Here is a 55031-nt window from a genome sequence, read left to right on the forward strand (position 1 = left end):
CCGACCACGCAAGACACTCGACTGGGCCACCCCCGCCGAGGCCATGGCCGAGCTACTCTCACTCACACCACCCGGTGGTGCAACCACGCTCTGAGACCGCCGTGCCTGAGCCGTTCTCGACGGGCGTGTCGTCGGGACGAGCGCCTCACGGGCACAGGGACGCCCGGCATACACAGGAACGGGCCGACCCGCACTGCGGATCGACCCGTTCGTTTCCCCTGAGGGGGTGGGCGGTGGCGGTGGGATTTGAACCCACGGAGGACTTGCGCCCTCACACGCTTTCGAGGCGTGCTCCTTAGGCCGCTCGGACACGCCACCGCCGCCGAGGTTACCTGACGGGTCGGGGGCCACCCAAAACTGCCGAGGTCAGCGACGAGGCCCGAAGAAGCCGGTCAGCAGGGCGGCGCAGTCCTGCTCCAGCACCCCCCCGACCACCTCCGGCCGGTGCAGCGCCCGGCGGTCCCTCGGCAGGTCCCAGACCGATCCGCAGGCCCCGGCCTTGTCGTCCCAGGCGCCGAAGACGATCCGGTCGACGCGCGCCAGCAGGGCCGCGCCCGCACACATCGCGCACGGCTCCAGGGTGACGACCAGGGTGCAGCCCTCGAGCCGCCACGCGGAGCGGGCACGCCCAGCCTGGCGCAGGGCGACGATCTCCGCGTGCCCGGTGGGGTCGTGCTCCGCCTCCCGCACGTTGTGCCCGCGCCCGACCACCTCGCCCCCGCCGTCCACGACGAGCGCACCGATCGGCACGTCCCCGGCGGCGCCCACCCGCCGCGCCTCGAGGACCGCCTCACGCACCCAGGAGGCATACCGGTCCGTCCCCCAGGAGGCACCCACGGGTCCGTCGGGCGAGGTGTCGGCGGTGCGGCTCACGCCCTAGAGTCTGGCGTATGCGCGTCCACGTTGCCGACCACCCGCTCATCGCCCACAAGCTGACCTACCTGCGCGACAAGCGGACCGACACCCCGACCTTCCGGCGGCTGGCGGACGAGCTGGTGACGCTGCTGGCCTACGAGGCGACCCGCGAGGTCCGGGTCTCCCCCTTCGAGATCGAGACCCCGGTGGCGGCCACGACCGGCATCCACCTCGCGACGCCCAAGCCGCTGGTCGTGCCGATCCTGCGCGCCGGGCTGGGCATGCTGGACGGCATGATGCGGATGCTGCCGACCGCCGAGGTCGGCTTCCTCGGCATGGTGCGCAACGAGGAGACGCTCGAGGCCCACACCTACGCCAACCGGCTCCCGGACGACCTGGACAAGCGGCAGTGCTACGTGCTGGACCCGATGCTGGCGACCGGCGGCACGCTCATCGCCGCGATCCGCTACCTCGTCGAGCGGGGGGCCGACGACATCACCGCCATCACCCTCCTCTCCGCGCCCGAGGGCATCGAGAAGGTCCAGGCGGGCCTCGCCGACGTCGAGCCGCCGATCACCCTGGTCACCGGCGCCATCGACGAGCGGCTCAACGAGCAGGGCTACATCGTGCCCGGGCTGGGCGACGCCGGCGACCGGCTCTACGGCATCGTCTGAGCAGGGGTATGCCTCCCGACCAGCCCGCGCGCACCCGCTCCGCGCGGGTCTCGGCCCGGTCGGCCGTGGAGCCGTTCCACGTCATGGAGGTGCTCAAGGCCGCCGCGGCACGGCAGCGCAGCCACGGTGACGTGATCATGCTGTGCGCCGGCCAGCCGTCGACGCCGGCACCCGCTGTCGCCCGGGCGGCCGCCATCGAGGCGCTGGACACCGACGTGCTGGGCTACACCGAGTCCACCGGGATCCTGCCGTTGCGGCGCGCGGTCGCGGCCTATCACCAGCAGATGTCCGGCGTGGAGGTGTCACCCGAGGACGTGGTGGTCTTCCCCGGCAGCTCCGGTGCGTTCACCGCGCTCTTCCTCGCCGCCTTCGACCCCGGCGACCGGGTGGCGATGACGCGGCCCGGCTACCCGGCATACCGCAACAGCCTTGCGGCCCTCGGGTGCGAGGTGGTCGAGCTGGACTGCGGTCCGGGCACGAGGTTCCAGCCCACCGTCGCAATGCTGGAGTCGCTGCCCGAGCCGCCCGCCGGGTTGATCGTCGCCTCCCCCGCCAACCCGACCGGCACCGTCATCGACCCCACCGAGCTCGCCAGCCTGGCCCTCTGGTGCGAAGAGCACGGGACGCTGCTCATCAGCGACGAGATCTACCACGGCCTCAGCTACGGGCGGCAGACTGCGAGCGCCTGGGAGACGAGCCGGGAGAGCGTCGTCGTCGGCTCGGTGAGCAAGTACTTCTCGATGACCGGCTGGCGGGTCGGCTGGCTACTGGCGCCCGCGTCCCTGCGCCGACCGCTGGAGATCATCACCGGCAACCTCAACATCTGCCCGCCCGCCGTCGGGCAGCACGCGGCCATCGCCGCGCTCGGCGAGTCCGCGCGTTGCGAGCTGGACACCCACCGCGAGCGGTATGCCACGACCCGCCAGGTGCTGCTGCGGCGGCTGCCGGAGATCGGGTTGCGGGACTACGCCCCGCCGGACGGCGCCTTCTACGCCTGGTGCGACATCGGGCACCTCACCGAGGACTCGGTGCGGTGGTGCCGGGACCTGCTCGACGACTGCGGCGTGGCCCTCACGCCCGGGGTCGACTTCGACACGGTCGAGGGCCACCGCAAGGTGCGGCTCAGCTTCGCCGGGTCGACCGCCGAGGTGGAGGAGGCGCTGGACCGGATGGCGGCCTCCCCGCTGCTGCGGCCCACCACCTGACCGGTGAGGGTGCTCGCAGGGCTCACCCCGCTCAGACCGAGGTGTGCCGCCGCTCCAGCTCACGCTCCCCAGCACCCGGCGCCCGCTCCGACAGGTCCGCGAGCGCTCGCCGCAGCATGGACCGGATCACGAGCGGGTGCGCGACCCGGACCACGGTCAGGTAGAGGCGGCCCACCGTGGTGTGCGGTCGGGCGAGGGTGCTCAGGGTGACCGACCGCTCCTCCACCAGGACGGAGGCGTGGAAGTCCAGGTGCGAGGCGCCCGTGCTCACCAGAGCCTCCGTCCCGCTCGCCGCCGCGAGGTCGAAGGACGAGCGGTCGCCCTGCTCGATGCCGACCAGGGGCACGAGCAGCTGACGCGCCACCAGGGCCGCCGCGACCCAGGGCGGGACCGTGCCGAAGATCGCGCGGTGCCACTCGCGCGGGTCGCGGCTCACGTGCCGGGGTAGAGGCACCTGCCAGGCGTCCCGCAGCGACCAGTCCTGCCCCTCCTCGGCCCGGCGGAGCAGGACGGCCGCCTCGGGGATCCGCACCTCCCGGACCGACCGCTCGAAGGCCGTGCGCAGCACCCGCACGTAGGGCGTCCAGCGGGCGGGCCGGCGCACAGTGCCGGTCGCGATCAGCTCGGCGTTGTCGAGCAGGTCCTCCAGCACCGCGTCGTGCATCCAGCGCACCGCCAGCGGCCACAGCGCACGCATGGCACCTCGCGGCCGCGCCCGGATCTCATGGGTCAGCCGGGAGGCTGCCGGGCCGGCCGGGTCGATCCGGAGCTCGTGCCACCCGTCGAGGCCGACCTCCGGCGCGAAGCGGAACCGCACCCGGGCACCCGGCTCGAGCTCCTCGACCCGGTAGCGGACCTCGCCGTGTCCCCCGTGCGCGCCGACGACCAGTCCGGGGTCCAGCCGCATCGGCACCCATGCCGGAGCCGGCCACAGCGGGTCGTCGGCCCCGCCGAGCCGGGCGAGCAGGGGCGCCACGGTGGCGGCCGGGGCGGTGACGACTCGTCGGTGGAGGTTGCGCATGATGCTCCCTTCCCTCTGCGGCTGACGGTAGCGTCACGCGCATGGACGGACACGTGCTCGATCGCTCCGACGGCCGCGACGACGGCGAGGACTGGACCGAGAACTTCACCGAGCTCCCCGGCGGGGCGGGCATCTCGATCATCCTGGAGTCGACCGGCGAGGCCGGCGTGGGTCCGCGGTTGCACCGGCACCCGTATGCCGAGACCTTCATCATCCGACGCGGCAGCGCCCTCTTCACCATCGGCGCGGACCAGGTCGAGGGCAGGGCCGGTCAGGTGCTCGTCGTCCCGGCGGGCACTCCGCACACGTTCCGCACCGGCCCTGGGGGCTACGAGGCGGTGCACATCCACGCCAGTGCGACCTTCGAGACCGAGTGGCTGGAGTGAGCTCGGGGGCGACACGCGCGCGGGGATGAGAGTCGGCATACCTCGTCACATCTGCCACACTGACAACAGACCCGTGTCCACTCGTCCAGCGAAAGGCACCTGACATGCCGTCCACGGTCAAGAAGGTCCTGCACTGGCTGCTGTGGGGCTTCCTCATCTACGCGGTGATCACCAACCCGGACCGGGCCGCCGACATCGTCCGCGCCGTCTGGGACATCATCAGTCAGGGCTTCCTCAACATCGGCCGGTTCTTCAACCAGCTGATGGGGACCTGACCGCGGCCGGACCGATGCCCGGTCTCGGCCCGCCGCAGATCAGCCGCCGCGTCGCCCAGCGCTACCTGCTGGCCGACGAGCAGGTCGTCGTGTCCACCCGGTGGCACTGGGCCAAGCTCGTGCGACCCGCGGCCGTCGTGCTGCTGGGCATGTTCCTCACCCTGTGGGTCGCCGCGTCGGTCACCGACCCCGCCGCCACCGGGCTCGCCCTGTGCGTGCTCGCGGTGGTCTGCGCCTGGGCGGGGTGGCAGGTGCTGGAGTGGCGCTGCGAGTGGTTCATCGCCACCGACCGGCGGCTGCTCAAGACCTACGGCCTGATCACCCAGCGGGTCGCGATGATGCCGTTGGTGAAGGTCACAGACATGAGCTACGACCGGACCATCCTGGGGCGGATGCTCGGCTACGGACGCTTCGTGATGGAGTCGGCCGGCCAGGACCAGGCGCTGAGCCACATCGACTACATCCCCGAGCCCGACGAGAAGTACCAGGCGATGTGCGAGACCATCTTCGGCCGCGACGTCCGCGACCCGGGCGAGGACGAGGAGGCCTGGGACGACGAGCCGGACGGTCCCGGACCGGACCGCACCGGGGTGCGTTCTCGCCTCGCCGCCTCGACCGGGGAGGCGCGACGGTGGGAGCCGGTGGACCGTCGTGAGCTGCCCCGAGACTGGGACTGGGTGGACGAGGAGGCCCGTGGGGGTCGGGCCGCCACGCGGCGCCGGGTGGCCGTCGACCCGGACCCGACGCCGCTGCGCTGAGCCCCGGGAGACCGGTCGCTCAGGCCGCCTGCTGGACGTCCAGGGCCCACCGGTCGCCGGTGGGTCGGAAGCCGATCCGCTCGTAGTAGGGCTGGCGCATCCCGGCCGGCGACAGCACCCGGCTGAACCCGCGCCGGGCGAACAGCCCGGACTCGCGGTAGACGAACTCGCCCGGGGAGAAGTCGCGGTGGCTGGGGGTGACCCAGTCCAGCACGATCTCAGCCGTGCCCTCCCCCGCGTCCCGCGCGAGCACGACCCCGACCGTCTCGTCGCCCTGCAGCACGAGGAAGGCGGAGTGCTCCGCGGCCGGCTCGTGCGCGAAGTCCGGGTTGTAGCGGGCGATGTCGTCCTGGTGGACCGACAGGACGTGGCCGAGGTAGCGGTCGTCCGGCTCCACCTCCAGCACGGTGTAGGCCGCGGCGTCGTGCCGGGTGCGCAGCATCCGCCACAGGTAGACGACGTTGATGATCGCCAGCACGACGTTCAGCCCGACCATCGGCCACACCCCGACGATCGCGTTGTAGCCGATGAGCACGATGCATCCCACGAGGTTGATCCACCGCAGCCGCAGCACCCGGGTCTGCAGCAGCGACACCACGAGGATGGCGGAGCCGACCCAGCCGAGGATCTCGATCCAGTTCATGACAGGCAGGGTAGGGGGCGGGCCCGCCGCATACCTAGAATCTGCTCCCATGGCAGTCCGACCCATCACCGTCATCGGCCACAAGGCCCTCCATGCGCGCACCAAGAAGGTGCGCGAGGTCACCGACGAGGTGCGCAGCCTGGTCGACGACATGTTCGACACGATGGCGGCGGCCGAGGGAGTGGGGCTCGCGGCGAACCAGGTGGGATCACGGCTGCGGCTGTTCGTCTACGACTGCCCGGTCCCGGGTGAGGACAACGCCCGCGGCGTGATCGTGAACCCGGTCCTGGAGCGGCTCGGCACCCCGGCACCGCTGGACCAGGAGGAGGACGGCGAGGGCTGCCTGTCCGTCCCCGGTGAGTGGTTCCCCCTGGCACGTCACCCTCGGGCGCGGGTCACCGGCACCGACCTGGACGGCACCGAGCTCGTCGTGGAGGGCGAGGGTCTGCTGGCCCGCTGCCTGCAGCACGAGACCGACCACCTCGACGGCTACCTCTACGTCGACAAACTGACCGGGCCGATCAGGGCCGAGGCCCGCGAGGCGGTCAAGGACCGCGGCTGGGCAGCCGACGGCATCGTGAGGTGGGACCCGTCGACGACCACGGCCGACGAGGTCTGACCCGCGCGCGAGGAGGCGCTGCAGGTATGTCCCGGCCCGGCTCCGTGAGCAGGCGCACCGTGCTCGCCGCCCTCACCGGCACCGGTGCGCTGGCGGCCTGCTCGGGCCAGGTCGACGAGCCGGACCGCTCGTCGACGACCCCGGGAGACGGGACGGACAGGACCGGAGAGGAGAGCGGGATGACCGCTGACGGAGACCAGGCCCTGGGCGAGGGGCGGATCTCCTACGGCGACGACGAGTCGCAGTGGGTCGAGCGGCTGGTGCCGGAGGGCAGCAGCCGGGGCACCGTGGTGGTCATCCACGGCGGCTTCTGGAGGGAGCGGTATGCCGCCGACCTGGGGACGCCGTTGGCGCGCGACCTGACGTCGCGAGGTTGGACCACGCTCAACGTGGAGTACCGGCGGGTCGGCAACGGTGGCGGGTTCCCCCAGACGTTCGACGACGTCCACGCCGCCATCGAGCTCGCGGACGGTGACGGACCGGTGGTCACCCTCGGCCACTCCGCCGGCGGCCAGCTCGCGACCTGGGCCGCGGGTCGGCTGCGGACCGGACGGTGGGACGGTCAGGTCGAGGTGACCCATGTCCTGTCCCAGGCGGGGGTGCTGGACCTCGGCACGGCATACCAGGAGCGCCTGGGCGGCGGCGCGGTCGAGGACTTCCTCGCCGCGACCCCGGACGATCCGCTCTACGACCTGGTGGACCCGATCCGGCAGGTGCCCGTGCCCGCCCCGGTCTGGGCGCTGCACGCCCCCGACGACGGGCAGGTCCCGATCACCCAGTCGGAGGACTACGTGGCAGCCGCTCGTACCGCCGGAGGCGACGCCGAGCTGGTCGAGGTCACGGGCGGCCACTTCGACCTGATCGACGTCGGCTCGCCGGCCTGGGCCGCCGTCGTCGGCATCCTCGACGGCATCACCGAGGCCCGCTGACGAACCCTCTCCCCACCTCGACCGCCCACGGGTTCTCCTACGCAGAAGGTGTTCCTCTGCGGTGATACATCACGGCCGAGGAGCAACTGCTGCATAGGAGTGCAGCAGCAGCCCGTCCCACGTGGCACCGGTCCGACGCCGGTGCGCCGCCACCGCCTCAGTGCTCCTCACCAGGGAGCGAGTGCCGAGGCCGCGGGCACGCTCCACGATGGACCGCATGCGCTCCAGGTCGTCGAGGTCCGACCAGACGAGTCGCGCCACGCCATAGCCCAGGCGACGTATGGCGTCCTCCCGGCACTTCTCCCGGACCAGCGCCGCGCGTCCCTCGGCGCCGGCATACTTCACCGCACCATCGACCTCGACGACGACGCCCAGGTCGGGGAGCAGGAAGTCCACCCTGGCCACGAAGGCCCCGCTCTCCTCGTCGACCACGAACTGGGGGATGACGCGGTAGCCGAGCGCGAGCAGCCGGAGCCTCGCCTTCGACTCGGCCGCCGACTCTGCGGTGGGGCTCACCTGGGCGACGACGTGCCGAGCCGTCGACAGGTGCGGGCGGTGACGCATCGACTCCACCCAGCTCAGCATGGCCTCCCTGGTGGCGAGGCCGGCGCGCAGGGCCGCGTCACCAGCGCAGATGCCGGCATCCGCACCCGCCTCGACCGCGGTGCCGACGACGGCCAGCGCCGGCGTCACCACCGGGTGCCGACCCACGAGGCCGAAGGCGTCCCGCCGAGCGGGGCACGCGTGCACCGTGAGGCCGCCGTGGCTGCGGGTGGCCGCGGTCCCAGCCGTGCGGCTGAGATGCACCCTCGTGAGAGCACCGGACAGGACGGGCAGCCGCCAGAGCAGGGCGCCGCTCTGGTGGCTGGCGGCCACCTCCGTGCGCCCCCGGAGCATCGCGACCACGGTGCGGGTGGCATCCGTCGTCAGGTCTGTGGACGGCTGCACGTAGGCACCGCGGCCCACCCTGCGCAGCCTCCCCCGCGAGCTGAGCCGGCGCAGGTCGTTCGGACCGAGCCCGAGCCTCCTGGCCTCGGCCGAGGTGATCGCGCCGTCGTGAGCGGCGAGGAAGGCCGCGAGCTGGTCCATGCCTGCGATCGTGGGCGCCCCGCTCTCCACCTGCCAGGCGGATGCCCGGATCTGTGGACGACCCCCCGCCCGCCAGCCGGGATGTGGACGCACGGCCGGGGCGCACTCATACGCAGAAGCTGTTCCTCTGCGGTGATGCATCACGACAGAGGAACAACTTCTGCGTATGAGTGTGGCTGAGCTGCCCGGCTCGCTACATGTCCTCGAGCTCGCGGCCCTTGGTCTCCGGCACGAACTTCAGCACGAAGAAGAGGCTCAGCAGGGCGAAGAGGGTGTAGAAGCCGTAGGCGAAGCCCAGGCCCACGTCAGCCATGGCCGGGAAGCTCGTGGAGATGAGGAAGTTGGCGAGCCACTGTGCCGCAGCCGCCACACCCAGCGCGGTGGCGCGGATCGCGTTGTTGAACATCTCGCCGAGCAGCACCCACACCGCCGGGCCCCAGGACATACCGAAGAAGACCACGAAGGCGTTCGCGGCGAGCAGGGCCACCAAGCCGGTGGAGTCGCTCAGCTGCGGCGCCTCGTCCACGATCGGCGCGTTGGCGAAGATCCAGGCCATCGTCCCCAGCGAGAGGAACATGCCGGAGGAGCCGATGATCAGCAGCAGCCGACGACCGATCTTGTCGATGAGCGCGATGGCGACGACGGTCACCACGATGTTGGTCACCGAGGTGATGACGGTCTGGGTGAGCGCGTCCTCCTCGGTGAAGCCGACCGCCTGCCACAGCGTCGAGGAGTAGTAGAAGATCACGTTGATCCCGACGAACTGCTGGAAGACGGACAGCGCGATGCCGACCCAGACGATCGGCAGCAGCCCGCCGCCCGGCTTCATCAGGTCGCGCAGCGATGCCTTGGCCTCCCGGCGCACGGTGCGCTGGATCTCCTTGATCCGCTCCGGTATGCCCGTCATCATCACCCGGCCGAGCACCTCGCGCGCCTCGTCCAGCCGCCCGAGGGTCACCAGGTAGCGCGGGGACTCGGGGATCGTGGTCGCGAGCACGCCGTAGGCGACGGCGGGGATGATCTCCGCCCAGAACATCCACCGCCAGGCGGTGCTGCCCCAGAGCGCCTCGCCGGAGCCGCCGGCGACGTTGGCGAGGAAGGCGTCGGACAGCAGCGCGATGAAGATGCCGACGACGATCGCCATCTGCTGCAGCGACCCGAGCCGTCCGCGGATCGACGCGGGGGCGATCTCGGCGATGTAGGCGGGTGCGATCACCGAGGCCGCACCGACACCGAGGCCGCCGACGACCCGCCAGAAGAGCATGTCCACCGGGCCGAAGGCGAAGCCCGAGCCGATGGCGGAGATGGTGAACAGCGCGGAGGCGATCATCATCACCCGGATGCGACCGAGCCGCTCCGCAAGGCGTCCGGCCAGGTAGGCGCCCGCGACGCAGCCGAGCAGCGCCGAGCTCACGACGAAGCCGGTGAGGACCGAGCCCATCTCGAAGTCCGCGCGCATGGCGTTGACCGCACCGTTGATGACGGCCGTGTCGAAGCCGAAGAGGAACCCTCCGAGCGCCGCCACCGACGCCAGCAGGATCGCCTTGCCCAAGTAGTAGTCGCGCTCCCCGACCTGCACCCGCGGACTCTGGGTCATGTCTGCCACCTTCCTCCCCTGTCCACCTTGACGGGGGGTCAGGTCACAGTGTGACCTGAGACACGTCCAGGAGCCAAGGCGAGCGGCCTCCCAGTCTCAGGACGTTGTGACCCACAATTCGGCATCTGATCCGGAGTTACCGCTGCGCTACGGTGTCCTCGCCACCTCACCACACCCAAGGACGTGACTCATGCGGCTCGCCAGCAGACTCGACAACCTCGGCACGGAGACCGCTTTCGCGGTGGCCGCCGCTGCCGCGGACTGGAAGGCGAGGGGCAACGAGGTCTACCCGTTCCACCTGGGTGACCTCGACTTCCCGCTGGCCGACCACATCGTCGAGGCGATGAACGCGGCGATCGCGGACGGCAGGACGGGCTACTGCCCGGGACCGGGCATACCGGAGCTGCGGGCCGCTCTGGCCGACGACATCGGCACCCGCCGCGGCATGTCCTTCGACCCCGACGAGGTGACGGTGATGACCGGCGGCAAGCCGGTGATCACCAAGTTCCTGCAGGCGGTGATGAACCCGGGCGACGAGGTGCTCTACCCCAACCCCGGGTTCCCGATCTACGAGTCGCAGATCGAGTACCTCGGTGGCGTGGGGAAGGCATACCGCTACCTGCCGACCGACGACGGCTTCGCGATCGACCTGGACCAGGTGCGCGACGCCATCACCGACAAGACCGTGGCGATCATCTACAACGACCTGCAGAACCCGATCTCGGCGGAGTCGACCGACGCCGAGCGGGAGGCGATCGCCGCGCTCGCGCAGGAGCACGACCTGTGGGTGCTCTCCGACGAGGCCTACTTCGAGATGCGCTACGAGGGCGGGTCGACCTCGATCGCCAGTCTGCCCGGGATGCGCGACCGGACGTGCATCCTCTACACCTTCTCCAAGAAGTTCGCGATGACCGGCTCCCGCCTCGGCTGTGCGGTGGCGCCGCCCGAGCTGGGCAAGGTCTTCTCCACGATGAACACCAACGACGAGTCGTGCACCACGCACTACGTCCAATGGGCCGGGATCGCGGCCCTGCAGGGCACCCAGCAACCGGTGGCCGACATGCTGGACACCTTGCGCGCCCGCCGCGACGCGGCGTGCGAGATCGTCGGCTCGACCCCGGGGATGTCGGTGGAGACCCCGCGCTCGACGTTCTACCTCTTCCCGGACGTCACCGAGGCGATCGCGCTGGTCGGGGCGGACGGGCTGGCCGACTTCGCCCAGCAGGCGCTGCACCAGACCGGGGTCAGCTTCTGCACCCGCAACCACTTCGGCAGGCCGCAGGGCGGCGAGGACCGCAGCTACATCCGGTTCGCCTACTCCGGGCTCTCCGAGGAGAGGATCCGCAGAGGCCTCGGCGGGCTGCGCGACTGGATCGGGAGCCACGCATGAGCAGGGTCGTCGTCACCGGCAGGATCCCGAAGCCCGGGCTGGACATCCTGCGGCGGGCCGGGCACGAGGTCGACGTGTGGGACACCGAGGACCAGCAGCCGCGCGAGCAGCTGCTGCAGCAGGTGCGGGGCGCCGACGCCCTGCTCACCCTGCTGACGGAGAAGGTCGACGCGGAGCTGCTGGACGCCGCCGGGGACCAGCTGCAGGTCGTCGCCAACGTGGCGGTGGGCTACAACAACGTCGATGTGGAGGTATGCCGGGAGCGCGGCGTCGTGGCGACCAACACCCCCGGGGTGCTCACCGAGGCGACGGCGGACATCGCGATGGGGCTGATGCTCATGGCGACCCGCCGGCTCGGCGAGGGGGAACGCATCATCCGCGGCGGCACGCCCTGGCAGTGGGGCATGTTCTACCTGCTCGGGTCGGGGCTGCAGCGCAAGACCCTGGGCGTCGTCGGGCTCGGCGAGATCGGCGCCGCGACCGCGCGACGGGCCAGGGCCTTCGGGATGAACGTCATCTACTCCTCCCGCTCGCAGGCCGCACGCGACCTGGAGCTGGAGCTGGGCGCGCACAGGGTGGACATGGACACGCTGCTCGCGGAGTCCGACGTGCTGTCCCTGCACTGCCCCTACTCCCCCGCGACGCACCACCTGCTCAGCGCCGACCAGTTCGCGGCCATGAAGCAGAGCGCCTACGTCATCAACACCGCCCGCGGCCCGGTCATCGACGAGGCCGCCCTGGTGGAGGCCCTGCGCACCGGCCAGATCGCGGGTGCCGGCCTGGACGTCTTCGAGGACGAACCGCAGGTGCACCCCGGGCTGGTCGAGTGCGAGAACGCGGTGCTGGTGCCCCACCTGGGCTCGGCCACGATCGAGACGCGGACGGCCATGGCCACGCTCGCGGCGGACAACGCCGTGGCGGTCCTCGCCGGCGAGGAGCCTCCCTCACCCATCCGGTGACCGACCGCGGACGTGCCGACGACGCGCACGTCCGGAACGGCTCAGGGGCGCACGTGCATACCTGAGCCGGTCATCGCGGGCGTGTCGCCGGGACCACCTCGGCCAGGGCCGCCACCCGCGGGGACAGTCGCTCGAGCGCCGCGTCGAAGGCCGCGTCGGTGGCGGCCCGCACCGGGTCGGGCACCGACCAGTGCAACGCATCAGCACCGCCGAGCTCCTCGTGCGCCCGGTCGCAGACCGTGACGACCAGGTCGCTCGGGGTCAGCAGCCCGTCGACCTGGCGTGGGTCGATCTCGGGCAGGTCGAGTCCGTGCCGCCGGGCGGTCGCCAGCGCACCGGGCGCGATCCGTTCTCCCGGGTGGGTCCCCGCGGAGAGGGTGGCGACCGAGCTGGCCGACCGCCACAGGGCCGCCGCGAGATGGGACCGGGCGGTGTTGGCCGTGCAGACGAAGACGACGCGGCCGGCTGGCCCGAGGTCCGGCGCGGGGTGCTCCTCGCGCGGCGGGCCGTCGAGGGAGACGTAGGTGCGCCGCCCGTCTCCCTCCGAACGCTGCCGGCGCACCAGACCGGCGTCCTCGAGCACCTTGAGGTGGTGGGCGAGCAGGTTCGACGAGAGCCCGAGATGCTCGCCGAGGGCCGAGACGGCACGGTCGGAGAGCGCGAGCGCGTCGACGATCCGCAGCCGCGTGGCGTCGGCCAGGGCCGCGTGGCGCTGCACCCGACGCTGCAGCGTGTCCGTTCGCTCGATGTTCATTGACTCAATCTTGACTGAGCAACCTTTGCTGCGTCAAGATGCCGACGTGACGACACCACCGCTCCCCCGACGGCTGCTGGCCGAGGGCGTCGGGACCGCGCTCCTCGTGACGACCGTCGTGGGCTCCGGGATCATGGCCCAGCAGCTCTCCCCGCACGACGTGGGCCTGCAGCTGCTGCAGAACTCGACGGCCACCGTGCTGGGCCTCTCCGTCCTCATCCTCGCGCTCGGCCCGGTGTCCGGCGCCCACCTCAACCCCGTGGTCACGCTCGCGGCGTGGTTCCTCGGACGTCGGGACGGGTCCGGACCCACGGCCGCCGAGGGGATGGCGTATGCCCTCACCCAGGTCCTCGGCGGCGTCGCCGGGTGCGTGCTCGCCAACCTGATGTTCGCCGTCCCGACGAGCCTGGCGACCACGGACCGGGCCACCGGCCCGCACCTGCTGGCCGAGGTCGTCGCCACAGCGGGCCTGGTCGGGCTGATCTTCGCGCTCCTGCGGGCCGGCCGGGAGGCCGTCGTGGCGCCCGCGGTGGGCGCCTACATCGGCGCCGCCTACTGGTTCACCAGCTCGACCTCCTTCGCCAACCCGGCCGTGACCGTCGGCCGCGTCTTCTCCGACACCTTCGCCGGGATCGCTCCCGCGTCGGCTCCTGCCTTCGTCCTGGCCCAGGTGGTCGGTGCCGCGGTCGGGGTGACGGCCGTCCTCGCGCTCTACCCGTCCCCGCGGGAGTCCACACCCGTCGCCGTCCCGGACGAGCCGGCACCGACCACGGAGGCAGCATCATGACCAGTCCGCTCCCCACCCGGGACGATCCCTACGCCGGGATCGTGGACGACCTGTCCTACAGCTACGAGGGAGTCTTCTCGCGGGAGAGCGTGGTGGCTGCTGTCCGCGAGGCCCGCGACCTGCTCGAGCCCCGCTCCACCATCCGCACCTTCCTGCCCGTGCTGGTCGCCCGGCAGGCGCGGGAGCAGCTGATGGCGGCGGCGCAGGCCGAGGGCACGATGGCCAAGAGGGTGCCCGAGATCCTCTTCGTCTGCGTGCACAACGCGGGCCGCTCCCAGATGGCTGCGGCCCTGGCCGAGCACCTGTCCGCCCGCCGGGTGCACGTGCGGTCCGCCGGGTCGGCCCCCACCGGGGAGATCAACCCCCTCGTGGTGGACGCACTGGCCGAGCGCGGGATCAGCCTCGGCGAGGCATACCCCAAGCCGCTCACCGACTCGGTCATGCACGCGGCCGACGTCATCATCACCATGGGGTGCGGCGACGCCTGCCCGGTCTTTCCCGGCAAGCGCTACGAGGACTGGGACGTCGCCGACCCCGCCGGTCGCCCGATCGAGACGATCCGCCAGATCCGTGACGACATCCAAGGCAGGGTCACCGTCCTGCTGGGGCAGATCCTCGACTGAGCACCCACCACCCGTCACCTCAGGAGGAGCCGATGCGCACCACTCCCACCCCGGCAGCCCGCCCGTCCGTCCTCTACGTCTGCGTGCACAACGCGGGGCGCTCCCAGATGGCGGCGGCCTACACCCATCATCTCTCCGGCGGCGCGGTCGAGGTCCGCTCTGCGGGATCGGCACCCGCCGACTCGATCAACCCCGCCGTCCGGGACGCTCTGCTGGAGGAGGGCATCGACATCTCCGCCGAGACACCCACGGTCCTGACCACCGAGGCCGTGCAGGCCTCCGACGTCGTCATCACCATGGGGTGCGGCGACGCCTGCCCGATCTTCCCCGGCCGGCGCTACGAGGACTGGGACCTGGCCGACCCGGCGGGGCAGGGCGTCGAGGCGGTCCGACCGATCCGCGACGAGGTCCGTGCCCGGGTGCTCGCCCTGCTGAAGGAACTCGGCGTCGATCGCCCCCGGGACGAGGACGGCGGACCGACATGAGCGTCGATCCGCCGGGTGGTGCGGCTGCCCCACCGGGAGCGCGCCCGAAGGGATTCGAACCCCTAACCTTCTGATCCGTAGTCAGATGCTCTATCCGTTGAGCTACGGGCGCTGGCGAACGACAACTCTAACGGATCGCCCAGGGGGCACGAAATCTGCGCAGCTTTCCGCTGCGGCAGTGTGACCAACGACGCATCGGGGGTATGCCGTCGCGCCGCTACCGTGGGAGCGGTCGGGCAGCGCAGCCCGGCGGACACGACTGGCAAGGGCGCCAGGAAGGGATGTGCGATGCACGACGTCATGACCGCGGCTGGGACCACCCACACCGAGCTCGACACCTGGGTGAGGGAGGTGGCGGCGCACACCCGGGCGGATCAGGTGGTCTGGGTCGACGGCTCCGAGGAGGAGGGGCGGGCGATCGAGCAGCTCCTCGTGGACACGGGCACCGCCAGCCCGCTGGCGCAGGACCAGGTCCCGCACTCCTATCTCGCCCTGTCCGACCCGGACGACGTGGCCCGGGTGGAGGACCGCACGTTCATCTGCTCGGTCCGCGAGCAGCACGCCGGGCATACCAACAACTGGGTCGCCCCGGAGCGGATGAAGACCGAGCTCTGGCCCCGCTTCGCCGGGTCGATGGCGGGACGGACGATGTATGTCATCCCCTTCGTCATGGGCCACCTGGACGCCGCCGACCCGAAGTTCGGGGTGGAGCTGACCGACAGCCCGTACGTCGTCGCGTCGATGCGGATCATGGCCCGGGTCGGCTCCGCCGTCCGGGAGCGGATGGAGGAGCTGGACGCGGCCTACGTCAAGGGGCTGCACTCGCTCGGGGCACCGCTGCAGCCCGGTGAGCAGGACGTCCCGTGGCCGTGCAACGAGGAGAAGTACATCGTGCACTTCCCGGAGGAGCGGGCGATCTGGTCCTACGGCTCGGGCTACGGCGGCAACGCGCTGCTCGGCAAGAAGTGCTACGCCCTGCGCATCGCCTCGGCGATCGCGCGGGACGAGGGCTGGCTGGCCGAGCACATGCTCATCCTCAAGCTCACCGGGCCGGAGGGGCAGGTGCACTACGTCGCGGGCGCCTTCCCGTCCGCGTGCGGCAAGACCAACCTGGCGATGATCCGACCGACGCTGCCGGGCTGGGAGGCCGAGCTCGTCGGTGACGACATCGCCTGGATGCGCTTCGGCGACGACGGACGGCTGTATGCCGTGAACCCGGAGTTCGGCCTCTTCGGCGTCGCGCCCGGCACGAACGCGCGCACCAACCCGGTCGCGATGGAGACGATCCGGGCGGGCGGGTCGATCTTCACGAATGTCGCGCGGACCCGCGAGGGTGGCGTGTGGTGGGAGGGGATGACCGAGGACGAGCCCGAGGAGCTGACCGACTGGCACGGGCAGGCGTGGACCCCGGCCTCCGGGACGCCGGCGGCCCACCCGAACAGCCGCTTCTGCACACCGATCACGCAGTGCCCGACGCTGGCGCCGGAGTACCACCGGCCCGAGGGCGTGCCGATCTCGGCCATCATCTTCGGCGGCCGGCGCAAGACCACCGTCCCGCTGGTGACCCAGGCCCGCGACTGGCAGCACGGCACCTTCATGGGCGGGACCCTCTCCTCGGAGACCACGGCCGCCGCCAAGGGTGCCGTCGGGGTCGTCCGCCGCGACCCCATGGCGATGCTGCCCTTCCTGGGCTACGACGCCGGCGACTACCTCGGGCACTGGCTGGACGTCGGCAAGCAGGCCGATGCCGGGAAGCTGCCGCAGATCTTCCTGGTCAACTGGTTCCGACGCGCGAAGGACGGCTCCTTCCTCTGGCCCGGTTTCGGCGAGAACTCGCGGGTGCTCTCGTGGATGGTCCGGCGTCTCGAGGGGGCGGTGGGCGCCCAGGAGTCCCCGATCGGCAACCAGCCCCTGCCCGAGGACATCGACCTCGACGGCCTGGACCTGTCGACCGAGGAGGTGGCGGCAGCGCTGGAGTTCGACGCCGCGGAGTGGGAGGCTGAGATCGGCCTGATCAAGGAGTGGTTCGCCGCCTTCAACCCGGGCTCGCTGCCCGCGGCGATGGAGGACGAGCTGGCCATCCTCGAGCAACGACTGCAGGAGGTTACGCGCTGATGAGCATCATCCCGGGCTCGGAGCCCCGCCCACCCGGCTCCGACCCCATGCTGGCGGACGAGCCGCTCCCCCCGGGCGAGCACGACATCGAGGACACGGTCGACGGTCTAGACCAGCTGGTCCGGGAAGGCGGGTCGGACGAGATCGCCGACGCCCAGGAGTCCAAGGAGCAGCCGGACGAGCCGAACGAGGACGAGGACGAGCCGCCCTCCTGACGGGTCCGCAGCACGCCCACGACCCACGACAGAACCCCCGAGCGATCGCGCTCGGGGGTTCGTGTCGATCCGGGAAGGACCTGGGCGGAGGTGGAGGGATTTGAACCCTCGATCGAGCTATAAACCCGAAACCCGCTTAGCAGGCGGGCGCCATAGACCAGACTAGGCGACACCTCCACGGCGTGGATCAGGGTACCCGGCCTGGTGGGCACGACCAAACACGCTCTCCCAGCCCGCCACCAGCCTCGCCTGATAGGAGAGTATGGTGCCCATCGACCCCGAAAGGTTCTCTCCCCCATGACCGACGCCCGCGACACACCCGATCGCGGATCCGATGCACCCGTGTCTCGCTCGGAATGGGTCTCCCGGCACCAGTCCGGTGGCCACGACGTGCGTCGGGCGATGGGGCTGACGACCCTCAGCGCCGTGCTGCCCGGCTCCGGGCTGCTGGGGACCCCCCGCCGCCGGCTGGGCCTGGTCCTCGTCGGGCTGGCGCTCCTGACGGTGGTCCTGATCCTCGGGTATGCCCTGAGCAACGGGTTGACGACGACCGCACTGCAGACGGCTGCGGACACCGGTCGGCTGCGCACGATCTCGGTCGTGCTGGTCCTGGGGACCCTGGTCTGGGTCGGGGCGATCGCGCTGACCGCGCTGACCTCCGCCCCCCGCCGGGCCACCGCCGGCGGTCGCGCGGCACTGACGACGCTGACCGCGGTGCTGTGCCTGGCGGTGACCGCACCGGCGGTCCTCGGGGTGCGCTACATCGACGCCCACGTCGACGCGGTGGACCAGGTCTTCGGGTCCAGCGGCGCGGTCGGCGGTGGCAGCGGCAACGCCGACTCCACCCCGACGTCCGTCCTCGGCGACAACCCGGACGACCCGTGGGAGGACCTGCCCAGGGTCAACGTGATGCTGCTGGGCTCGGACGCCGCGGAGGCCCGTGAGGGCACCCGCACCGACACGATGATCGTCGCGAGCATCGACACCCGCACCGGCGACAGCGTGCTCTTCTCGGTCCCCCGCAACCTGCAGCGCGTCCCGCTCCCCCGCGACAACCCGCTCTACGACGTCTACGGCCCGGTCTACGACTGCGGCGACCAGTGCCTGATGAACAGCATCTGGACCGAGGCGGAGACCGTCGCCGAGGAGCACCCGGAGTGGTATGCCGACGACCCCACCCCGGGTCAGACCGCCACCAAGGAGGTGCTCTCCGGCATCCTCGGCATCCCGATCCACCACACCGTCATCGTCAACATGGAGGGTTTCGCGGACCTGGTGGACGCCATGGGTGGGGTCCTGGTCAACGTCCAGGAGCGCATCCCGATCGGCGGCTACACCTACACCGACGCCAACGGCACCCTGCAGCTGGACCCGACGTCTGACTTCGAGTGGCTCGAGCCCGGCTCGCACCGGCTGACCGGACCCCAGGCCCTGGCCTACTCGCGCTCGCGGGTCACCTCCGACGACTTCTCCCGGATGCGGCGCCAGCGCTGCATGGTGGCGGCCGTCGTGGACCAGGTCAACCCGATGACGATGCTGCAGCGCTACCCCCAGATCATCGGGGCCGTCGGCGACAACGTCGTGACGGACCTGCCGCAGCAGGACCTGGACGAGTGGGCGGCGCTGGTCCTGGACGTCCAGGCGGGCACCATGAGCAGCCTGCCGTTCACCGGCGCCAACACGGACACCACCGACCCCAACTACTCGCGGATCCGCGCCCGCGTCTACGAGGCGCTGCACCCGCAGCCGGCGCCCGAGCCGCCGGCGGATGCGGCCGCCACCACCTCTGCGGGTGGCGACGAGGCTGAGCAGACGTCGGAGGCTCCGACGCCGACCGAGCCGGACGACGGCGCGGCCCCCACCACCGAGGAGCCCACCGACGAGCTCGAGGACGTCGGCGCGGTCTGCGGCTGATCAGCACGACCTACCGCGGTGGCTTGCTGTTGCCCTGGCGACACATACCCACCGCGGTGGCTTGCTGCTGCCCTGGCCGCACATACCCACCGCGGTGGCTTGCTGCTGCCCTGGCCACACAGACCTACCGCGGTGGCTTGCTGTTGCCCTGGCCACACAGACCTACCGCGGTGGCTTGCTATTGCCCTGGCCGCACATACCCACCGCGGTGGCTTGCTGTTGCCCTGGCCGCACAGACCCACCGCGGTCGTTCCAGGTATGCCGAAGGCCCCCGCCACCAGCTGGTGACGGGGGCCTTCGCGGAAGGTCCTGGAACGGCCTACCTCAGAGCGGGCGAACGGCGTCCGCCTGCGGCCCCTTGGGGCTCTGGGTGACGTCGAACTCGACCCGCTGGGCCTCCTCGAGCGTCCGGTAGCCGTTGGTCTCGATGGCCGAGTAGTGGACGAACACGTCGGGGCCACCGCCATCCTGAGCGATGAAACCAAAGCCCTTCTCCGCGTTGAACCACTTCACGGTTCCCTGTGCCATGGGCGATCTTCTTTCTGCTGTGCTTGTGCATGTGCAACTGCCCGCAGGGCGCGGACAGTGGTGGTGGTGAACCCCCCAGCTCACTCGCGAGAAGATACAACGCCAACCAGACACCACGCTATCAGCCGAACGGCCCGAAAGTGGCATCCGCCTCCCGTGCGATGATGGAGCGATCCCAGGTTCGGCCCGATCCGGGTCGTCCCGGGTCTGGAGGGTTCGCATAGTGGCCTAGTGCAGGCGCCTTGAAAGCGCCCGAGGGAAACCTCCGTGGGTTCGAATCCCACACCCTCCGCCGGGCAGGCAACTCCGCACGGGCGACGAGCCGCCCCTCGCTGTATGGTCGGGGCGAACGCACGACCCACGAGAAGGAGTCAACGATGCGCAACAAGCTGATGCTGCTCGTCGGTGCGGCCGCCGGGTACGTCCTCGGCGCCCGGGCCGGGCGCGAGCGCTACGACCAGATCGCCGACCAGGCCAACAAGGCGTGGAGCAACCCCAAGGTCCAGGAGACCGTCGAGCAGGTCAAGGCCAAGGCCCCCGAGCTCAGCCAGAAGGTGAGCGAGCAGGCCAAGGCGACGGCCGACGGCGTCAAGTCCAAGGTCACCGGCCACGAGGCCACCGGCGCGGACGGCTCCTACGAGAACGCCAGCGGCAGCCTCGACGGCGACGGCGAGGCGACCGTGGACACGACCGGCTTCGGGCCCGGTGGAGAGAAGCTGCCCTGACCGGGCGCCAGACCACCGAGGACCGCGGCGGCCCACCCCGACCAGGGGTGGGCCGCCGTCCCGGTTCTGAGCACGGTGCGGCCACACCCGTGAGGGACCCCCACTACCGCGACTCCGGCCTGGTCCTCCCACCGGGCTTCGTCCTCGGGTCGGCGACCGCCGCCTACCAGGTCGAGGGCGCCGCCCGCGAGGACGGCCGGGGGCCAAGCATCTGGGACGTGTTCAGCCACACCCCCGGCCGGGTGTGGAACGGCGACACCGGTGACGTGGCCGACGACCACTACCACCGGCTGGACGAGGACCTGGACCTCATGTCCGAGCTGGGCCTGGACGCCTACCGGTTCTCCATCTCCTGGCCGCGGGTGGTCCCCGACGGTGTCGGCGCCATCAACCGAGCGGGTCTGGACTTCTACTCCCGGCTGGTGGACGGGTTGCTGGCGCGGGACATCGCCCCGATCGCCACGCTCTACCACTGGGACCTGCCCCAACCGCTGGAGGAGGCGGGCGGCTGGCCGACCCGGCAGGTGGCCGAGGCCTTCGCCCGGTATGCCGAGGTCGTCGGGCAGGCGCTGGGCGACCGGGTGGACACCTGGACCACGCTGAACGAGCCGTGGTGCACCGCCTACCTGGGCTACGGCTCCGGCGCCCACGCCCCGGGGCGCACCGAGCCGGCATCCGCCCTGGCTGCGGTGCACCACCTCAACCTCGCTCACGGCTGGGGGGTCCAGTCGCTGCGTCAGGTCGTCGACGAGCGGGCGAAGATGTCGATCACCCTCAACCTGCACGTGCTGCGCGGCGAGGGGGAGCACGGCGCCGAGGCGGCGCGCCAGATCGACGGGATCGCCAACCGGGTCTTCCTGCAGCCCCTGCTGGAGGGCGGCTACCCCACGGACGTGCTGGAGGACACCGCCGGCATCACCGACTGGTCCTTCGTGCAGGAGGGGGACGAGGCAGCGATCCGGCAGCCGCTGGACCTGCTCGGGGTCAACTACTACTCCACCACCGGGGTGCGGGTCTGGGACGGGACGACCACGCGGGAGATGGCCGACGGCCACAAGGACGTCGGCGCCTCGCCCTGGCCGGGCGCGGACCGGATCGAGTTCGTCGCGCAGCCCGGGCCGTACACGGCCATGGGGTGGAACATCGACCCGTCCGGTCTGGAGGAGCTCCTGGTGGACCTGTCGGGTCGCTACCCGGGCCTGCCGCTGATGGTCACCGAGAACGGCGCGGCCTTCGAGGACGAGGTCACCGACGGACCGGACGGCCCCCGCGTGCACGACCCTGCCCGGGTCGACTACCTGCACCGGCACCTGGCTGCCTGCCACCGGGCCGTCGGTCGGGGCGTCGATCTGCGCGGCTACCTGGTGTGGTCACTGCTGGACAACTTCGAGTGGGGCTACGGCTACGCCAAGCGGTTCGGCATCGTCCGGGTGGACTACGACACCCTGGAACGCGTGCCGAAGGACAGCGCCCGCTGGTATGCCCGGCTGACCCGGACCCGACGCCTCGACTGACCGGTCAGATCCAGATCGCCGGGTCGTCGTAGAGCGCCTGCTGCGGGTCCAGGCCCGGCTCCGGGCGGCGGACGGCCGCCGGGATCCCGGTGGCCACCGCCATCGAGGGCACGTCCTTGGTGACCACCGCGTTGGCGCCGACCTGGGCACCGTGACCGATGACGATGTCTCCGAGGATCTTGGCCCCGGCGCCGACGGTGACGCCGTCACCCAGGGTGGGGTGCCGCTTGATGGTGGGGTCCAGCGAGCGCCCGCCGAGGGTCACGCCGTGGTAGAGCATCACGTCGTCGCCGATCTCGGCGGTCTCGCCGATGACGACGCCCATGCCGTGGTCCACGAAGAAGCGTCGCCCGATCGTGGCCCCGGGGTGGATCTCCACGCCGGTCGCGGCGCGCGCCGCCTGGGAGAGGAGGCGGGCCGGCAGCCGCAGCCCGGATCCCCACATCGCGTGACTCGCGCGGTGCGTCCAGAGGGCGTGCAGCCCGGGTGAGGCCAGCGCCATCTCCAGCCGGCTGCTGGTGGCCGGGTCGCGCTCCACCGCGGCGTCGAGATCCTCGCGGACCTCGGCGACGGCGCGGCCGAGCATGGCGGCGCCGCGCCGGGCCCCTCGCGTCAGCCTGCCGGGCATGATCAGTCCCGCAGGTCCTCGAAGAGCACCGTGGACAGGTAGCGCTCGCCGAAGGAGGGGATGACGACCACGATCGTCTTGCCCGCGTTCTCCGGCCGCCTGGCCACCTCGAGGGCGCCCCAGACGTTGGCGCCGGAGGAGATGCCGGCCAGCACGCCCTCGTCGGTGGCCAGCGACCGCGCCACCCGGAGCGCGTCGTCCAGGGCGACGTCGACGACCTCGTCGTAGAGCTCGGTGTCCAGGATCTCCGGCACGAAGTTCGCGCCCAGGCCCTGGATCTTGTGCGGTCCGGGCTGCCCGCCGGTGAGGATCGGGCTGTCGGCGGGCTCCACGACCACCAGGCCGACGTCGGGCTTCTGCTCCCGCAGGTAGCGCCCCGCGCCGGTGATCGTCCCGCCGGTGCCGACGCCGGCGACGAAGATGTCCACCTCGCCGTCGGTGTCGTCCCACACCTCGGGGCCGGTCGTCTCGTAGTGCACCTTGATGTTGGCGGGGTTGGCGAACTGGCGCGCCCGCACCGCGCCCCGCTCCTCGGCGATCTCGTCGGCCTTGGCGACGGCGCCCTTCATGCCCTCCGCGCCCGGGGTGAGCACCAGCTCGGCGCCGTAGGCGCGCAGCAGCGCACGGCGCTCCAGGCTCATGGTCTCCGGCATCGCCAGCACCACCTTGTAGCCCCGCGCGGCGCCGACCATCGCCAGCGCGATGCCGGTGTTGCCGGACGTGCCCTCGACGATGGTGCCGCCGGGCTGCAGCTCGCCCGCCTCGACCGCCGCGTCGATGATCGAGGCGCCGATGCGGTCCTTGACCGAGGCGGCCGGGTTCTGGGACTCCATCTTGAGCAGGACCTGGGTCCCCTCGGGAAGTCCGTCGGCGAGGCGGTTGAGCCGCACCAGCGGGGTGCCGCCGATCGCCTGGGTGATGTCGTCGTACACGCGCACGGGAGGGCCTTTCGTCGGGGTCGATGGTGATGCTCTCAGCAAGTTATACATCACTCAACACCACGTTATTCCATCCGGTTCGTGCGGCGCACACGCTGCGACGCGTCGGGCGTCCGGAGGTGCTGGCGATTAGGCTGCGGTCATGTCGTTCGGTGTGCTGCAGGTCCTCGCCATCGTGGTCGCGGGCCTGGTGACCTTGGCCGCGGTCGCCCTGTTCGTGCGCACGATCGTCGGCTTCGTCGCGCAGTTCCGGCTGGGGCAACCGACCAGCCGCTCCGACGAGCCCGGTCGGCGCACGGCCACCCTGGTGCGGGAGGTGCTCGGGCACACCCGGATGGCCCGCAAGCCGTGGGTCGCCGTCGCGCACTGGGTGGTGATGGTCTCCTTCGGTCTGCTCTTCCTCACCCTCGTCACCGCCTACGGCCAACTGGTGGACCCGCACTTCGCGCTGCCGCTCATCGGCCACTTCTGGCCCTACGAGTGGCTGACCGAGCTCTTCGGCTGGGGTGCCGTCATCGGGATCGTCGGTCTCATCGTCGTGCGCCAGCGGCAGCACCCGCGCGCGCTCGGCCGGCGCTCCCGCTTCTGGGGGTCGACCTTCTGGCAGGCGTATGTCGTGGAGCTGGTGATCCTCGGCGTCGGCATCGCGATCGTCACCCTCCGCGCCCTTGAGCACGCGCTCGGGAGCGCCACCGGGGAGACCTGGGCCACGGCGCTGCACTTCCCGCTCACGGCCTGGCTCGGTGGGCTGCTCGACGGGCTGTCCACGGACCGCGTGGAGGGCGCGATCATCGCGGTCGCGCTGGCCAAGATCCTCATCTCGATGGCGTGGATGATCATCATCGCCCGCACCCCCACCATGGGCGTGGCATGGCACCGCTTCCTGGCCTTCTTCAACATCTGGTTCCGGCGGCACCCCGACGGGGCGACCTCCCTGGGCGCGGTGCAACCCATCGCGGTCGGGGGCGAGCCGGTCGACTTCGAGAACATCGAGGACCTGGACGAGGACGCCGCGCTCGGCGTGGGCAAGGTCGAGGACTTCACCTGGAAGGGGCTGCTCGACTTCTCCACGTGCACCGAGTGCGGTCGCTGCCAGGAGCAGTGCCCGGCCTGGCACACCGAGAAGCCGCTCTCCCCCAAGATGCTGGTGAAGAACCTGCGCGACCAGCACCACGCCGTCGCCCCCTGGCTGCAGGCCGGCGAGCAGCACCGGGAGGCGGCCGCCCAGGCGCTCGAGGCCGCCGGTGGCCCCGGCGCCGAGGGACTCCCGGACGAGCTGCACGGCATACCCACCTCCGCCGTGGTCGCCGCCCAGCGCCCGCTGGTCGGCGAGACCGAGGGCGACCCGACCGTCCCCGACGGCGGCGGGGTCATCGACCCGGACGTGCTGTGGTCGTGCACCACCTGCGGCGCGTGCGTGGAGCAGTGCCCGGTCGACATCGAGCACGTCGACGCGATCGTGGACATGCGCCGCTACCAGAACCTCATCGAGTCCGCCTTCCCCTCCGAGCTCGGCGGGTTGTTCAAGAACCTCGAGAACAAGGGCAACCCGTGGGGCATGAACGCCCGGCTGCGGATGGACTGGGCCAAGGACCTCGACTTCGAGATCCCGATCGCGGGTGAGGACCTGGAGGACCTGTCGCAGGTGGACTACCTCTTCTGGGTCGGCTGCGCCGGGGCCTTCGAGGACCGCGCCAAGAAGACCACCCGCGCCGTCGCCGAGCTGCTGCACACGGCGGGGGTCAGCTTCGCCGTCCTGGGCGACGGCGAGAGCTGCACCGGCGACCCGGCGCGGCGCAGCGGCAACGAGTTCCTCTTCCAGATGCTGGCGATGCAGAACGTCGAGGTGCTGGGCGAGCTGGGCGCCACCCGGATCGTCGTCACCTGTGCCCACTGCTTCAACACGATCAAGAACGAGTACCCCCAGCTCGGCGGCTCGTTCGAGGTGGTCCACCACACCCAGCTGCTCAACAAGCTGGTGCGCGACAAGAGGCTGACCCCGGTCTCCCGGCCGGACGGGGCGGACACCTCGGGCGTCGCGTCCACGGCCGGGACCGTGACCTACCACGACCCCTGCTACCTCGGTCGGCACAACCAGGTGTATGCCCCGCCCCGCGAGCTGCTGGGCGCGCTGCCGGGGGTGGAGCTCACCGAGATGCCCCGGCACGCGGAGAAGTCGTTCTGCTGCGGCGCGGGGGGTGCGCGGATGTGGATGGAGGAGAAGCTCGGCACCCGCATCAACCTGAACCGCACCGACGAGGCGCTGGCGACCGGGGCCGACCGGATCGCGATCGGGTGCCCCTTCTGCCGGGTCATGCTGTCCGACGGCCTCACCCAGAAGCAGGCCGAGGGGGCCCGGGACGAGGTCGAGGTGGTCGACGTGGCCCAGATGCTGCTGGCCGCCGTCCGCCGGGGTCAGGCTCCCGGGGGGGGCGACCCGGCCGACGAGGACGACCCGGCCGACGAGCCGGTGGAGGCTCAGCCCTCGTCCGAGGCCTGAGCGGCGCCCTGCGTCAGCTGCGCACGTCGCTGCGGTGGAAGTTGGACCAGGACCGGCTGGCCGTCGGGCCGCGCTGGCCCTGGTAGTGGCTCCCCTTGGCCGAGCTCCCGTAGGGGTGCTCGGACGCGGAGCTGAGCCGGAAGAAGCACAGCTGCCCGATCTTCATGCCGGGGTGCAGCACGATCGGCAGGGTGGCGACGTTGGACAGCTCGAGCGTCACGTGCCCGGTGAAGCCGGGGTCCACGAAGCCCGCGGTCGCGTGCGTGAGCAGGCCCAGCCGCCCCAGCGAGGACTTCCCCTCGACCCGGGCGGCGACGTCGTCCGGGAGGCTGACCTGCTCGTAGGTCGACCCCAGCACGAACTCGCCGGGGTGCAGCACGAAGCTCTCCCCGGGGTCGACCTCGACCAGCCTGGTCAGGTCGGGCTGCTCCTGCGCCGGGTCGATCACCGCGTACTTGTGGTTGTCGAAGAGGCGGAAGTAGCGGTCCAGCCGGATGTCGATGCTGGAGGGTTGCACCATCTGCGGGTCCCACGGGTCCAGGCGGACCCTCCCGGCGTCGATGGCGGCGAGGATGTCGCGGTCGGAGAGCAGCACGCTGACACCCTAGCCGGGCCGACTTTGGTGAGCGGAAGCGCCGATGGTTATCATGGCTGCGCCCTCGTGATCGAGGCGCTGCGGGCGTAGTTCAATGGTAGAACATCAGCTTCCCAAGCTGAATACGCGAGTTCGATTCTCGTCGCCCGCTCCACCGCCGCCCTAGCCTGTCGGGCGAGCCTCCCGGCCGGCACCGTCCTCCCCCTTGAGGTGGTCGGTGATCCAGTCGACGTACTCGCCCAGGGCGTGCGTCACCGGCACCGCCAGCACCTCCGGCACCTCGTAGCCGTGGAGCGACTTGATGGCGAGGAGGAGGTCCGAGAACTGGCCCTGCGTGGTCTTCGCCAGCAGCAGCCACTCCTGGCTCTCGTGCACCTCGCTGCGCCAGCTGTAGACCGAGGTCATCGGTCCGAGGATCTGGACGCAGCCGGCCAGCCGCCGGGCCACGAGTTGCTCGGCGATGTGCCTGGCCGACTCCATGGTCGGGACGCTGATGCGCACCTCGACCAGCTCTGGTCTGTCGTTCATGTTCCTGCTTTCGTCACGGGCGTCACGGGATCGCGTCCGCCAGCGCGTCGGCGAGGATCCCGACCCCGCGGTCGGCGTCCTCGTGGCTGATCACGCACGGTGGCACGAGGTGCACCCGGTTGCCCACGATCAGCGGCCACATCCCCCGCCTCACGCATCCGGCCTGCACTGCGCTCATCGTCTCACCGGAGGCGGGCTCGCGCGACATCTGATCCACAACCAGCTCGACCGCCCAGAAGACGCCGAGCCCCCGCACGTCGCCGACCAGCGGGTTCGTCCCGAGCAGGGCCCGTGCCGCCGGACCGAGACTTCGTCGCCCGACCTCGGCCGCGTGCTCCACGACGCCCTCGTCCTGCATGATCCGGACCGCCGCGACCGCCGAGGCGGTCGCCAACGCGTGGCCGGAGTAGGTCAGGCCGCCGGGGAACGGCCGCCGGTCGAAGGAGGCGGCCACCTCGTCCGCGATGATCACCCCGCCGAGCGGGACATACCCCGAGTTGACCCCCTTGGCGAAGGCGACCAGGTCCGGCCGCACGCCCCAGTGGTCGAAGGCGAACCACGCTCCCGTCCGCCCGAAGCCGGCCATCACCTCGTCCAGGATCAGCAGGATGCCGAACTCGTCGCACAGCGCCCGCACCCCCTCCAGGTAGCCGGGCGGCGGGACCAGGATGCCGTTGGACCCGACCACGGTCTCCAGGACGACCGCGGCGACCTGGTGCGGGCCCTCGACCTCGAGCGTGTGCCGCAGGTGCTCCAGGGCCCGGGCGCTCTCCTCCTCCGGGGTGCTGGCGTGGAACTCGCTGCGGTAGAGGTAGGGGCCCCAGAAGTGGACCACCCCGGGCAGCCCTGGCTCGCCGCCCCACCGGCGCGGCTCCCCGGTGAGCGTGATCGCCCCCGCGGTGGCGCCGTGGTAGCTGCGGTAGGCCGCGAGGATCTTGTGCCGCCCGGTGTGCACCCGCGCCATCCGGAGGGCGTTCTCGACCGCCTCCGCGCCTCCGCCCGTGAAGAAGACCTTGCTCAGCCCTTCGGGCGCCAGCCCGGCGATGAGCGCCGCCGCCTCCGCCCGGCTCTCGGCGGCGAAGGACGGTGCGACCGTGGTCAGTCCGCCGGCCGCCTCGGCGATCGCCGCCGACAGCCGGGGGTGCTGGTAGCCGATGTTGACGTTCACCAGCTGCGAGGTGAAGTCGAGGAAGCGTCGGCCCTCGTGGTCCCAGAAGTAGGCTCCCTCCCCGCCCGCGAGCGGCAGGGGGTCGATCGACGCCTGCGCCGACCAGGACGTCATCACGTGCGCCCGGGACAGGGCGCGGATGCGCGCGTCGCGCTCGGTGTCTGCGGTGGTCGTCATGGTCGTGACTCTAGGGCAGCGGGCATCCCTGGTGCCTGTGCGTCGCGGACGGCAGGATGGGGTCATGGCTGAGGCACTGGCGCACACCACCGGGGCGAGCGAGCCCCCGTTGCTGGAGGAGACGATCGGGGAGAGCCTGGACCGGACCGCGGCCGAGCACGGCACCCGCGAGGCGCTGGTCGACGTCGCCTCCGGGCGGCGCTGGACGTATGCCGAGCTGGTGTCCGACGTGAACCTGCTGGCGCGGGCCTTCATCGCGGCGGGCGTACGCACCGGTGACCGGGTGGGGATCTGGGCCCCCAACTGCCCGGAGTGGACCCTGGTCCAGTTCGCGACCGCCAAGATCGGCGCCATCCTGGTGAACATCAACCCGGCATACCGGGCGCACGAGCTCGCCTTCGTGCTCCGTCAGGCCGGCGTGCGCAGCTTGGTGGTGGCCCCGGAGTTCAAGGGCACGCGCTACCCGGACGTGGTGGAGGAGGTGCGCGGAGAGTGCCCCGATCTGGTGCAGGTCCTGGTCGTCGGCGGTGAGGGCTGGGACGACTTCCTGGCCGGCGCGCACCAGGTCAGCCCGGAGCGGCTGGCCGAGCTGCAGGCGACGCTGCGCCCGGAGGAGCCGATCAACATCCAGTACACCTCGGGGACGACCGGGTTCCCCAAGGGAGCGACGCTCTCGCACCACAACATCCTCAACAACGGCTACTTCGTCGGGGAGGGCTGCCGCTACACCGAACGTGACGTGATCTGCATACCCGTGCCCTTCTACCACTGCTTCGGCATGGTGATGGGCAACCTGGCGGCGATCACCCACGGCGCCTCCATGGTGATCCCCGGTCCCGGTTTCGACCCCGCGGCGACCCTGCGCGCGGTGCGCGAGGAGCAGTGCACCTCGCTCTACGGCGTGCCGACGATGTTCATCGCGGAGCTGGAGCTGATCGAGTCCGACGACGACTTCTCGCTCGAGGACCTGGCGTCGGTGCGGACGGGCATCATGGCCGGGTCGCTCTGCCCCGCGTCGGTGATGCGCTCGCTGGTCGACGCCGGGGTGCGCGGTATGACCATCTGCTACGGCATGACCGAGACCTCGCCGGTGTCGACCCAGACCGCTCCGTCGGACCCGTTCGCGAAGAAGGTCGGCACGGTCGGCCGGGTGATGCCGCACCTCGAGGTGCAGATCGTCGACCCCTCCTCCCGCGAGGTCGTGCCCCGGGGGGAGCCGGGCGAGTTCTGCACCAAGGGCTACTCGGTCATGCTCGGCTACTGGGAGGAGCCGGAGCGGACCGCGGAGGTCGTCCGGGACGGCTGGATGGCCACCGGCGACATCGGCGTCATGGACGACGAGGGCTACGTCGAGATCACCGGCCGGATCAAGGACATGGTGATCCGCGGCGGGGAGAACATCTACCCCCGCGAGGTGGAGGAGTTCCTCTACACCCACCCGGACGTCGTGGACGCCCAGGTGGTGGGCGTCCCGGACGAGCGGTACGGCGAGGAGCTGATGGCGTGGGTGCGGCTGCGCGAGGGCGCCGAGCCGCTGACGCCGGACGCGCTGAAGGAGTTCTGCAACGGCAAGCTGGCGCACTACAAGATCCCGCGCCACGTCCAGGCCATCGACGAGTTCCCGATGACCGTCACCGGCAAGGTGCGCAAGGTGGAGCTGCGCGAGCGCGGCGAGGAGCTGCTCCGCGGCTCCACCTGACCGAGCGTCGCCCGTGGTTGCCCTCACACCCACCGAGCGTCGCCCGTGGTTGCCCTCAGCCCCACCGAGCGTCGCCCGTGGTTTGCCCTCACACCCACCGAGCGTCGCTCGTGGTTGCTGGCAGGATCGGAGCATGAGCCTGGACTACTCCCAGATGTTCCGCCTGGACGGTCGACGCGCGGTGGTCGTCGGATGCGGGGGGATCGGTGCCGAGATCGTCGCCGGTCTGGCCGCGCAGGGCGCCACGGTGACCTGCCTGGACAAGGACGTCAGCACCGCCGAGTCCGCCCTGGAGCGCGCGCCGGGCGGGACGGCATACGCCGTGGACGTGCTCGACCCCGCCGCCCTCGAGCGGCGCGCGGCCGACCTCGGCGACGTCGACGTGCTGGTGCTGACCGCGGCGATGAACGTCCGCAAGCGGCTGCTCGACTACAGCGCCGAGGAGTTCGCGCGGGTGGTCGACCTCAACCTGCGGGGCACGTTCGACGCGGTGCGCGCGTTCGCGCCACGGATGGTCGAGCGGGGCACGGGGTCGATCGTGGCCCTCACCTCCATCCGCGCGGTCACCGTGGAGCCCGGCCAGGGCGTGTATGCCGCCACCAAGGCGGGCGTCGTCCAGCTGGTCCGCACCTGGGCCGCGGAGCTGGGGCCGGCCGGCGTCCGGATCAACGCGGTGGCACCGGGTGTCGTCGAGACCCCGCTGACCCAGCAGATCCGGGACGACCGGGAGTGGGACCAGGCGTATGCCCAGAAGTCGGCCCTGGGGCGCTGGGCCAGGCCCGAGGAGATCGTCGGCGCGACCTGCTGGCTCGCCTCGGACGCCGCGAGCTTCGTGACCGGGAGCCAGGTGATGGTGGACGGCGGCTGGACCGCCATCGACGGTCGCTTCACCCCGCCGACCTGAGCTCGCTGACCAGGGATGATCGGTGCAGCCGCACCCGACCTCCCCGGCCGATCGTCAGGAGAAGACGATGGTCCGCCCGCCGCGCAGCACCACGCGGTGCTGCGCGTGCCAGGTGATCGCCCGGGAGAAGGCCGCCGCCTCCACCTCCTGCCCCTGCTGCGCGAGCTGGGCCGGGGTGAGCCGGTGGTCGACCCGCCGGAAGTCCTGCTCGATGATCGGCCCCTCGTCCAGGTCGGCGGTGACGTAGTGCGCGGTCGCACCGATCACCTTGACGCCCCGGTCGTGCGCCTGGGTGTAGGGCTTGGCGCCCTTGAAGCTCGGCAGCAGCGAGTGGTGGATGTTGATGATCCGCCCGGAGTAGTCGCGGCACAGGTCGGCCGACAGCACCTGCATGTAGCGCGCGAGCGCGATGGTGTCCACGTCGTGCTCGTCGACGAGGCGCCGCAGCCGCTCCTCGGCCTCGGGCTTGGTGTCGACGGTGACCGGCACGTGGTGGAACGGGATCTCGTGCCACTCCGCCAGACTGCGGAAGTCCTCGTGGTTGGACACGATGGCGGGGATCGTCACCGGCAGCTGACCGGTGCGCGCCCGGAAGAGCAGGTCGTTGAGGCAGTGCCCCATGCGGCTCACCATGACGAGCAACCGGTGCGGCTCGGCGCGGTCGTGCACCTGCCACTGCCCCTCGAGCTCGGCAGCCACCGGCGTCAGCGCCTCCCGCAGATCCTCGACCCCGATGGGGTCACCGTCGGCGTGCGCCTCGATCCGAAGGTGGTACTCCCCGCTGCTCGGGTCGGCGAACTGCTGACTGTCGGTGAAGGACAGGTCGTGCTCCAGCAGGGTGCGCGAGACCGCGTGGACGATGCCCTTGCGATCGGGGCACGACAGGGTCAGCACGAAGTCACGGTTCTTCTCAGGGGTCACGGCGCTCAAGTCTAGGACCAGGTATGCCGTGTCCCGGCGGTCAGGCTCGTGCGACGCCGGCGTCCCCGGCACGCTTCCAGACCCACTCCACCGGGCCGGTCGAGAATCGCCGCAGCCACGCATGGGCGAAGACGGCGACCGCCGTGACGATCACGACATACCCGAGCATCGTCAGGGGAACCCGCCAGGACCCGAGCTCGGCGGCCAGCCCGAGCCCCCAGCCGTAGAACACCGCCCCACCGAGCAGGTTCTGCAGCAGGTAGCAGCTCAGCGCCGTCCGACCGACCTCCTGCAGCCGTCGCGCGACCCAGCCACCGGTCCCCCTGCGCAGGCAGATCTCGACCACCCCCGCCAGCAGACCGAGCGACACGAACGGGGCGACCACGTAGCGCTCCAGCAGCAGGCCGGCGACCCCGCCCCACGTGCCGAGCGCGAGGTCCACGGGCAGGGCCACGGCGCCGACGACGAGGAGCCGGCGACGGATCCGCGCCCCCTCGACCCCGAGAACACCAGCGCGGAACAGGAGCGCCCCGAGCAGGAAGAGCGCGATCGTGCCCAGCAGGATGAAGACCGGCTCAGCCCGGAACGTGAGGACCTGGTCGACACGGAAGCGCACGAGATCCAGGAACCTGCCGTCGGCGTAGGGGTTGGGACCGGACCAGCCGCCGCCGTCGAGCTGATCCTGGTAGATGAGGACCAGCCCGGAGACCAGCGCCACGAGGAGGACGTGGCCCGCGGCGAAGACCGTCACCAGGCGGCGCTGGAAGCGTTCGCTCGTGAGGAGCATCCAGGAGACGAGTGCCGCGGTCACGGCATACCCCATGAGGACGTCGAACTCGGCGATGAGCAGGTAGTTGACCGCCCCGTCCAGGAAGAGCAGCGCGGCACGCCAGAGGTAGCGGCCGGGCCAGGCGCGTCCGCGACGCACCGCAGCCCTGTGCTGGATGGCCAGCCCCATCCCGAACATCATCGACAGCAGGGCAAGGAACTTGCCCTGGCTCAGCGCGGTGAGGGCGTTCTGCACCAGGACGTGTCCGTCGGCCGTGCCCTCGGTCACCGGGTCGAGCAGGTAGCCGGCCATCCCGTGGGTGTGGGTGAACAACCAGATGTTGGTCCACAGGGTGCCGAGGATCGCCACACCGCGGACCACGTCGAGGGCCTCGATCCGACGCGTCCCGCCGCTCGACCCCTGCTCCAATACGGTCGTATTGTCCATGCGGCGAGACGGTACCATACATTCGTATTGGCCAGGAGGTAGGGAGACCATGAGCGCCAGCCCACACATTCTCGACGCCGCCCTCGAGGTGGTCGCGACGCGCGGCCTGGAAGGCACCAGTGTGCGCACCGTGGCCGCCGCGGCCGGGGTCTCGGTGGGAGCTGTCCAACACCACTTCGCGACCAAGGATGCCCTGCTGACCGCCGCCATGGACCGCGTCAGCGCGGGCTTCCAGCAGGAGATCCAGCAGCGTATCGAGGCCGCCACCGACCCACGCGGAGCCCTGCGCGAGGTGTTGCTCGTGCTCGCCTGCGCCCACGAGGAGGACACCCGTGGGGCGCGGGTGTGGGCAGCCTTCGCCACGCGGGCGGCCGTCGACCCGCAGATCGCCGCGGGCTATGCGGCCGCCTGGCAGCAGCTCGAGACCTTCCTCGTCGGCCTGCTCGAGCCCCTCCGCCCGCCACCCCCTCCCCTCGGCGTCACCGGGAACGCTGACGTCGCGGCAGTCCTCCTGGCGCTCGTGGACGGTCTCGCGATCGCCCGGGCGGCCGAGCCGGGCCGTATGCCGGCCGATCGGGCCGACCGCATGGTGGAGACGGCCCTGTCCGCACTGCTGGGTGACGGCGGTCCGCGCGGCTGAGGGTCGCGCGAGGTGGGCCCTTCTCAGTCGCCAGCAGCGCTGGGGAACGCGTCGCGGTAGCTGCGCCAGCCGCCCGCCGGGGTGGTGATGCTCTCGGCGGCGAGGAGGCCACGGACCATCGCCCGGGTCACCACCTCTCCCGCCGCCTGCAGCACGGCGTGGAAGCCCGCGACGTCGGGCGCGGGACGCTGGGCGGTGGACAGGCCGAAGAGCGCGTCGCCGTCGAACATCGTGTGGATCGGGTTGATCGCCCGCGCCATGCCGTCGTGCCCGCTCGTCGCCAGCCGGGAGCACTGGGCCGGCGTGAGCGAGGCGTCCGTCGCGACGACGCCGATCGTCGTGGCGAGCGACCTGGGGACCCGGCTGGTCGCATTGGCCTCGTCGGCGACCCGGCGTGCGGACTCCAGCTCGGCGGCGTCCGGCCGGGAGGGGATCACGCCGTCCGGCCACCCCGGTATGCCGTGCACGTCGCGGGCGAGCAGGTGGCGGGCGCCCCACAGCTCACCGGTGTCGAGGTCGACCGCCGACCCGACGGCGTTGACGACGACCAGTGCCGCCACGGTCGTGCCGTCGGCGAGCACGGCGCTGGCCGTGCCCACGCCGCCGCGCAGCCCGCCCACCTGGGTGCCGGTGCCCGCACCGACATTGCCCTGCGCCACCTCCTCGCCGGCCTCGGCGGCCGCGAGCGCCTCGGTCCCGAAGGTCGCGTCCGGGAAGGCCCCGAAGTCCCCTCCGCGCCCCAGGTCGAAGCACACGGCCGCAGGGACGATCGGCACCACCTCGCCCTCCCCGCCCATCGGGAAGCCTCGGCCCCGGGCATACAGCTCGCGCATCACGCCGTCCGCGGTGGCCAGCCCGAAGGCGGACCCGCCGGACAGCACGACGGCGTGCACCCGCTCGACCAGGTTGCGCGGGTCGAGCAGGTCGGTCTCCCGCGTGCCCGGTGCCCCGCCGCGCACGTCGGCCCCGGCGACCGCCCCCTCGGGCGGGCAGAGCACCACCGTGGTGCCGGTCAGGGACCCGTCGCCGACCCGGTGGTGGTGGCCGACGGACATCCCGGCGACGTCCAGCAGGGAGTTGGTGGGGCCGGCGCCGGTGTCCATGGCCTCAGCCTGCCAGCGCGGTGAGGATCTCCTCCACCTTGGCCTTGGCGTCCCCGAAGATCATCTGCGTGTTGTCGCGGAAGAAGAGCGGGTTCTGCACGCCGGCGTAGCCGGTCGCCATCGACCGCTTGAAGACCACCACGTCGCGGGCGTTCCACACCTCGAGCACGGGCATACCGGCGATGGGGCTGCCCGGCTGCTCGATGGCGGCGGGGTTGACCGTGTCGTTGGCACCGATCACCAGCACGACGTCGGTGCCGGCGAGGTCGTCGTTGATCTCGTCCATGCCGAGCACGATGTCGTAGGGGACGCGTGCCTCGGCGAGCAGGACGTTCATGTGCCCCGGGAGGCGCCCCGCGACCGGGTGGATGCCGAAGCGCACGTCGACGCCGAGCTCCTCGAGCCGCTCCACCAGCCGGGCGACCGGATGCTGCGCGTGCGCGACCGCCATGCCGTAGCCGGGCGTGATCACGACCGTCCGGGCCTGCCGCAGCAGCTCCGCGACGCCCTCGGCCACCACCTCGCGGTGGGTGCCCTCCTGCTCGCCGTCGCCCACCAGCCCGACGGGATCCGCCCCGAAGCCACCGGCGATGACCGAGACGAAGGAGCGGTTCATCGCCTTGCACATGATGTAGGACAGGATCGCGCCCGAGCTGCCGACCAGGGCCCCGGTGATGATGAGCAGGTCGTTGCCGAGCATGAAGCCGGCGGCGGCTGCGGCCCAGCCGCTGTAGGAGTTGAGCATCGAGACGACGACCGGCATGTCGCCGCCGCCGATGGAGGCCACCAGGTGAGCGCCCAGCAGCAGGGCCAGGGCGGTGAGGATCAGCAGGGGCGTCAGGCTGGGTGCCGCGACGAACCACGCCGACGTCGCCAGGCTGGCCAGCAGGACGAGCAGGTTGAGCAGGTGCCGGCGGGGCAGCATCAGCGGCGCGCTCTTCATCCGCGCGGACAGCTTGGCCCAGGCCACCACCGAGCCGGTGAAGGTGACCGCACCGATGAAGACGCCTGCGGCGATCTCGATCCGCTGGCTGACCCCGGCGGCGCCGGCGTGCCCTTCCCCGAGGGAGGTGTTGATCCCCACGAGCACGGCGGCGACGCCGACGAAGCTGTGCAGGATCGCGACGAGCTCGGGCATACCGGTCATCGCCACCTGACGCGCCCGCCAGATGCCGATGACGGCACCGAGCGACATCGCGGCGGCGATGAGCAGGAAGGTGGTGAGCGCCGCGCGCTCCGCGGTGCTGACCGCGAGCGCCACCGTCGCGACCAGCGCCAGCGCCATGCCCGTGATGCCCAGCAGGTTGCCGCGCCGCGCCGACTCGTGGCGCGAGAGTCCGGCCAGCGCGCCGAGGAAGAGCAGCGCCGCGACGAGGTAGGCGGCGTCGACCGCCGAGGCGAGCGTCACGACTCGGCCCTCCGGAACATCCCGAGCATCCGGTGGGTCACCGTGAATCCGCCGAAGATGTTGATCGAGGCGACCGTGATGCCGAGCAGCGCGAGCGCGGTGACCCAGGTGCTCTCGCTGCCGACCTGCAGGATCGCCCCGACGCAGATGATGCCGCTGATCGCGTTGGTCACCGACATCAGCGGCGTGTGCAGGGCGTGGGTGACGTGCGAGATGACGTAGTAGCCGGCGATCACCGCGAGCGCGAAGACGGTGAGGTGCATCCGCAGCTCGTCCGGGGCGAACGCCGCGCCGAGCGCGCCCAGCACGGCGAGGGCGAGCAGCACCGCGCGGCGCCGGCGGGGGTCGGGCGCGCCGCCTTGGGTATGCCCGTGCGCCGGCTCCGCCGCGGGGTCGGCGGCCGGCGCGGGCGCCGGGGCGGCGCTCACCGAGATCTGCGGCGGGGGCCACAGCACCTGCCCGTCGTGCGCCACGGTCATCGCCCGCAGCACCTGGTCCTCCAGGTCGAGCACGAGGGGCGGGCCGTCGGCGTCGGGGTCCCCCTCCTCCGGCTCCCCGGAGAGCAGACCGACCAGGTTGACCATGTTGGTGCCGTAGAGCTGGCTGGCCTGCGAGGGCATCCGCCCGGCGAGGTCGGTCCACCCGAGCAGCACGACCCCGGAGTCGGTCACCACCCGCTCGTCCGCCCGGCTGCCCTCGACGTTGCCGCCGTTGGCGGCGGCCAGGTCGACGACGACCGAGCCGGGGCGCATCGCCGCGACCGTCCCGGCGTCGACCAGGCGCGGCGCGGGGCGGCCGGGGATGAGCGCCGTGGTGATGACGATGTCGGCGGTGATCGCCTCCTGGGCGTAGAGCTCCTGGGTGGCCCGCTCAGCGTCCTCGCTGAGCTCACCGGCATACCCGTCGCTGCGGCCGCTGCTGGTGTCGACGTCGAGCCGGACGAAGGTCGCGCCCATCGACTCGACCTGCTCGGCGACCTCGGGGCGCACGTCGAAGGCGCGGACCTGGGCCCCGAGCGACTGCGCCGCGCCGATCGCGGCGAGCCCGGCGACCCCGGCACCGACGACGAAGACGGTGGCGGGCGGGGTGGTGCCGGCCGCCGTGACCTGGCCGGCGAGCATGCCGCCGTACTCGTGGGCCGCCTCGATCACCGCGCGGTATCCGGCCAGGTTGGCCATCGAGCTCAGCACGTCGAGGCTCTGCGCGCGGGAGATCCGCGGCACCGCATCCATGGCCAGCGCCGTCACCCCGTGGTCGGCCAGCGCCTCGAGCAGGCCGGCCGAGCGGGCCGGTGCCATGAGCGAGGCGACGGTGATGCCGCGCGGGAGGGCCGCGACCTCGGCCGGCGTCGGCGGGTCCACGGCGGCGAGCAGGTCGACGTCACCGAGCCCACCGGGGTCGACGAGCGTGGCGCCGGCGTCGCGGTAGGCGACGTCGGGGCAGGCCGCGCGCTCCCCGGCACCCCGCTCCACGAGCACCCGGTGACCACGCTTGCGCAGCGTGGCGACCGTGCTGGGCGTGGCAGCGACGATCGCCTGGGCCTCCCGCGCCTGTCGGGGTATGCCGATCAGCACCCTGCTCCCCTCTCCTCCTCGAGCCTCGAAGCGAGATCGACCCTAGCGGGGCATACCGACGGCGCCGCAGCCGACCCACCCACTCCGAGTGTGGTCGGGATAGCACAACCTTCATCGGCGAACTTCCTCATGAGGCTTGTGCTATGCCGACGTTGGTCCGCGCGAGGGGGCGGGTCAGTCGGGCGCGTCCGGAGAGGCGCCGCGGGCCAGGTCCTGCGCGGTGCGCCCGGCCAGCGCCGCGTGCAGGTCGGGGATGGCCGCCAGCAACGACCGGGTGTATGCGTGCTGCGGCTCGGCGAAGAGCTGCTCGGTCTCCCCGACCTCGACGACCTCCCCCGCCTGCATCACCGCGATCCGGTCGCACACGTGCCGCACGACGGACAGGTCGTGGCTGACGAAGACGAGCGTGAGGTCCAGCCCCTCGACCACCTCGTCGACGAGGTTGAGCACCTGGGCCCGGACGGACACGTCGAGCGCGGATACCGGCTCGTCGGCGACGAGGATGTCCGGGTCGGGCGCGAGCGCGCGGGCCACCGAGATCCGCTGCCGCTGCCCGCCGGAGAACTGGTGCGGGTAGCGGTCCGCCGCCTCCGGGTCCAGACCGACCCGCTCCAGCAGCTCGCGCACCCGCCGCGTGTGGTCGCCCCCGATCCCCTGCGCCACCAGCGGCTCGGCGACGATGTCGCGCACCCGCATCCGGGGGTCCAGGCTGCTCATCGGGTCCTGGAAGACCAGCTGCAGCCGCTCCCGCAGCCAGCCCAGCCGCCGGTGCGGCTGGTCGCCCACCGACCGGCCCTCGACCAGCACCTCGCCGGAGGTCGGCCGGTCCAGCCCGCAGATCAGCCGCAGCAGCGTCGACTTGCCGGAGCCCGACTCGCCCACGATGCCGAAGCGCTCGCCCCGCCCGACGGTGAGGCTGACGTCGCGGACCGCCCGGACCACCGGGGGCGCCTCCCGCAGCGACGTGCGGGGGCGGCGGAAGTCGCGGTATACCTCACGCAGCTCGATCGCGGGGGTGTCGGGGTCAGCCACGGTGCTGCTCCATCTCGACCGTGCTTCCCTCGGCAAGGGCGCCAGCAGGCGAGGTCGAGTGCGACGGGCGCTCCCCCGCGGGGTGGTGGCAGGCGAAGCCGTATGCCCGGTCCCCGGCCGGGTGCTCGCCGCGCGGGGTCCACGGCGGCAGCGAGGCGCAGAGGTCGTTGGCGTGGTCGCAGCGGCTGCGGAAGACACAGCCGTCGGGGAAGCGACCCGCGGCGGGGACCGTGCCCGGGATCGTCGGCAGCGCGGCCCGCCCGCGGCGCCCACCCTCGCCCACCAGGTCGGACGCGGCGATGAGGCCCTGCGTGTAGCGGTGCCGCGGATCACCGAAGACCTCGGCCACCGGGCCGGCCTCGACGATCCGCCCGCCGTACATCACGAGCACCCGCTCGCACACCGTCGCCACCACCGCGAGGTCGTGCGTGATGAAGAGCATTGCGGCGTCCCGCTCCTCCACGCCGCGGACCACGAGGTCGAGCACGGTCGCCTGGACGGTGACGTCCAGCGCCGTGGTCGGCTCGTCGCAGATGAGCAGGGCGGGGTCGTTGGCCAGCGCGATCGCGAGCACGACCCGCTGCCGCTGACCGCCGGAGAGCTCGTGCGGGTAGGACCGGGCCAGGTGCGCCGGGTCGGGCAGGCCGACCTGGTCGAGCAGCTCCACCACGCGCCGGCGCGCGCCGGTCGTGCTCTGCGTCCCGTGGATGCGCATCACCTCGGCGACCTGGGCGCCCACCCGCATCGTCGGGTTGAGCGCGGTCATCGGCTCCTGGAAGACCATCGACATCGCGTCGCCGCGCAGCCGCGCCATCTCCCGCTCGCCGACGTCGAGCAGGTTGCGGGTCGCGGCGGTGCGCCCGGAGAGCCGCACGTCGCCGCCCGCGCGCAGCCCCTCCCCCAGCAGCCCCATGACCGCGAGCGCGGTCAGCGACTTCCCCGACCCGGACTCCCCGATCAGCCCGACCCGCTCGCCGCGGTGCAGGGAGAACGTGACGTCGTGCAGCAGCGGGGTATGCCGGGTCCCCACGTCGAGCCCCTCGACCGCCAGCACGGTGCGGTCACCGGGCATACCTCTTTTTCGACCTCTCGAATCGTCGCCATGGCGAGCATTCCCACGGTCGAATTCCGGCGCCGGCGCGCTCATCGACCCTCCAGCTTCGGGTCCAGCCAGTCCCGCAGACCGTCGCCGAAGAGGTTGAAGCCCAGCACGGACAGCGCGATCGCGCCGCCGGGGATGAGCGCCAGGTGCGGGGCGGACCGCAGCGTGGTCTGCGCCTCGTAGAGCATCCGGCCCCAGCTCGCCTGACCCGTCGGCGTGCCGAGCCCGAGGTAGGCCAGCGCCGCCTCGGCGAGGATCGCGATGGCGAAGGAGACCGACGCCTGGACGATGATCAGCCCGGCCACGTTGGGTATGACGTGGCGCACCGCGATCCCCAGCGGCGAGCGGCCGGCGGCCCGGGCGGCGACGACGTACTCCGTCTTCATCACCCCGAGCGCCCCGGACCGGGTGATCCGCGCGAAGGCCGGGATGGTCGCGATGCCGATGGCGATCATCGCCACCCGGGTCGACCCGCCGTAGAGCGCCGCGAACATGATCGCCAGGAGCAGGGCGGGGAAGGCCAGCAGCACGTCGTTGGAACGCATGACCAGCTGCCCGAGCCAGCCCGGCGACATGGCGGCCAGGATCCCGAGCGGCACCCCGACGAGCGCCGCGACGCCCACGGCGACGAAGCCGACATACAGCGTCGTCCTGGCCCCGACGAGGATCTGGGTGAAGACATCCCGCCGCAGCCGGTCGGTGCCGAGCCAGTGCTCGGCGTTCGGCGTCTGGTAGGGCTCGACGGCCAGCACCCGCATCGGGGTGTACGGGGTCCAGACGTAGGACACCAGCGCCAGCACGACGACCACCGCCACGATCCCGCCGCCGATGAGCAGCGAGGGGTTCAGCCGGCGCCCGGAGGACCCGCCGGCGGCGGCCTGCCCCTCGAGCCCCTGCGCGGGCGCACCCTGGATCTCGCTCATCGCGACCCCGTCCGCAGCCGCGGGTCGATGACGAGGTAGAGCGCGTCGACGAGGAAGTTGATGAGCAGGGTGGCGACGACCAGCACCATCACCACGGTCTGCACCGTGAGCAGCTCGCGCTGGGCGACCGAGTCCAGCAGCAGCGACCCCAGGCCGGGGATGACGAAGACCCGCTCGATCACGACGGCACCGATGAGCAGGGTCGCGAGCTGCAGGCCGAGCACGGTGACCACCGGGACCGCGGCGTTGCGCAGCCCGTGCCGCCACAGCGCCTGCACCGGGCGCAGCCCCTTGGCCCGTGCGGTGCGCAGGTAGTCCTCCCGCAGCACGTCCAGGACGGCCGAGCGGACGTAGCGCGCCAGCACGGCCGCCTGCACCATCGCCAGCGAGACCGACGGCAGCGCGATCCGCTGCAGGAAGCCGACCGGGTCCTGCGCCGGGACGACCCAGCCCCCGCTGGGCACCCAGCGCAGCCGGACGGCGAAGACCGAGATGAGCACGATGCCGGCCAGGAAGGCGGGGATCGCCACCCCGACCTGCGACACCGCCGACATCACCAGGCCGTCGAGGTGCCGGTGCCGCACCGCCATCCAGATCCCGACCGGGACGGCCACCAGGACGGCCAGGACCATGGCCGTGACCACGAGGATGAGGGTGACCTGCAGCCGGTCGGCGATCTGCGGGCCGATCGCCGCCTTGGAGATGAACTCGATGCCCGGGTCGAGGGTGACCAGGCCGCGCATCCAGTCGAGGTACTGCACCACGACCGGCCGGTCCAGGCCGAACTGCTCGCGCAGCCGGGCCACGGCCTCGTCCGAGGCGTTGATGCCCAGCGCCACCCGGGCCGGGTCGCCGGGGAGGACGCGCATGAAGGCGAAGACCAGCACCGACGCCGCGAGCACGCTGGCCACGAAGACCATCGCGCGGTGCAGCAGGCGCAGGAGCATGGTCTCAGCACCCTAAGGCAGGTCGGCCCGCCAGGTGGTCCCCGGCCGGTCGGACCGACCTGGGCACGGTTGTGCACCGGATGCGCCCTACTCGACGGTGCATCTGGTGCGCAACCTTGCCCAGGTCGGGATCCGGCGCGGTCAGCCGCGGGCCAGCTCGCCCAGGTCGAAGGACTCCTTGATCGCGTTGGTCGGCAGCCCGGTGATGTCCGGGTCGGCGACCATGAGGTTGGGCAGCAGGAAGAGGAAGTCGGCGGCGGCGTCCTCGCTGATGAGCGTCGCGGCCTCGGCCAGCTTGGCGACCTGCTCCTCCTCGGTGCCGGTGTCCGCCTCCTCGAAGAGCGTCTGGACCTGCTCGGTGCCGTAGGTCGTGTAGTAGTCCGGGCTGCCGAAGACGTTGGCCATGTCGCGCGGCTCGACGTGCGCCACGATCGACATGTCGAAGTCCTTGTTGGTGAAGACCGTCTCCAGCCACGCGGCCGGGAACTCCAGCTCGTCGATCGTCACCTGCAGCCCGGCGTCCTCCAGCATGGACTCGACGACGGTGCCGCAGGAGACGGCATACGGCAGCGACGGTATGCGCAGCCGCAGCTCGGTGCCCTCGGCGCCGGCCTCGGCGATCAGCTCCTCGGCGCGGGCCAGGTCGAAGGGGTAGTCCCCGGTGCGATCCTCGTACCACGGGTCGGTGGGCGGGGCCATCGAGCCGATGAGCTCGCCGCGACCGGCCCAGCAGGTGTCCATCAGCGCCTGGTGGTCGATGGCGTGCCGCACCGCCTGCCGCAGGTCGGCGTCGGCCAGCGGGTTGCCCTCCTCCTGGTTCATCGACAGCACGACCTCGCCGTTGGTCGTGCCCTCGACGATCTGGAAGTCGCCGCCCTCGAATTCGGCGAGCGACTCCGGCGCCTGCACCGTCGACACGACGTCGATGGAGTCGGTGAGCATGGCGTTGTTGAGCGCGTTGGCGTCGTCGAAGTAGCGCATTTCGACGGCGGCGAAATAGGGCGCCTCGTCGTGGTAGTCGGGGTTGCGCTCCAGGGTGATCTGGGTGCCGCGGTCCCAGGTGCCGAAGGTGTACGGCCCGGTGCCGAGCGCCTCCTCCGCGAGGTTGTCGACCCCCTCGGTGTCGAACATCGCGCCGACCCGGGTGGTGAGCGCATACAGGAAGGAGTTGGACGGCCGCGACAACGTGACCTCCAGGGTCGTGTCGTCCACCGCCTCGACCGACTCGACGACGTCCAGCTGCGACTTCAGGCTGATCGTCCAGGCGTCGGAGGAGACCCGCTCGAGCGAGAAGGCGGCGTCCTCGGCGGTGAACTCGCTGCCGTCGGAGAAGGTGACGCCGTCCTTGAGCGTGAAGGTGTAGGTCAGCCGGTCCTCGCTGACCTCCCACTCGGTGGCCAGCGCCGGGACGATCTCCCCGGACTCGACGTCGACGCTCACCAGCGTCTCGTAGACGTTGTCCAGCAGCAGCTGCGGGATGGCCGCGCCGTCGGTCGTGGTGAAGTCCAGGCTGGCCGGCTCCGCGACCAGGCCGATGCGCACCGTCTCGTCCGAGCCGCCGGGCGCGGGGGCCTGCGCGGTGTCGTCGCCGGTGTCCTCACCTCCCTCGGCCTCGCTGCCGGTCCCGTCCTGCGAGCCGGTGTCCGAGCTGGTGCTCGAGCCGGCGTTGCAGCCCGCCAGCAGAGCGGTCACGGCGACCGCCGCGACGAGGGAGCGAGTCTTCGTTGACGTCCTCATAGCAGGCATCTTCGTCCATCCCGGCGCAGCTGCGCCAATCCTCCCTGCCATAGGGTCAACCTGTGAGCACCGCAGCCGAGGACACCACGAGACCGGTCGTGCTGGTCGCGCCGGACAAGTTCCGCGGGTCGCTGACCGCGCCGGAGGTGGTGGACGCCGCCCGCGCCGCCGCCGAGGGAGCAGGCTGGGAGGTGATCGGTATGCCCATGGCCGACGGCGGCGAGGGCATGCTGGACGCCTTCGGCGGCGCCAACCGCACGAGCACCGTCACCGGTCCGCTCGGTGACCCGGTGCGGGCCGCCTGGCGGCTCGGCGACGACGGCGTGGCGGTGGTCGAGTCGGCCGCGGCGAGCGGGCTGGTGCTGGCCGGCGGCAAGCAGGACAACGACCCGGTGGGGGCGACCAGCGCCGGCACCGGTGAGCTGGTCGCCGAGGCGGTGCGAGCCGGCGCCACGCGGATCATCGTGGGGCTCGGGGGGTCGGCGATGAGCGACGGCGGGCTCGGGGCGGTGGTGGCAGCGCGCGCCGGGCTGGACGGCCGGACGCCGGCCGAGCTCGGGGTCGAGCTGCTCGCGGCCTGCGACGTGCAGACGCCGTTCGTCGAGGCCGCGCAGGTCTTCGGGCCGCAGAAGGGTGCCGACGCCGACCAGGTGATCGAGCTCACCGGGCGGCTCTTCGTGCTGCAGGGTCGCTACGTCGAGGAGTTCGGCGTCGACGTGTCGGCCACCCCGGGGGCCGGGGCGGCCGGGGGCCTCGGTGGTGGGCTGCTCGTGCTCGGCGGCTCCCTCGTGCCCGGGCTGCGCCTGGTCGCCGAGCAGCTGGGGCTGGCCGACGCCGTCGCCCGCGCCGACGCGATCGTCACCGGCGAGGGCGCCCTGGACGCTGAGTCGTTCAACGGCAAGGTGGTCGGGGGCGTCGTCGACGAGGCCGAGCCCTACGGCATACCGGTCGTCGTCGTGGCCGGGATCGTGCGCGAGGACGCGCCCGCCGTGCGTCTCTCCGGGCTGCGCGTGGTGGACCTGTCCGAGACCTTCGGCGCCAACGCGTCGTGGAACGACACCGCCTCCTGCATCCGACGCGCCGTCGCCGAGCAGCTCTCCACCCTCTCCTGACCGGCCGCACGGTTTGCGCGCGCCGACCGCACGGTTTGCGCGCACCGGCCGCACGGTCTGCGCGCACCGACCGCACGGTCTGCGCGCACCGGCCGCACGATCTGCGATCCAGGGACGCAAAGTGCGCGGCCAGTCGACACAAAGTGCGCGGTCGGTCGACGCAAAGCGTGCGGCCAGTCGACGCAAAGCGTGCGGTCGGTCGGGCAAAAGCGCGGGTTACCCATGAGTAGGGCTGCGCCGGTGCGGTATACACTGGGCGCAGAACCGCGTACTGACAGTACCGCATACCTCCCGGCCTCACCCTCAGGAGCCACCGTTGGGCCACTACCGCAGCAACGTCCGCGACGCCGAGTTCATGCTGTTCGACGTCCTGCGCCGCCAGGAGGTGCTGGGGCGGGCACCCTACGAGGAGATCGACACCGAGACCGCCCGGGAGGCGCTGCACGCGGTCGCCGAGCTCGCGGAGGGCCCCATCGCCGCGTCGTTCACCGAGTCCGACCGCACCCCGCCCGTGCTCGACCCCGCCACCGGCCAGGTCAGCATGCCGGAGAGCTTCGTGCGCTCCTACCAGACCTGGGTGGAGAACGAGTGGTGGCGGCTGGAGATCGAGGAGGGCCTGGGCGGCACGCCTGCTCCCCCGAGCCTGACCTGGGCGATGTCCGAGCTGGTGCTCGGCGCCAACCCGGCGGTCAAGATGTTCGCCGCGGGCTACACCTTCTCCAACGTGCTCTACCGCCTCGGCACCCCGGAGCAGCAGCAGCTCGCGCAGCTCATGGTGGACCACGCCTGGGGCGCGACGATGATGCTCACCGAGCCGGACGCCGGCAGCGACGTCGGCGCCGGCCGCAGCAAGGCGGTCAAGGCCGGTGACGGCAGCTGGCACCTCACCGGCACCAAGCGCTTCATCACCAGCGGTGTCGCCCCGTTCTACGACAACGTCATCCACTTCGTCCTCGCCCGCCCCGAGGGCGCCGGACCGGGCACCAAGGGCCTGTCCCTCTTCATCGTCCCGGACCGGCACGTCACCGACCTGGACACCGGCGAGCTCGGCGACAAGAACGGCGTGACCATCACCGCCATCGAGCACAAGATGGGGCTCAAGGTCTCGACCACCTGCGAGGTCGCGCTCGGGGAGGATCCCGACCGTCCGGCCGTCGGCTACCTGCTGGGTGAGGTCCACGACGGCATCGCCCAGATGTTCCGGATCATCGAGTATGCCCGGATGCTGGTCGGCACGAAGGCGATCGCCACCCTGTCGGCGGGCTACCAGGCCGCGCTGGACTACGCCAAGGAGCGGGTCCAGGGGGCCGACCTCACCCGGATGACGGACAAGAACGCGCCCCGGGTGAAGATCACCGCGCACCCGGACGTGCGCCGCTCGCTGCTGCTGCAGAAGGCGTATGCCGAGGGGCTGCGGGCGCTCATGCTCTACACCGCGAGCGTCCAGGACCAGGTGCACGGCGCCCAGGACCTCACCGGGGAGGAGCGGCCCGGCGACATCGACCGGGACACGGCGCTGGCGGCGAGGGTAAACGACCTGCTGCTGCCGCTGGTCAAGGGCTGCGGCAGCGAGCGCGCCTTCACCCTGCTCGGCACGGAGTCGCTGCAGACCCTCGGCGGCTCGGGCTTCCTGCAGGACTACCCGATCGAGCAGTACGTCCGCGACGCCAAGATCGACAGCCTCTACGAGGGCACCACGGCCATCCAGGGCATGGACTTCTTCTTCCGCAAGATCCTGCGCGACCGGGGCGAGGCGCTCGGGCACGTCGCCGCCCAGGTCCAGCAGACCGCGTCCGCGCAGGTGGACGACGGGCTCGCCGAGGTCCGCGCCGCGGTCCTGCGCGCCCTCGGGGAGGTCTCCGCGATGGTCGAGTTCATGACCGGGCGGGCGATCGAGAGCCAGACCCGGCCGGACGCGGTGTATGCCGTGGGCCTGGGCACCACCCGCCTGCTGCTCGCCGCCGGCGACCTGCTCATCGGCTGGCTGCTGCTGCGCGAGGCGGAGGTCGCCCAGCGGCTGCTCACCTCCGGGGAGACCGGGGTCAGCGGGGTGAGCGCCGCCGACGAGGACGGGCGGGCCTACCTGCTGGGCAAGGTGGCGGCCGCGCGCTTCTTCGCGACCGAGGTGCTCCCGCGCCTCGGGGCCGACCGGCGCACGGTCACCGCGGCCGATGACGGTCAGGTGGCGTCCGTGATGGACCTGCCGGAGGCGGCGTTCTGACCCCTCCTGCCGACCCCGGTGCTTGACTGGGGCGATGCAGGTCGAGACGCACCCGGTGACGCCGGACCGGTTCGAGGACTTCGCCGACGTGGTGAACCCCAACCGGCGCGCGACGCACTGCTGGTGCGTGACGCACCGGCTGCGGCAGGCAGACGTCCACGAGCTCGGCGGCGACGGCGACGACGCCCGCGAGCGGGCGATGCTCGCCCTCTGCGAGCGCGACCAGCCGCCCGGGGTGGTGGCCTATGCCGACGGCACACCCGTCGCCTGGTGCAACATCGGTCGCCGGGCCGACATGCCGTTCCTGGCCAGGTCGAGCAAGATCCGGCCGGTCGACGACGTCGACGTGTGGAGCATCGTCTGCGTAGTGGTCCGCGGCGGTCACCGCAAGCGCGGCCACACCACCCCGCTGCTCGAGGGGGCGGTGGCCTATGCCGCCGCCCACGGCGCCCCGGCGGTCGAGGCCTACCCGGTGGAGCCCGAGGGACGGATGGACACCACGATGGCCTTCGTCGGGACGCGGCAGATGTTCGAGAAGGTCGGCTTCGAGGTGATCGGCAGGACGGACGCCGTGGCCAGCCGGCTGCCGCGCATCGTCATGCGCCGCACCCTCTGACCAGCGGGGACGCGGACGGCGGCCGCCTCAGGTGTAGCGCTTGATGCGGAAGACGAAGCTGCGCATCATGAGATACATGAAGACCGCCTCGCAGGCGCCCGCGATCAGGCGCGCCGCGAGGAACTGCACGCCCACCCACTCCAGGGTCGTGGACAGCGCCAGGATGAAGAGCAGGTAGTTGGCGACCACGGTGACGACGTAGCGCCAGGTCTGCCGCCCCACCGGGCCGTGGCTCTGGAAGTTGAGCCACCGGTTGAGCACGAACGCCAGCCCGAAGGCCACGACGTAGCCCGTGGTGACCGCGAGCGGGTAGGGCCAGCGCAGGACGTCGAAGAGGATCGCCAGCAGGGTCAGGTCGAGGGCATAGGTGAAGCTGCTGATCGCGGCGAAGCCGATCGCGGTCTCCGGGATGATCCGTCGGACGGCCGACGGGAGCAGCGCGTAGACCCGCGCGCGGGTCAGCGCGAAGCGGTCGGCGGCGTTCAGTAGCCGTCGCGATCCCGGTAGCGGGAGTCACCACGGGCGTTCCGCTCGATGATCTCGCGGTGGGTCGTGTTGGATCGCTGGGTGTTCATCACCAGCCCGAGCAGCAGCGAGAGCACCCCCGCGGCCATGAGGATGTAGCCGACCGTCACCAGGTCGACGACGCTCGTGAGGTCGCCCACGGCGAAGGACAGGATGGCTCCGACGGCGAGCAGGAAGATTCCGAGGCCGATGCCCATGAGTGATCCTTTCGGTGTGGCTGCCGCCCAGCCTAACGGGACGCCCTCACAGCCGCCGGTCAGACAGCACGGGGAACCCCTCGCGCACCCGCTCGACCTCGCCGGCGTCGATCTCCACCGACAGCGTCTCCTCCCCCGCGCCGGCCTCGGCCAGCACAGCACCCGTGGGGTCGACGACCGCGCTGTGCCCGCCCATCTCCACCCCCGCGTGGGTGCCCGCAGTGTTGCCGGCGACGACGAAGCACTGGTTCTCGATCGCCCGGGCGCGCAGCAGCAGCCGCCAGTGCTCCACCCGGGCCATCGGCCAGGCGGAGGGGATGACGAAGAGCTGGGCGCCCCGGTCCAGCTGGGCACGGTAGAGCTCGGGGAAGCGCAGGTCGTAGCAGGTGGACAGCCCGGCCCGCAGCCCGTCCGCCGGCGCGGGGAGGTCGGTCACCACGAGCTCGCCGCCCGCCTCCATCAGCTTGGGCTCCCCCCCGCCGAAGCCGAAGCGGTGGATCTTGCGGTAGGTCGCGCGGACCCGCCCCTCCCCGTCCAGGACGACCGAGGTGTTCCACAGGTGCCGCCCCTCCTCGCCCGGCTCGGCCGTGCGCTCGGCCACGGAGCCGGTATGCACCACCGCACCGATCTCCCGGGTCGCCTCGGCCACGGGGACCAGGGCGGGGGGCAGCTCGCCGCGGTCCAGGCCGGAGAGGTCCTGGCTGCGCTCCTCCCACTCCGCGGAGGCGAAGCCGCCGGCGCTCCACAGCTCGGGCAGCAGCACCAGGTCGTGGCCGGCGCCGGCCGAGCGGACCAGGCCCGCCGCTCGGTCGGCACGTGCCGCGACGCTCTCCTGCGCCCCCTCGGCATACCCGAGCTGGATGACTGCGACTCTCATCGCCCGCTCCTCTCCGCCAACCTGGCCAACCGCGCGTTGTAGGCCGCGAGCTCGGCGTCGTCGTCGCGCTCGGCCCGCCGGTCGGACCGCTCGCTCTCCCGCTCGTCGCGGCGCATCCAGTCCACCATGACCATGAGCACCAGCACCACCGTCGGCAGCTCGCCGACGCCCCAGGCGATCGCGCCGCCCACCTGCTGGTCGGCGAGCAGGTCCGGGACCCAGGGGACCTCGATGGTTTTGAAGAAGGCCGGCGCCAGCAGCCAGCTGCCCTGCATGATGGCCAGGCCGAAGAAGGCGTGCGCGGCCAGCGTGACGAGCAGCACCATGATCCGCAGCGGGGGCTCCCAGCGCGGGGGTCCGGGGTCCTGCCCCACCAGGGACCAGACGAAGGCGAAGCCGGCGAGGGTGAAGTGCAGCACCATGAGCACGTGCCCGGTGTGGGTCGTCAGGGCCAGCTCGAAGAGGCCGGTCCAGTAGAACGCGATGAGGCTGCCGAAGAAGACCGCGCCGGCCACCACCGGGTTGGCGACGACCCGGGCCCAGCGGGAGTGCACCACCGCGGCGAGCACCTCGCGGGGACCCAGGGTGCGGTCGGTGCGGGCCGGGAGGGCGCGGTAGGCCAGCGTGATCGCCTGCGCCGGCACGAGGAAGATCGGGACCGCCATCATCAGCGTCATGTGCATGACCATGTGCTGGGAGAACATGATCCGGCCGTAGACGCCGGGCGCCCCGTTGGTGGCGTAGACGAAGACCGCCCACCCCAGCACCCAGACCAGCAGCCGCCACCACGGCCACCGGTCGCCCCGCCGCCACAGCCGGACGCAGCCAGCGGCATACAGCCCGACGGCGACGAGGGCGAGGAGCAGGAAGAACCAGTTGACCTGCCAGACGTCCAGCAGGCGGGCGGCCTCGTACGGGGGCGGCAAGGGGTAGCCGGTCAGCGCGTAGACCGCCGTGTCCGTGCCCTCGGAGGCCTCGATCGACGGCGGCGGCGTGCGGGAGAGCACCGTGCCCAGCGCCACCGCGGCGCCCATCACGGCCAGCTCCCCCGCCGCCAGGGCGCCGAAGAGCCACGGGCGGTCCGCGCCGCGGTCGATGATCGCGCGCCGCTGCACGGCCCCGAAGCAGCCGAGCATCCCCAGCAGCAGCACCTTGGCCCAGATGATCACCCAGTAGGACGTGCCCAGGTCGCCGAGGTCGTCGGCGGTGAGCAGCGCGAAGAGCACGCCGGAGAGGCCGATCGCGACGAAGGACCAGGTGGCGAGGCTGGAGTAGCGGCGCAGGGTGTCGGGCAGGGCGGACCCCAGGACCGGCAGCAGCAGCCCGAGCGCCATCAGGCCGCCGACCCAGACGGTCATCCCGCCCAGGTGCAGCAGCAGCGCGGTCACCGCGGTCTCGTGCCCGTCGGTGCCGCTCGCGTGCCCGCCGTAGGCCAGCGGCAGCAGCGCGGCGAGCGCCAGCGCGGCGGCCCACGCCAGCGCGCCGCGGGTGCGGGCAGCAGCCGCCAGCGGCACCAGCAGAGCGACCATGAGCACCTCGATCAGCCGCAGCCGCATCAGCTCTAGCCCCCACAGATTGGCCACGAGGTCGGACAGGTAGCCCGGGCTGCTCGGAGGTATGCCCGCCAGGTCGCCGAAGCCGACGACCAGGATGGCCGCGGCGCAGACAGCCCACAGCAGCGCCGAGAGCGCCGCGACCCGGGCGGCGCTGCGGCGGCGGTGCGTCCCCCGGCCCTCGCGCACCAGGAAGCCGGCCACGACGAGCAGCCCGATGGTGAGCGCGGCGGCCAGGTGGTGCACCGTCTCGATCAGCACCATCCCCCACCGCACGAACGGCCCCGCGTCACCCAGCGCCAGCGGCGCCGCGGCGCCGCTGAGGGCCGCCGCGGGGACGGCGACCACGATCGCGGTCAGCACCGTGGTCACCGGCACCGTCCAGCGCAGCGCGGGAGTCGTCTCGGGCGGGGGCACGGGCATACCACCCATGCTAGGTCTCCTCGTTACGCTGGACGTATGGTCGTCCACCCCGCCCCGCCCGCCGACGTGCCCGGCTTCGTCGAGGCCTACCGCCAGGTGCTGCTCTCCCTGGTCAACACCTGCGACGGGCTCCGCGAGAGCGACTGGGAGCTGCCGACCGACTGCCCGGGCTGGACGGTCCGCGACCACGTGGCGCACGTGGTGCACCTCGAGGACTACCTCTCCGGCTCCGAGCACCCGGTGGTGGAGGACACCATCGAGGTCGGCTCCCCCGAGCACGTGCGCAACGACCTCGGCGTCTGGATGGAGCAGGGCGTGCGCTCCCGCGCCGCGCTCACCCCCGAGCAGCTGCTCACCGAGCTGCGGGGGCTGGTCGAGATCCGGACCGCCGATCTCTACGAGGGCGACCTCACGCTGGAGTCGACGGTGCGCTCGGTGATGGGCAACGAGGCGCGCTTCGCCGACCTGGTCCGGCTTCGGCTGTGCGACCTGTGGATCCACGAGCAGGACATCCGCGCCGCGGTCGACCGGCCCGGGTCGCTGGACGGCCCCGGGGCCGCGCAGTGGACGTCCGTGGTGCTGGACGCCGTGCCGCGCGTGGTGCTGCGCCGGGTCGCCCCCGACCCGGGGACGGTGCTGATCGTCGAGAGCACCGGCCCGGTGACGGGCCGGGCGGGCGTGCGGATCGACGTCGACGAGGCGGGCGAGCCGGTCGCGCACGAGCTCTTCACCGGGCACGCGGCGGCCGAGGAGGAGGACGACGTGCCGGTCGAGGCCGGGACCGAGGCGACGACCACGATCTCGCTGTCCACCCACGCCCTCGCCCGGCGCACCGCCGGCCGGACGCCGACGGCCGACACGGCATACCACGTCAGCGGGGACGAGGAGCTCGCCGCGCGCGTCCTGGACGCGCTCACCCTCACCCGGTGAGGCTCAGCGCGGGGCCGACCTCGCCTGCCGGCTGAACCACCACAGGCCGCCGACGAAGAGCGCGAGCACCACCAGCGCCGTGCCGGCGACCCAGAGCCCGGGAGCCCACTGCAGGGTGAACTCGAGGATCACCCCGACCAGCGCGATGAGCAGCGCCCCCTGCCCGGCCAGCCGCGTCGCGCGGAACTGCGCCATCGCCTCGGCCCGGTCCGCCTCGCTCCCGGTGAGCAGCCGCGCCGCCGGCTCGAGCCGCCGGGTCACCGCGTGCAGGACGCCGTAGCCGAGGAAGAAGGCCGCGCCGAGGACCGCCACCCGGGTGTTGCCGCGGGAGATCCCGGCGACGAAGATCGCCACCGCCGCGAGCGTGGTCAGGACGGTGAAGAGACGGTCCTTGAGACGGGGGCGGGCAGGCATGGCTCCGATCGTATGCGCCGCAGGCAGCTGCCAGCACCGGCACGTAGGCTGCTCGGCGTGACCGACGCCCTCTCCTCCACCACGCCGCAGACGCCCGCGCGCAGCCGGCTGCTGCTCCCCCTGGACCTGCTCCGGGGCTTCCTCATCGGGATGGCCGAGCTCATCCCCGGGGTCTCCGGCGGCACGGTGGCGCTGGTGACCGGCCTCTACGAGCAGCTCATCGGGTCCGCGTCGCACGTCGTCTCCGCGGCGAAGGCCCTGGTGGTGGGGGGTGAGCGTGGCCGGGTCGGGGGCGCCGTGGCCGAGCTGCGCCGCACCGACTGGTGGCTGCTGGTGCCGGTCGTCGCGGGCATGGGCCTGGCGGTGCTGACCATGGCCGGGGTGATGAGCAGCTTCGTCACCACCACCCCCGAGCACGCGCGCGGGCTGTTCCTCGGCATGGTGGCGATGAGCGTGCTGGTGCCGCTGCGGATGCTGCCGGAGCGGAGGCGCTCGGTCCTGCTGGAGGTGGTGCTGGTCGTCGGGGCCGCCGTGCTGGCGTGGACCCTGATCGGGTTCGCCGGGGGCCAGGCGGTCGCCGACCCGCCGTTGGTGGTCGTCTTCGGCGCGGCCGCGGTGGCCATCTGCGCGCTCGTCGTGCCGGGCGTGTCCGGCTCGTTCTTCCTGCTCGCCGTGGGGCTCTACACGACCACGTTGGACGCGGTGGACTCGCGCGACCTCGGCTACATCGCCGTCTTCGCCCTCGGGGCGATCACCGGCCTGGCGTCCTTCGTGCAGCTGCTGACCTGGCTGCTCTCACGGCACCGGCGCAGCACGCTGCTGGTCATGGCCGGCCTGATGGTCGGCTCGTTGCGGGCGCTGTGGCCCTGGCAGGAGGCCGCCGGCGGTGAGGACCACGGCCCGGGTGCCCTGGTGGGGCCCTACGACCCGGTGCTCGGGCCGGTCCTGCTCGCGCTGCTCGGCGCGGCGGTGGTGGCGGCGCTGATCCTCGTCGAGGCCCGCAGCAGCTCCTCCGACGCCACCTGACCTCCCGAAGTGGACATCGCTTCCTGGGGACCGGGTCCCAGAAAGCGATGTCCAGAAGGTCAGGTCGCGGAAAGACATACACATGCTAATGTATGTGTATGTCTGTGATGGAGCGCCGCCTGCAGCTCCTGCTCGACCAGCAGCGCTACACCGCGGTGTCCGACGAGGCCGAGCGCAGCGGCCGGAGCGTCGCTGCGGTGATCCGCAGCGCCATCGACGTCTACCTCGACCAGGACATCGCCGTCCGGCAGGCCGGCCTGGACCGGTTCCTGCGCCTCGTCCCCGACGAGGACGGCTCGGACACCTGGGACGACACTCGCCGACTCCTCGAGGCCGACCCGCTCCCCGACGTCCCGTGACGGGCTACTTCGTCGACACCGCCGTCTTCGCGTATGCCGTCGGCGCGCCGCACCCCCACCGCGACGGGTGCCGCTCGTTCCTCCGGTCCGCCGCGAGACACCGCATACCGCTGCACGCCAGCTCCGAGGCGGTCCAGGAGTTCCTCTTCCACCGTCTGCGACGGGGAGGTCGTGCCGCTGCTGTCGCCCAGACGCGCGCGATGATGGACGGCCTGGTCCTGCACCCGGTGGACCAGCAGGTGCTCGACCGCTGCCTCGAGCTCGTCACGACGACGCCGCTGCGCGGGCGTGACGCGGTGCACGCCGCCACCGCCTTGCTCGCGGGCTTCGACGAGATCGTCACGACGGACGCAGACTTCGCGGGCTGCGGCCTCCGCGTAGTCCCCCCCGCGCGGGCCTGACCCCGTTCTGGACATCGCTTCCTGGGGACCGGGTCCCAGAAAGCGATGTCCAGAAGGTCAGGTCAGGCCCAGGCGAGGGCCCGGGCAGGGTCCTCCAGGAGGGCCGCCAGGTCGGCGAGGAACATCGAGCCCAGCTCGCCGTCGATGAGGCGGTGGTCGAAGCTCACCGCCAGCTGGGTCACCCAGCGCGGCTCGATCCGCTCCTGCTCCCCGCTGCCCACGACCCACGGCATACGCCGGACCGCGCCGAAGCACACGATCGCCGACTCCCCCGGGTTGATGATCGGCGTGCCCGTGTCGACGCCGAAGACGCCGACGTTGGTGATGGTGATCGTCCCGCCGGACATGTCCGCCGGCTGGGTGCGCCCGGCCTTCGCGGTCGCGACCAGGTCGGTCATCGCCTCCGCGAGCTGGCGCAGGTCCATCAGGTCGGCGTCCTTGATGTTGGGCACCACGAGGCCGCGCGGGGTGGCGGCGGCGATGCCCAGGTTGAGGTAGTTGCGCTGCACGATCTGCTGCGCGTCCTCGTCCCACACGGCGTTCACGCCCGGGTTGCGGCGCACCGCCACGGTCATCG

The 55031-nt window shown here is 71.9% G+C and carries 56 protein-coding genes and 5 tRNA genes (1 of these 61 running past the window's edge); 30 read left to right on the plus strand and 31 right to left on the minus strand.

Features of this window, described 5'->3' with window-relative positions; genetic code table 11:
• Positions 1-231: 231 nt before the first annotated feature.
• Positions 232-318, minus strand: a tRNA-Ser gene (locus FXF60_RS12880).
• A gap of 48 nt (positions 319-366) precedes the next feature.
• Positions 367-873: a nucleoside deaminase gene (locus FXF60_RS12885; protein WP_437440869.1), complete on the minus strand. Its 507-nt coding sequence runs from the start codon at positions 871-873 to the stop codon at positions 367-369.
• A gap of 17 nt (positions 874-890) precedes the next feature.
• Between FXF60_RS12885 and upp the strand changes: the two genes are divergently transcribed.
• Both upp and FXF60_RS12895 read left to right on the plus strand, forming a co-directional pair.
• A complete protein-coding gene (upp, locus tag FXF60_RS12890; protein WP_151526385.1) occupies positions 891-1529 on the plus strand; it encodes a uracil phosphoribosyltransferase in 639 nt (212 codons plus the stop codon).
• A gap of 8 nt (positions 1530-1537) precedes the next feature.
• Positions 1538-2734 carry an aminotransferase class I/II-fold pyridoxal phosphate-dependent enzyme gene (locus FXF60_RS12895; RefSeq protein ID WP_151526386.1) on the plus strand — a complete coding sequence of 399 codons (1197 nt, stop codon included), beginning with the start codon at positions 1538-1540 and terminating at the stop codon, positions 2732-2734.
• 31 nt (positions 2735-2765) lie between these two features.
• On the opposite strand, the gene FXF60_RS12900 is transcribed toward FXF60_RS12895, so the two are convergent.
• Positions 2766-3755 carry a DUF2867 domain-containing protein gene (locus tag FXF60_RS12900; protein WP_151526387.1) on the minus strand — a complete coding sequence of 330 codons (990 nt, stop codon included), beginning with the start codon at positions 3753-3755 and terminating at the stop codon, positions 2766-2768.
• A gap of 41 nt (positions 3756-3796) precedes the next feature.
• Here FXF60_RS12900 and FXF60_RS12905 point away from each other — a divergent pair, with 41 nt between their 5' ends.
• The 3 genes from FXF60_RS12905 to FXF60_RS12910 all read left to right on the plus strand — a co-directional run bounded on the left by FXF60_RS12905 (position 3797) and on the right by FXF60_RS12910 (position 5174).
• Positions 3797-4141 carry a cupin domain-containing protein gene (locus FXF60_RS12905; protein WP_151526388.1) on the plus strand — a complete coding sequence of 115 codons (345 nt, stop codon included), beginning with the start codon at positions 3797-3799 and terminating at the stop codon, positions 4139-4141.
• Positions 4142-4245: 104 nt separating this feature from the next.
• Entirely contained in the window at positions 4246-4416 is a 171-nt protein-coding gene (locus FXF60_RS16590; protein WP_192796738.1) for a hypothetical protein, read from the plus strand.
• 14 nt (positions 4417-4430) lie between these two features.
• Positions 4431-5174, plus strand: coding sequence for a PH domain-containing protein (locus FXF60_RS12910; RefSeq protein ID WP_151526389.1), 744 nt, complete (start codon positions 4431-4433; stop codon positions 5172-5174).
• Positions 5175-5193: 19 nt separating this feature from the next.
• On the opposite strand, the gene FXF60_RS12915 is transcribed toward FXF60_RS12910, so the two are convergent.
• The gene (locus FXF60_RS12915; RefSeq protein ID WP_238335851.1) at positions 5194-5817 is read right to left on the minus strand and encodes a YgjV family protein; all 624 of its coding nucleotides are present in this window, start codon (positions 5815-5817) and stop codon (positions 5194-5196) included.
• 49 nt (positions 5818-5866) lie between these two features.
• Here FXF60_RS12915 and def point away from each other — a divergent pair, with 49 nt between their 5' ends.
• Positions 5867-6436, plus strand: a complete 570-nt coding sequence (gene def / locus FXF60_RS12920; RefSeq protein WP_151526391.1) for a peptide deformylase — start codon at positions 5867-5869, stop codon at positions 6434-6436.
• A 26-nt stretch (positions 6437-6462) separates the two neighbouring features.
• Positions 6463-7365 (plus strand): alpha/beta hydrolase family protein, encoded by a 903-nt coding sequence (locus FXF60_RS12925; RefSeq protein WP_192796739.1) that lies wholly within the window; start codon positions 6463-6465, stop codon positions 7363-7365.
• 69 nt (positions 7366-7434) lie between these two features.
• Here the strand turns inward: FXF60_RS12925 and FXF60_RS12930 are convergent, their stop codons facing one another.
• Both FXF60_RS12930 and FXF60_RS12935 read right to left on the minus strand, forming a co-directional pair.
• Positions 7435-8454, minus strand: a complete 1020-nt coding sequence (locus FXF60_RS12930) for a type IV toxin-antitoxin system AbiEi family antitoxin domain-containing protein (RefSeq protein WP_192796740.1) — start codon at positions 8452-8454, stop codon at positions 7435-7437.
• A gap of 193 nt (positions 8455-8647) precedes the next feature.
• Positions 8648-10051: a sugar porter family MFS transporter gene (locus tag FXF60_RS12935; RefSeq protein ID WP_151526393.1), complete on the minus strand. Its 1404-nt coding sequence runs from the start codon at positions 10049-10051 to the stop codon at positions 8648-8650.
• A 190-nt stretch (positions 10052-10241) separates the two neighbouring features.
• On the opposite strand from FXF60_RS12935, the gene FXF60_RS12940 reads away from it, so the two are divergent.
• Positions 10242-11441 (plus strand): pyridoxal phosphate-dependent aminotransferase, encoded by a 1200-nt coding sequence (locus tag FXF60_RS12940; RefSeq protein ID WP_151526394.1) that lies wholly within the window; start codon positions 10242-10244, stop codon positions 11439-11441.
• A complete protein-coding gene (locus tag FXF60_RS12945) occupies positions 11438-12400 on the plus strand; it encodes a 2-hydroxyacid dehydrogenase (protein WP_151526395.1) in 963 nt (320 codons plus the stop codon). Before FXF60_RS12940 ends, FXF60_RS12945 begins: the two co-directional genes overlap by 4 nt.
• A gap of 70 nt (positions 12401-12470) precedes the next feature.
• Here the strand turns inward: FXF60_RS12945 and FXF60_RS12950 are convergent, their stop codons facing one another.
• Positions 12471-13154: a metalloregulator ArsR/SmtB family transcription factor gene (locus tag FXF60_RS12950; RefSeq protein ID WP_151526396.1), complete on the minus strand. Its 684-nt coding sequence runs from the start codon at positions 13152-13154 to the stop codon at positions 12471-12473.
• On the opposite strand from FXF60_RS12950, the gene FXF60_RS12955 reads away from it, so the two are divergent.
• Genes FXF60_RS12955 through FXF60_RS12965 form a run of 3 tightly spaced genes read left to right on the plus strand, consistent with a single transcriptional unit; the run spans position 13147 to position 15049 of the window.
• Entirely contained in the window at positions 13147-13941 is a 795-nt protein-coding gene (locus FXF60_RS12955; RefSeq protein ID WP_151526397.1) for an aquaporin, read from the plus strand. The two genes, FXF60_RS12950 and FXF60_RS12955, sit on opposite strands and share 8 nt — an antisense overlap.
• Positions 13938-14564 carry an arsenate reductase ArsC gene (locus FXF60_RS12960; protein ID WP_151526398.1) on the plus strand — a complete coding sequence of 209 codons (627 nt, stop codon included), beginning with the start codon at positions 13938-13940 and terminating at the stop codon, positions 14562-14564. Before FXF60_RS12955 ends, FXF60_RS12960 begins: the two co-directional genes overlap by 4 nt.
• A gap of 32 nt (positions 14565-14596) precedes the next feature.
• On the plus strand, positions 14597-15049 hold the full coding sequence (locus tag FXF60_RS12965; RefSeq protein WP_151526399.1) for an arsenate reductase ArsC: 453 nt from the start codon (positions 14597-14599) through the stop codon (positions 15047-15049).
• A 39-nt stretch (positions 15050-15088) separates the two neighbouring features.
• Here FXF60_RS12965 and FXF60_RS12970 read toward each other — a convergent pair.
• Positions 15089-15161: transfer RNA gene (locus FXF60_RS12970), tRNA-Arg, on the minus strand.
• A gap of 188 nt (positions 15162-15349) precedes the next feature.
• Here FXF60_RS12970 and FXF60_RS12975 point away from each other — a divergent pair.
• Together FXF60_RS12975 and FXF60_RS12980 are read left to right on the plus strand one after the other, a co-directional pair.
• Entirely contained in the window at positions 15350-17164 is a 1815-nt protein-coding gene (locus FXF60_RS12975; protein ID WP_238335853.1) for a phosphoenolpyruvate carboxykinase (GTP), read from the plus strand.
• Positions 17164-17379 carry a hypothetical protein gene (locus tag FXF60_RS12980; protein ID WP_151526401.1) on the plus strand — a complete coding sequence of 72 codons (216 nt, stop codon included), beginning with the start codon at positions 17164-17166 and terminating at the stop codon, positions 17377-17379. The genes FXF60_RS12975 and FXF60_RS12980 overlap by 1 nt, the downstream gene beginning before the upstream one ends.
• Positions 17380-17464: 85 nt before the next feature.
• Here the strand turns inward: FXF60_RS12980 and FXF60_RS12985 are convergent.
• Positions 17465-17556 (minus strand) — tRNA-Ser (locus tag FXF60_RS12985).
• 165 nt (positions 17557-17721) lie between these two features.
• On the opposite strand from FXF60_RS12985, the gene FXF60_RS12990 reads away from it, so the two are divergent.
• Entirely contained in the window at positions 17722-19293 is a 1572-nt protein-coding gene (locus FXF60_RS12990; RefSeq protein WP_192796741.1) for an LCP family protein, read from the plus strand.
• A gap of 324 nt (positions 19294-19617) precedes the next feature.
• On the opposite strand, the gene FXF60_RS12995 is transcribed toward FXF60_RS12990, so the two are convergent.
• Positions 19618-19821 carry a cold-shock protein gene (locus tag FXF60_RS12995; RefSeq protein WP_066640880.1) on the minus strand — a complete coding sequence of 68 codons (204 nt, stop codon included), beginning with the start codon at positions 19819-19821 and terminating at the stop codon, positions 19618-19620.
• A 209-nt stretch (positions 19822-20030) separates the two neighbouring features.
• Here FXF60_RS12995 and FXF60_RS13000 point away from each other — a divergent pair.
• The 3 genes from FXF60_RS13000 (at position 20031) to FXF60_RS13010 (ending at position 22060) form a co-directional block, all read left to right on the plus strand.
• Positions 20031-20113 (plus strand) — tRNA-Ser (locus FXF60_RS13000).
• Between the two features lie 85 nt (positions 20114-20198).
• A complete protein-coding gene (locus FXF60_RS13005) occupies positions 20199-20546 on the plus strand; it encodes a YtxH domain-containing protein (RefSeq protein ID WP_151526403.1) in 348 nt (115 codons plus the stop codon).
• An 89-nt stretch (positions 20547-20635) separates the two neighbouring features.
• Positions 20636-22060: a GH1 family beta-glucosidase gene (locus FXF60_RS13010; protein WP_151526404.1), complete on the plus strand. Its 1425-nt coding sequence runs from the start codon at positions 20636-20638 to the stop codon at positions 22058-22060.
• A gap of 4 nt (positions 22061-22064) precedes the next feature.
• On the opposite strand, the gene epsC is transcribed toward FXF60_RS13010, so the two are convergent.
• The gene (epsC, locus tag FXF60_RS13015) at positions 22065-22688 is read right to left on the minus strand and encodes a serine O-acetyltransferase EpsC (RefSeq protein WP_151526405.1); all 624 of its coding nucleotides are present in this window, start codon (positions 22686-22688) and stop codon (positions 22065-22067) included.
• Positions 22689-22690: 2 nt separating this feature from the next.
• Complete coding sequence (gene cysK, locus FXF60_RS13020) at positions 22691-23626, minus strand: cysteine synthase A (RefSeq protein WP_192796742.1); 936 nt, start codon at positions 23624-23626, stop codon at positions 22691-22693.
• A gap of 142 nt (positions 23627-23768) precedes the next feature.
• Here cysK and FXF60_RS13025 point away from each other — a divergent pair, with 142 nt between their 5' ends.
• Complete coding sequence (locus tag FXF60_RS13025) at positions 23769-26126, plus strand: (Fe-S)-binding protein (protein ID WP_151526407.1); 2358 nt, start codon at positions 23769-23771, stop codon at positions 26124-26126.
• Between the two features lie 13 nt (positions 26127-26139).
• Here FXF60_RS13025 and dcd read toward each other — a convergent pair whose 3' ends face one another.
• Complete coding sequence (dcd, locus tag FXF60_RS13030) at positions 26140-26721, minus strand: dCTP deaminase (protein WP_151526408.1); 582 nt, start codon at positions 26719-26721, stop codon at positions 26140-26142.
• 80 nt (positions 26722-26801) lie between these two features.
• Here dcd and FXF60_RS13035 point away from each other — a divergent pair.
• Positions 26802-26875: transfer RNA gene (locus FXF60_RS13035), tRNA-Gly, on the plus strand.
• An 8-nt stretch (positions 26876-26883) separates the two neighbouring features.
• Here the strand turns inward: FXF60_RS13035 and cutA are convergent.
• Both cutA and FXF60_RS13045 read right to left on the minus strand, forming a co-directional pair.
• Entirely contained in the window at positions 26884-27249 is a 366-nt protein-coding gene (cutA, locus tag FXF60_RS13040) for a divalent-cation tolerance protein CutA (RefSeq protein WP_151526409.1), read from the minus strand.
• 22 nt (positions 27250-27271) lie between these two features.
• Complete coding sequence (locus tag FXF60_RS13045) at positions 27272-28594, minus strand: aminotransferase class III-fold pyridoxal phosphate-dependent enzyme (protein WP_151526410.1); 1323 nt, start codon at positions 28592-28594, stop codon at positions 27272-27274.
• Between the two features lie 64 nt (positions 28595-28658).
• On the opposite strand from FXF60_RS13045, the gene FXF60_RS13050 reads away from it, so the two are divergent.
• Together FXF60_RS13050 and FXF60_RS13055 are read left to right on the plus strand one after the other, a co-directional pair.
• Positions 28659-30293, plus strand: a complete 1635-nt coding sequence (locus FXF60_RS13050) for an AMP-binding protein (protein WP_151526411.1) — start codon at positions 28659-28661, stop codon at positions 30291-30293.
• A gap of 133 nt (positions 30294-30426) precedes the next feature.
• Positions 30427-31197, plus strand: a complete 771-nt coding sequence (locus FXF60_RS13055; RefSeq protein WP_151526412.1) for an SDR family NAD(P)-dependent oxidoreductase — start codon at positions 30427-30429, stop codon at positions 31195-31197.
• A 54-nt stretch (positions 31198-31251) separates the two neighbouring features.
• On the opposite strand, the gene purU is transcribed toward FXF60_RS13055, so the two are convergent.
• Both purU and FXF60_RS13065 read right to left on the minus strand, forming a co-directional pair.
• Positions 31252-32127 (minus strand): formyltetrahydrofolate deformylase, encoded by an 876-nt coding sequence (gene purU / locus FXF60_RS13060; RefSeq protein WP_437440870.1) that lies wholly within the window; start codon positions 32125-32127, stop codon positions 31252-31254.
• Between the two features lie 31 nt (positions 32128-32158).
• Positions 32159-33334 carry a DUF418 domain-containing protein gene (locus FXF60_RS13065; RefSeq protein WP_151526414.1) on the minus strand — a complete coding sequence of 392 codons (1176 nt, stop codon included), beginning with the start codon at positions 33332-33334 and terminating at the stop codon, positions 32159-32161.
• A 49-nt stretch (positions 33335-33383) separates the two neighbouring features.
• Between FXF60_RS13065 and FXF60_RS13070 the strand changes: the two genes are divergently transcribed.
• Complete coding sequence (locus tag FXF60_RS13070) at positions 33384-33974, plus strand: TetR/AcrR family transcriptional regulator (protein WP_192796743.1); 591 nt, start codon at positions 33384-33386, stop codon at positions 33972-33974.
• A 23-nt stretch (positions 33975-33997) separates the two neighbouring features.
• Here the strand turns inward: FXF60_RS13070 and FXF60_RS13075 are convergent, their stop codons facing one another.
• The 8 genes from FXF60_RS13075 to FXF60_RS13110 form a co-directional block, all read right to left on the minus strand.
• Positions 33998-35077 carry a P1 family peptidase gene (locus tag FXF60_RS13075; RefSeq protein WP_151526416.1) on the minus strand — a complete coding sequence of 360 codons (1080 nt, stop codon included), beginning with the start codon at positions 35075-35077 and terminating at the stop codon, positions 33998-34000.
• Positions 35078-35081: 4 nt separating this feature from the next.
• A complete protein-coding gene (gene pntB / locus FXF60_RS13080) occupies positions 35082-36485 on the minus strand; it encodes a Re/Si-specific NAD(P)(+) transhydrogenase subunit beta (protein WP_151526417.1) in 1404 nt (467 codons plus the stop codon).
• Positions 36482-38059 carry a Re/Si-specific NAD(P)(+) transhydrogenase subunit alpha gene (locus FXF60_RS13085; RefSeq protein ID WP_151526418.1) on the minus strand — a complete coding sequence of 526 codons (1578 nt, stop codon included), beginning with the start codon at positions 38057-38059 and terminating at the stop codon, positions 36482-36484. Before FXF60_RS13085 ends, pntB begins: the two co-directional genes overlap by 4 nt.
• Positions 38060-38233: 174 nt before the next feature.
• Positions 38234-39091, minus strand: coding sequence for an ATP-binding cassette domain-containing protein (locus FXF60_RS13090; protein ID WP_151526419.1), 858 nt, complete (start codon positions 39089-39091; stop codon positions 38234-38236).
• Positions 39084-40163, minus strand: coding sequence for an ABC transporter ATP-binding protein (locus tag FXF60_RS13095; RefSeq protein WP_151526420.1), 1080 nt, complete (start codon positions 40161-40163; stop codon positions 39084-39086). The genes FXF60_RS13090 and FXF60_RS13095 overlap by 8 nt, the downstream gene beginning before the upstream one ends.
• Before the next feature lie 71 nt (positions 40164-40234).
• Positions 40235-41116, minus strand: coding sequence for an ABC transporter permease (locus tag FXF60_RS13100; RefSeq protein WP_151526421.1), 882 nt, complete (start codon positions 41114-41116; stop codon positions 40235-40237).
• Positions 41113-42063 carry an ABC transporter permease gene (locus FXF60_RS13105; RefSeq protein ID WP_151526422.1) on the minus strand — a complete coding sequence of 317 codons (951 nt, stop codon included), beginning with the start codon at positions 42061-42063 and terminating at the stop codon, positions 41113-41115. The genes FXF60_RS13100 and FXF60_RS13105 overlap by 4 nt, the downstream gene beginning before the upstream one ends.
• 141 nt (positions 42064-42204) lie before the next feature.
• On the minus strand, positions 42205-43800 hold the full coding sequence (locus tag FXF60_RS13110; protein WP_151526423.1) for an ABC transporter substrate-binding protein: 1596 nt from the start codon (positions 43798-43800) through the stop codon (positions 42205-42207).
• A 62-nt stretch (positions 43801-43862) separates the two neighbouring features.
• Between FXF60_RS13110 and FXF60_RS13115 the strand changes: the two genes are divergently transcribed.
• From FXF60_RS13115 to FXF60_RS13125, 3 genes are all read left to right on the plus strand, one after another.
• Positions 43863-44912 carry a glycerate kinase family protein gene (locus FXF60_RS13115; protein WP_151526424.1) on the plus strand — a complete coding sequence of 350 codons (1050 nt, stop codon included), beginning with the start codon at positions 43863-43865 and terminating at the stop codon, positions 44910-44912.
• Between the two features lie 316 nt (positions 44913-45228).
• Positions 45229-47133: an acyl-CoA dehydrogenase gene (locus FXF60_RS13120; protein WP_151526425.1), complete on the plus strand. Its 1905-nt coding sequence runs from the start codon at positions 45229-45231 to the stop codon at positions 47131-47133.
• Between the two features lie 34 nt (positions 47134-47167).
• Positions 47168-47749: a GNAT family N-acetyltransferase gene (locus tag FXF60_RS13125; protein ID WP_151526426.1), complete on the plus strand. Its 582-nt coding sequence runs from the start codon at positions 47168-47170 to the stop codon at positions 47747-47749.
• 27 nt (positions 47750-47776) lie between these two features.
• Here FXF60_RS13125 and FXF60_RS13130 read toward each other — a convergent pair whose 3' ends face one another.
• The 4 genes from FXF60_RS13130 to FXF60_RS13145 are packed head-to-tail and all read right to left on the minus strand — an operon-like array spanning position 47777 to position 51324.
• The gene (locus FXF60_RS13130) at positions 47777-48235 is read right to left on the minus strand and encodes a GtrA family protein (protein WP_367889968.1); all 459 of its coding nucleotides are present in this window, start codon (positions 48233-48235) and stop codon (positions 47777-47779) included.
• Complete coding sequence (locus FXF60_RS13135; RefSeq protein WP_151526428.1) at positions 48232-48471, minus strand: DUF6458 family protein; 240 nt, start codon at positions 48469-48471, stop codon at positions 48232-48234. Before FXF60_RS13135 ends, FXF60_RS13130 begins: the two co-directional genes overlap by 4 nt.
• A 46-nt stretch (positions 48472-48517) precedes the next feature.
• On the minus strand, positions 48518-49348 hold the full coding sequence (locus FXF60_RS13140) for a carbon-nitrogen family hydrolase (RefSeq protein ID WP_151526429.1): 831 nt from the start codon (positions 49346-49348) through the stop codon (positions 48518-48520).
• The gene (locus FXF60_RS13145) at positions 49345-51324 is read right to left on the minus strand and encodes a bifunctional copper resistance protein CopD/cytochrome c oxidase assembly protein (RefSeq protein ID WP_151526430.1); all 1980 of its coding nucleotides are present in this window, start codon (positions 51322-51324) and stop codon (positions 49345-49347) included. Before FXF60_RS13145 ends, FXF60_RS13140 begins: the two co-directional genes overlap by 4 nt.
• A 36-nt stretch (positions 51325-51360) precedes the next feature.
• On the opposite strand from FXF60_RS13145, the gene FXF60_RS13150 reads away from it, so the two are divergent.
• Complete coding sequence (locus tag FXF60_RS13150; protein ID WP_151526431.1) at positions 51361-52254, plus strand: maleylpyruvate isomerase family mycothiol-dependent enzyme; 894 nt, start codon at positions 51361-51363, stop codon at positions 52252-52254.
• Positions 52255-52257: 3 nt separating this feature from the next.
• Here the strand turns inward: FXF60_RS13150 and FXF60_RS13155 are convergent, their stop codons facing one another.
• A complete protein-coding gene (locus FXF60_RS13155; protein ID WP_151526432.1) occupies positions 52258-52668 on the minus strand; it encodes a hypothetical protein in 411 nt (136 codons plus the stop codon).
• A 57-nt stretch (positions 52669-52725) separates the two neighbouring features.
• On the opposite strand from FXF60_RS13155, the gene FXF60_RS13160 reads away from it, so the two are divergent.
• The 3 genes from FXF60_RS13160 to FXF60_RS16855 all read left to right on the plus strand — a co-directional run bounded on the left by FXF60_RS13160 (position 52726) and on the right by FXF60_RS16855 (position 54454).
• A complete protein-coding gene (locus FXF60_RS13160; RefSeq protein WP_151526433.1) occupies positions 52726-53694 on the plus strand; it encodes a DUF368 domain-containing protein in 969 nt (322 codons plus the stop codon).
• A gap of 98 nt (positions 53695-53792) precedes the next feature.
• Entirely contained in the window at positions 53793-54053 is a 261-nt protein-coding gene (locus FXF60_RS16850) for a hypothetical protein (protein ID WP_151526434.1), read from the plus strand.
• Entirely contained in the window at positions 54050-54454 is a 405-nt protein-coding gene (locus FXF60_RS16855) for a type II toxin-antitoxin system VapC family toxin (protein WP_151526435.1), read from the plus strand. Before FXF60_RS16850 ends, FXF60_RS16855 begins: the two co-directional genes overlap by 4 nt.
• Positions 54455-54516: 62 nt before the next feature.
• Here the strand turns inward: FXF60_RS16855 and FXF60_RS13175 are convergent, their stop codons facing one another.
• Positions 54517-55031, minus strand: the final stretch of a protein-coding gene (locus tag FXF60_RS13175; protein WP_151526436.1) for a dihydrolipoamide acetyltransferase family protein. The gene runs 940 nt beyond the window's last position; the window shows 515 of its 1455 coding nt (coding positions 941-1455); its start codon lies off the right edge, out of view; its stop codon occupies positions 54517-54519.

Origin of the sequence: Serinicoccus kebangsaanensis (assembly GCF_008919445.1) — a bacterium.
GTDB classification, from domain to species: Bacteria; Actinomycetota; Actinomycetes; order Actinomycetales; family Dermatophilaceae; genus Ornithinicoccus; species Ornithinicoccus kebangsaanensis.

Bases quoted from the DNA above. Each gene is read 5' to 3' on its own strand.
- upp (WP_151526385.1), top strand. From the start codon at position 891: ATGCGCGTCCACGTTGCCGACCACCCGCTCATCGCCCACAAGCTGACC.
- FXF60_RS12960 (WP_151526398.1), top strand. From the start codon at position 13,938: ATGACCAGTCCGCTCCCCACCCGGGACGATCCCTACGCCGGGATCGTG.
- FXF60_RS13095 (WP_151526420.1), bottom strand. From the start codon at position 40,163: ATGCCCGGTGACCGCACCGTGCTGGCGGTCGAGGGGCTCGACGTGGGG.
- FXF60_RS12980 (WP_151526401.1), top strand. From the start codon at position 17,164: ATGAGCATCATCCCGGGCTCGGAGCCCCGCCCACCCGGCTCCGACCCC.
- FXF60_RS13045 (WP_151526410.1), bottom strand. From the start codon at position 28,594: ATGACGACCACCGCAGACACCGAGCGCGACGCGCGCATCCGCGCCCTG.
- FXF60_RS12910 (WP_151526389.1), top strand. From the start codon at position 4,431: ATGCCCGGTCTCGGCCCGCCGCAGATCAGCCGCCGCGTCGCCCAGCGC.
- FXF60_RS16850 (WP_151526434.1), top strand. From the start codon at position 53,793: ATGTCTGTGATGGAGCGCCGCCTGCAGCTCCTGCTCGACCAGCAGCGC.
- FXF60_RS13005 (WP_151526403.1), top strand. From the start codon at position 20,199: ATGCGCAACAAGCTGATGCTGCTCGTCGGTGCGGCCGCCGGGTACGTC.
- FXF60_RS12905 (WP_151526388.1), top strand. From the start codon at position 3,797: ATGGACGGACACGTGCTCGATCGCTCCGACGGCCGCGACGACGGCGAG.
- FXF60_RS12935 (WP_151526393.1), bottom strand. From the start codon at position 10,051: ATGACCCAGAGTCCGCGGGTGCAGGTCGGGGAGCGCGACTACTACTTG.
- FXF60_RS13135 (WP_151526428.1), bottom strand. From the start codon at position 48,471: ATGGGCATCGGCCTCGGAATCTTCCTGCTCGCCGTCGGAGCCATCCTG.
- FXF60_RS12965 (WP_151526399.1), top strand. From the start codon at position 14,597: ATGCGCACCACTCCCACCCCGGCAGCCCGCCCGTCCGTCCTCTACGTC.
- FXF60_RS13075 (WP_151526416.1), bottom strand. From the start codon at position 35,077: ATGGACACCGGCGCCGGCCCCACCAACTCCCTGCTGGACGTCGCCGGG.
- epsC (WP_151526405.1), bottom strand. From the start codon at position 22,688: ATGCCCGGCAGGCTGACGCGAGGGGCCCGGCGCGGCGCCGCCATGCTC.
- FXF60_RS13150 (WP_151526431.1), top strand. From the start codon at position 51,361: ATGGTCGTCCACCCCGCCCCGCCCGCCGACGTGCCCGGCTTCGTCGAG.
- FXF60_RS13145 (WP_151526430.1), bottom strand. From the start codon at position 51,324: ATGCCCGTGCCCCCGCCCGAGACGACTCCCGCGCTGCGCTGGACGGTG.
- FXF60_RS12995 (WP_066640880.1), bottom strand. From the start codon at position 19,821: ATGGCACAGGGAACCGTGAAGTGGTTCAACGCGGAGAAGGGCTTTGGT.
- cutA (WP_151526409.1), bottom strand. From the start codon at position 27,249: ATGAACGACAGACCAGAGCTGGTCGAGGTGCGCATCAGCGTCCCGACC.
- FXF60_RS13055 (WP_151526412.1), top strand. From the start codon at position 30,427: ATGAGCCTGGACTACTCCCAGATGTTCCGCCTGGACGGTCGACGCGCG.
- FXF60_RS13100 (WP_151526421.1), bottom strand. From the start codon at position 41,116: ATGAGCGAGATCCAGGGTGCGCCCGCGCAGGGGCTCGAGGGGCAGGCC.
- FXF60_RS13070 (WP_192796743.1), top strand. From the start codon at position 33,384: ATGAGCGCCAGCCCACACATTCTCGACGCCGCCCTCGAGGTGGTCGCG.
- FXF60_RS13065 (WP_151526414.1), bottom strand. From the start codon at position 33,334: ATGGACAATACGACCGTATTGGAGCAGGGGTCGAGCGGCGGGACGCGT.
- FXF60_RS12955 (WP_151526397.1), top strand. From the start codon at position 13,147: ATGTTCATTGACTCAATCTTGACTGAGCAACCTTTGCTGCGTCAAGAT.
- FXF60_RS12975 (WP_238335853.1), top strand. From the start codon at position 15,350: ATGACCGCGGCTGGGACCACCCACACCGAGCTCGACACCTGGGTGAGG.
- FXF60_RS12895 (WP_151526386.1), top strand. From the start codon at position 1,538: ATGCCTCCCGACCAGCCCGCGCGCACCCGCTCCGCGCGGGTCTCGGCC.
- FXF60_RS13140 (WP_151526429.1), bottom strand. From the start codon at position 49,348: ATGAGAGTCGCAGTCATCCAGCTCGGGTATGCCGAGGGGGCGCAGGAG.
- FXF60_RS12940 (WP_151526394.1), top strand. From the start codon at position 10,242: ATGCGGCTCGCCAGCAGACTCGACAACCTCGGCACGGAGACCGCTTTC.
- FXF60_RS13155 (WP_151526432.1), bottom strand. From the start codon at position 52,668: ATGCCTGCCCGCCCCCGTCTCAAGGACCGTCTCTTCACCGTCCTGACC.
- FXF60_RS12945 (WP_151526395.1), top strand. From the start codon at position 11,438: ATGAGCAGGGTCGTCGTCACCGGCAGGATCCCGAAGCCCGGGCTGGAC.
- FXF60_RS12930 (WP_192796740.1), bottom strand. From the start codon at position 8,454: ATGGACCAGCTCGCGGCCTTCCTCGCCGCTCACGACGGCGCGATCACC.
- FXF60_RS16590 (WP_192796738.1), top strand. From the start codon at position 4,246: ATGCCGTCCACGGTCAAGAAGGTCCTGCACTGGCTGCTGTGGGGCTTC.
- FXF60_RS13110 (WP_151526423.1), bottom strand. From the start codon at position 43,800: ATGAGGACGTCAACGAAGACTCGCTCCCTCGTCGCGGCGGTCGCCGTG.
- FXF60_RS12915 (WP_238335851.1), bottom strand. From the start codon at position 5,817: ATGAACTGGATCGAGATCCTCGGCTGGGTCGGCTCCGCCATCCTCGTG.
- FXF60_RS12900 (WP_151526387.1), bottom strand. From the start codon at position 3,755: ATGCGCAACCTCCACCGACGAGTCGTCACCGCCCCGGCCGCCACCGTG.
- FXF60_RS12925 (WP_192796739.1), top strand. From the start codon at position 6,463: ATGTCCCGGCCCGGCTCCGTGAGCAGGCGCACCGTGCTCGCCGCCCTC.
- FXF60_RS13050 (WP_151526411.1), top strand. From the start codon at position 28,659: ATGGCTGAGGCACTGGCGCACACCACCGGGGCGAGCGAGCCCCCGTTG.
- FXF60_RS13025 (WP_151526407.1), top strand. From the start codon at position 23,769: ATGTCGTTCGGTGTGCTGCAGGTCCTCGCCATCGTGGTCGCGGGCCTG.
- FXF60_RS12950 (WP_151526396.1), bottom strand. From the start codon at position 13,154: ATGAACATCGAGCGAACGGACACGCTGCAGCGTCGGGTGCAGCGCCAC.
- def (WP_151526391.1), top strand. From the start codon at position 5,867: ATGGCAGTCCGACCCATCACCGTCATCGGCCACAAGGCCCTCCATGCG.
- FXF60_RS13125 (WP_151526426.1), top strand. From the start codon at position 47,168: ATGCAGGTCGAGACGCACCCGGTGACGCCGGACCGGTTCGAGGACTTC.
- FXF60_RS13105 (WP_151526422.1), bottom strand. From the start codon at position 42,063: ATGCTCCTGCGCCTGCTGCACCGCGCGATGGTCTTCGTGGCCAGCGTG.